The organism is Periweissella cryptocerci, from assembly GCF_004358325.1.
Lineage (GTDB): Bacteria > Bacillota > Bacilli > Lactobacillales > Lactobacillaceae > Periweissella > Periweissella cryptocerci.
Genome location: NZ_CP037940.1, coordinates 2,710,565 through 2,768,235, shown reverse-complemented (window position 1 = coordinate 2,768,235; position 57,671 = coordinate 2,710,565). Strand labels below are relative to the sequence as shown.

The 57,671-nt window shown below is 41.5% G+C and carries 52 protein-coding genes and 1 tRNA gene (1 of these 53 cut by a window edge); 10 read left to right on the top strand and 43 right to left on the bottom strand.

Features of this window, described 5'->3' with window-relative positions; genetic code table 11:
- The first annotated feature begins 56 nt into the window (after nucleotides 1-56).
- A complete protein-coding gene (locus tag EQG49_RS12340) occupies nucleotides 57-1,361 on the top strand; it encodes an ISL3 family transposase (protein ID WP_133364264.1) in 1,305 nt (434 codons plus the stop codon).
- A 128-nt stretch (nucleotides 1,362-1,489) separates the two neighbouring features.
- Here the strand turns inward: EQG49_RS12340 and EQG49_RS12335 are convergent, their stop codons facing one another.
- The 3 genes from EQG49_RS12335 to EQG49_RS12325 all read right to left on the bottom strand — a co-directional run bounded on the left by EQG49_RS12335 (nucleotide 1,490) and on the right by EQG49_RS12325 (nucleotide 3,712).
- Nucleotides 1,490-2,290: a hypothetical protein gene (locus EQG49_RS12335; RefSeq protein WP_133364263.1), complete on the bottom strand. Its 801-nt coding sequence runs from the start codon at nucleotides 2,288-2,290 to the stop codon at nucleotides 1,490-1,492.
- Nucleotides 2,291-2,564: 274 nt separating this feature from the next.
- Nucleotides 2,565-3,170 carry a nitroreductase family protein gene (locus EQG49_RS12330; RefSeq protein ID WP_133364262.1) on the bottom strand — a complete coding sequence of 202 codons (606 nt, stop codon included), beginning with the start codon at nucleotides 3,168-3,170 and terminating at the stop codon, nucleotides 2,565-2,567.
- A 197-nt stretch (nucleotides 3,171-3,367) separates the two neighbouring features.
- Nucleotides 3,368-3,712 (bottom strand): hypothetical protein, encoded by a 345-nt coding sequence (locus EQG49_RS12325; RefSeq protein WP_133364261.1) that lies wholly within the window; start codon nucleotides 3,710-3,712, stop codon nucleotides 3,368-3,370.
- Between the two features lie 297 nt (nucleotides 3,713-4,009).
- Here EQG49_RS12325 and EQG49_RS13790 point away from each other — a divergent pair, with 297 nt between their 5' ends.
- Nucleotides 4,010-4,174: a hypothetical protein gene (locus EQG49_RS13790; protein WP_165964897.1), complete on the top strand. Its 165-nt coding sequence runs from the start codon at nucleotides 4,010-4,012 to the stop codon at nucleotides 4,172-4,174.
- 145 nt (nucleotides 4,175-4,319) lie between these two features.
- Here the strand turns inward: EQG49_RS13790 and EQG49_RS12320 are convergent, their stop codons facing one another.
- The 15 genes from EQG49_RS12320 to ccpA form a co-directional block, all read right to left on the bottom strand.
- Nucleotides 4,320-5,117 (bottom strand): DUF2785 domain-containing protein, encoded by a 798-nt coding sequence (locus EQG49_RS12320; protein WP_165964896.1) that lies wholly within the window; start codon nucleotides 5,115-5,117, stop codon nucleotides 4,320-4,322.
- A gap of 53 nt (nucleotides 5,118-5,170) precedes the next feature.
- Entirely contained in the window at nucleotides 5,171-6,169 is a 999-nt protein-coding gene (locus EQG49_RS12315) for a nucleoid-associated protein (RefSeq protein ID WP_133364259.1), read from the bottom strand.
- Between the two features lie 82 nt (nucleotides 6,170-6,251).
- Nucleotides 6,252-7,490, bottom strand: coding sequence for an Ig-like domain-containing protein (locus EQG49_RS12310; RefSeq protein WP_133364258.1), 1,239 nt, complete (start codon nucleotides 7,488-7,490; stop codon nucleotides 6,252-6,254).
- A gap of 470 nt (nucleotides 7,491-7,960) precedes the next feature.
- A complete protein-coding gene (locus EQG49_RS12305; protein ID WP_133364257.1) occupies nucleotides 7,961-10,894 on the bottom strand; it encodes a hypothetical protein in 2,934 nt (977 codons plus the stop codon).
- A 357-nt stretch (nucleotides 10,895-11,251) separates the two neighbouring features.
- Nucleotides 11,252-12,460 carry a hypothetical protein gene (locus EQG49_RS12300; RefSeq protein ID WP_133364256.1) on the bottom strand — a complete coding sequence of 403 codons (1,209 nt, stop codon included), beginning with the start codon at nucleotides 12,458-12,460 and terminating at the stop codon, nucleotides 11,252-11,254.
- A 319-nt stretch (nucleotides 12,461-12,779) separates the two neighbouring features.
- Nucleotides 12,780-13,724 carry a hypothetical protein gene (locus tag EQG49_RS12295; protein WP_133364255.1) on the bottom strand — a complete coding sequence of 315 codons (945 nt, stop codon included), beginning with the start codon at nucleotides 13,722-13,724 and terminating at the stop codon, nucleotides 12,780-12,782.
- 127 nt (nucleotides 13,725-13,851) lie between these two features.
- Nucleotides 13,852-14,859, bottom strand: coding sequence for an LCP family glycopolymer transferase (locus EQG49_RS12290; protein ID WP_133364254.1), 1,008 nt, complete (start codon nucleotides 14,857-14,859; stop codon nucleotides 13,852-13,854).
- A 126-nt stretch (nucleotides 14,860-14,985) separates the two neighbouring features.
- The gene (typA, locus tag EQG49_RS12285) at nucleotides 14,986-16,830 is read right to left on the bottom strand and encodes a translational GTPase TypA (protein ID WP_133364253.1); all 1,845 of its coding nucleotides are present in this window, start codon (nucleotides 16,828-16,830) and stop codon (nucleotides 14,986-14,988) included.
- A 100-nt stretch (nucleotides 16,831-16,930) separates the two neighbouring features.
- Nucleotides 16,931-17,710, bottom strand: coding sequence for an inositol monophosphatase family protein (locus EQG49_RS12280; protein WP_133364252.1), 780 nt, complete (start codon nucleotides 17,708-17,710; stop codon nucleotides 16,931-16,933).
- A 26-nt stretch (nucleotides 17,711-17,736) separates the two neighbouring features.
- A complete protein-coding gene (locus tag EQG49_RS12275) occupies nucleotides 17,737-18,018 on the bottom strand; it encodes a UPF0223 family protein (RefSeq protein ID WP_133364251.1) in 282 nt (93 codons plus the stop codon).
- A 139-nt stretch (nucleotides 18,019-18,157) separates the two neighbouring features.
- The gene (locus EQG49_RS13785; RefSeq protein WP_165964895.1) at nucleotides 18,158-18,328 is read right to left on the bottom strand and encodes a hypothetical protein; all 171 of its coding nucleotides are present in this window, start codon (nucleotides 18,326-18,328) and stop codon (nucleotides 18,158-18,160) included.
- Between the two features lie 219 nt (nucleotides 18,329-18,547).
- Complete coding sequence (locus tag EQG49_RS12270) at nucleotides 18,548-19,192, bottom strand: LysE/ArgO family amino acid transporter (RefSeq protein ID WP_133364250.1); 645 nt, start codon at nucleotides 19,190-19,192, stop codon at nucleotides 18,548-18,550.
- 613 nt (nucleotides 19,193-19,805) lie between these two features.
- A complete protein-coding gene (locus EQG49_RS12265; protein ID WP_133364249.1) occupies nucleotides 19,806-20,528 on the bottom strand; it encodes a YebC/PmpR family DNA-binding transcriptional regulator in 723 nt (240 codons plus the stop codon).
- 159 nt (nucleotides 20,529-20,687) lie between these two features.
- Nucleotides 20,688-22,451 (bottom strand): glycoside hydrolase family 73 protein, encoded by a 1,764-nt coding sequence (locus EQG49_RS14090; protein WP_279232810.1) that lies wholly within the window; start codon nucleotides 22,449-22,451, stop codon nucleotides 20,688-20,690.
- A gap of 241 nt (nucleotides 22,452-22,692) precedes the next feature.
- Nucleotides 22,693-23,694, bottom strand: coding sequence for a catabolite control protein A (gene ccpA / locus EQG49_RS12255; protein WP_133364247.1), 1,002 nt, complete (start codon nucleotides 23,692-23,694; stop codon nucleotides 22,693-22,695).
- A 191-nt stretch (nucleotides 23,695-23,885) separates the two neighbouring features.
- Between ccpA and EQG49_RS12250 the strand changes: the two genes are divergently transcribed.
- From EQG49_RS12250 to EQG49_RS12235, 3 genes are all read left to right on the top strand, one after another.
- The gene (locus EQG49_RS12250; RefSeq protein WP_133364246.1) at nucleotides 23,886-24,989 is read left to right on the top strand and encodes a M24 family metallopeptidase; all 1,104 of its coding nucleotides are present in this window, start codon (nucleotides 23,886-23,888) and stop codon (nucleotides 24,987-24,989) included.
- 809 nt (nucleotides 24,990-25,798) lie between these two features.
- Complete coding sequence (locus EQG49_RS14190; RefSeq protein WP_133364244.1) at nucleotides 25,799-26,038, top strand: transposase; 240 nt, start codon at nucleotides 25,799-25,801, stop codon at nucleotides 26,036-26,038.
- Nucleotides 25,954-26,481 (top strand): transposase, encoded by a 528-nt coding sequence (locus EQG49_RS12235; RefSeq protein ID WP_133364243.1) that lies wholly within the window; start codon nucleotides 25,954-25,956, stop codon nucleotides 26,479-26,481. The genes EQG49_RS14190 and EQG49_RS12235 overlap by 85 nt, the downstream gene beginning before the upstream one ends.
- Before the next feature lie 144 nt (nucleotides 26,482-26,625).
- On the opposite strand, the gene EQG49_RS12230 is transcribed toward EQG49_RS12235, so the two are convergent.
- From EQG49_RS12230 to EQG49_RS12205, 6 genes are all read right to left on the bottom strand, one after another.
- A complete protein-coding gene (locus EQG49_RS12230; protein WP_133364242.1) occupies nucleotides 26,626-26,847 on the bottom strand; it encodes a hypothetical protein in 222 nt (73 codons plus the stop codon).
- 625 nt (nucleotides 26,848-27,472) lie between these two features.
- Entirely contained in the window at nucleotides 27,473-27,652 is a 180-nt protein-coding gene (locus tag EQG49_RS12225) for a hypothetical protein (protein WP_133364241.1), read from the bottom strand.
- A gap of 10 nt (nucleotides 27,653-27,662) precedes the next feature.
- The gene (locus EQG49_RS12220; RefSeq protein ID WP_133364240.1) at nucleotides 27,663-28,154 is read right to left on the bottom strand and encodes a dihydrofolate reductase; all 492 of its coding nucleotides are present in this window, start codon (nucleotides 28,152-28,154) and stop codon (nucleotides 27,663-27,665) included.
- Between the two features lie 610 nt (nucleotides 28,155-28,764).
- Entirely contained in the window at nucleotides 28,765-29,601 is an 837-nt protein-coding gene (locus EQG49_RS12215; RefSeq protein WP_133364239.1) for a thymidylate synthase, read from the bottom strand.
- A gap of 159 nt (nucleotides 29,602-29,760) precedes the next feature.
- The gene (locus tag EQG49_RS12210) at nucleotides 29,761-31,650 is read right to left on the bottom strand and encodes an ABC-F family ATP-binding cassette domain-containing protein (protein WP_133364238.1); all 1,890 of its coding nucleotides are present in this window, start codon (nucleotides 31,648-31,650) and stop codon (nucleotides 29,761-29,763) included.
- Nucleotides 31,651-31,701: 51 nt separating this feature from the next.
- Nucleotides 31,702-32,910, bottom strand: coding sequence for a CCA tRNA nucleotidyltransferase (locus tag EQG49_RS12205; protein ID WP_133364237.1), 1,209 nt, complete (start codon nucleotides 32,908-32,910; stop codon nucleotides 31,702-31,704).
- 362 nt (nucleotides 32,911-33,272) lie between these two features.
- On the opposite strand from EQG49_RS12205, the gene EQG49_RS12200 reads away from it, so the two are divergent.
- Together EQG49_RS12200 and EQG49_RS12195 are read left to right on the top strand one after the other, a co-directional pair.
- Nucleotides 33,273-34,211, top strand: a complete 939-nt coding sequence (locus EQG49_RS12200) for a YitT family protein (RefSeq protein ID WP_133364236.1) — start codon at nucleotides 33,273-33,275, stop codon at nucleotides 34,209-34,211.
- On the top strand, nucleotides 34,198-34,455 hold the full coding sequence (locus EQG49_RS12195; protein ID WP_133364235.1) for a hypothetical protein: 258 nt from the start codon (nucleotides 34,198-34,200) through the stop codon (nucleotides 34,453-34,455). The genes EQG49_RS12200 and EQG49_RS12195 overlap by 14 nt, the downstream gene beginning before the upstream one ends.
- 396 nt (nucleotides 34,456-34,851) lie before the next feature.
- Here EQG49_RS12195 and EQG49_RS12190 read toward each other — a convergent pair whose 3' ends face one another.
- The 4 genes from EQG49_RS12190 to EQG49_RS12175 all read right to left on the bottom strand — a co-directional run bounded on the left by EQG49_RS12190 (nucleotide 34,852) and on the right by EQG49_RS12175 (nucleotide 38,004).
- Entirely contained in the window at nucleotides 34,852-35,808 is a 957-nt protein-coding gene (locus tag EQG49_RS12190; protein ID WP_133364234.1) for a DMT family transporter, read from the bottom strand.
- Between the two features lie 233 nt (nucleotides 35,809-36,041).
- A complete protein-coding gene (locus tag EQG49_RS12185) occupies nucleotides 36,042-37,013 on the bottom strand; it encodes an asparaginase (protein WP_133364598.1) in 972 nt (323 codons plus the stop codon).
- Nucleotides 37,014-37,151: 138 nt separating this feature from the next.
- A complete protein-coding gene (locus tag EQG49_RS12180; RefSeq protein WP_133364597.1) occupies nucleotides 37,152-37,490 on the bottom strand; it encodes a hypothetical protein in 339 nt (112 codons plus the stop codon).
- A gap of 94 nt (nucleotides 37,491-37,584) precedes the next feature.
- Nucleotides 37,585-38,004: a DUF697 domain-containing protein gene (locus EQG49_RS12175; protein ID WP_133364233.1), complete on the bottom strand. Its 420-nt coding sequence runs from the start codon at nucleotides 38,002-38,004 to the stop codon at nucleotides 37,585-37,587.
- Between the two features lie 214 nt (nucleotides 38,005-38,218).
- Here EQG49_RS12175 and EQG49_RS12170 point away from each other — a divergent pair, with 214 nt between their 5' ends.
- Nucleotides 38,219-38,440 carry a hypothetical protein gene (locus tag EQG49_RS12170; RefSeq protein WP_165964894.1) on the top strand — a complete coding sequence of 74 codons (222 nt, stop codon included), beginning with the start codon at nucleotides 38,219-38,221 and terminating at the stop codon, nucleotides 38,438-38,440.
- A 35-nt stretch (nucleotides 38,441-38,475) separates the two neighbouring features.
- Here EQG49_RS12170 and EQG49_RS12165 read toward each other — a convergent pair whose 3' ends face one another.
- The 4 genes from EQG49_RS12165 to EQG49_RS12150 form a co-directional block, all read right to left on the bottom strand.
- Nucleotides 38,476-38,955, bottom strand: a complete 480-nt coding sequence (locus EQG49_RS12165) for a GNAT family N-acetyltransferase (protein WP_133364231.1) — start codon at nucleotides 38,953-38,955, stop codon at nucleotides 38,476-38,478.
- 644 nt (nucleotides 38,956-39,599) lie between these two features.
- Complete coding sequence (gene rpsU / locus EQG49_RS12160) at nucleotides 39,600-39,788, bottom strand: 30S ribosomal protein S21 (protein ID WP_133364230.1); 189 nt, start codon at nucleotides 39,786-39,788, stop codon at nucleotides 39,600-39,602.
- Between the two features lie 119 nt (nucleotides 39,789-39,907).
- Complete coding sequence (locus EQG49_RS12155; protein WP_133364229.1) at nucleotides 39,908-40,825, bottom strand: deoxyribonuclease IV; 918 nt, start codon at nucleotides 40,823-40,825, stop codon at nucleotides 39,908-39,910.
- A 647-nt stretch (nucleotides 40,826-41,472) separates the two neighbouring features.
- Nucleotides 41,473-42,351 (bottom strand): YitT family protein, encoded by an 879-nt coding sequence (locus EQG49_RS12150; RefSeq protein WP_133364596.1) that lies wholly within the window; start codon nucleotides 42,349-42,351, stop codon nucleotides 41,473-41,475.
- A 184-nt stretch (nucleotides 42,352-42,535) separates the two neighbouring features.
- On the opposite strand from EQG49_RS12150, the gene EQG49_RS12145 reads away from it, so the two are divergent.
- Nucleotides 42,536-43,393 carry an N-acetylmuramoyl-L-alanine amidase family protein gene (locus EQG49_RS12145; RefSeq protein WP_133364228.1) on the top strand — a complete coding sequence of 286 codons (858 nt, stop codon included), beginning with the start codon at nucleotides 42,536-42,538 and terminating at the stop codon, nucleotides 43,391-43,393.
- Nucleotides 43,394-43,620: 227 nt separating this feature from the next.
- Here the strand turns inward: EQG49_RS12145 and EQG49_RS12140 are convergent, their stop codons facing one another.
- Nucleotides 43,621-44,004 carry a hypothetical protein gene (locus tag EQG49_RS12140; RefSeq protein ID WP_133364227.1) on the bottom strand — a complete coding sequence of 128 codons (384 nt, stop codon included), beginning with the start codon at nucleotides 44,002-44,004 and terminating at the stop codon, nucleotides 43,621-43,623.
- Between the two features lie 262 nt (nucleotides 44,005-44,266).
- Between EQG49_RS12140 and EQG49_RS12135 the strand changes: the two genes are divergently transcribed.
- Entirely contained in the window at nucleotides 44,267-44,551 is a 285-nt protein-coding gene (locus EQG49_RS12135; protein WP_165964893.1) for a LysR family transcriptional regulator, read from the top strand.
- Nucleotides 44,552-44,607: 56 nt separating this feature from the next.
- Here the strand turns inward: EQG49_RS12135 and glyS are convergent, their stop codons facing one another.
- From glyS to infB, 10 genes are all read right to left on the bottom strand, one after another.
- Entirely contained in the window at nucleotides 44,608-46,695 is a 2,088-nt protein-coding gene (gene glyS / locus EQG49_RS12130; protein WP_133364225.1) for a glycine--tRNA ligase subunit beta, read from the bottom strand.
- Nucleotides 46,696-46,697: 2 nt separating this feature from the next.
- A complete protein-coding gene (gene glyQ, locus EQG49_RS12125; RefSeq protein WP_133364224.1) occupies nucleotides 46,698-47,630 on the bottom strand; it encodes a glycine--tRNA ligase subunit alpha in 933 nt (310 codons plus the stop codon).
- Between the two features lie 1,036 nt (nucleotides 47,631-48,666).
- Nucleotides 48,667-51,201: a M1 family metallopeptidase gene (locus EQG49_RS12120; protein ID WP_133364223.1), complete on the bottom strand. Its 2,535-nt coding sequence runs from the start codon at nucleotides 51,199-51,201 to the stop codon at nucleotides 48,667-48,669.
- A gap of 172 nt (nucleotides 51,202-51,373) precedes the next feature.
- A complete protein-coding gene (locus tag EQG49_RS12115) occupies nucleotides 51,374-52,615 on the bottom strand; it encodes a hypothetical protein (RefSeq protein WP_133364222.1) in 1,242 nt (413 codons plus the stop codon).
- Nucleotides 52,612-53,322, bottom strand: coding sequence for a PASTA domain-containing protein (locus EQG49_RS12110; RefSeq protein ID WP_133364221.1), 711 nt, complete (start codon nucleotides 53,320-53,322; stop codon nucleotides 52,612-52,614). The genes EQG49_RS12115 and EQG49_RS12110 overlap by 4 nt, the downstream gene beginning before the upstream one ends.
- Before the next feature lie 201 nt (nucleotides 53,323-53,523).
- A tRNA-Tyr gene (locus tag EQG49_RS12105) sits at nucleotides 53,524-53,604 on the bottom strand.
- Between the two features lie 70 nt (nucleotides 53,605-53,674).
- The gene (gene ribF, locus EQG49_RS12100; protein ID WP_133364220.1) at nucleotides 53,675-54,622 is read right to left on the bottom strand and encodes a riboflavin biosynthesis protein RibF; all 948 of its coding nucleotides are present in this window, start codon (nucleotides 54,620-54,622) and stop codon (nucleotides 53,675-53,677) included.
- A 21-nt stretch (nucleotides 54,623-54,643) separates the two neighbouring features.
- On the bottom strand, nucleotides 54,644-55,552 hold the full coding sequence (gene truB, locus EQG49_RS12095; RefSeq protein WP_133364219.1) for a tRNA pseudouridine(55) synthase TruB: 909 nt from the start codon (nucleotides 55,550-55,552) through the stop codon (nucleotides 54,644-54,646).
- Nucleotides 55,553-56,489: 937 nt separating this feature from the next.
- Nucleotides 56,490-56,843 (bottom strand): 30S ribosome-binding factor RbfA, encoded by a 354-nt coding sequence (gene rbfA, locus EQG49_RS12090; protein WP_133364218.1) that lies wholly within the window; start codon nucleotides 56,841-56,843, stop codon nucleotides 56,490-56,492.
- Nucleotides 56,844-56,978: 135 nt separating this feature from the next.
- Nucleotides 56,979-57,671 carry the final stretch of a translation initiation factor IF-2 gene (gene infB / locus EQG49_RS12085; protein ID WP_133364217.1) on the bottom strand. 1,791 nt of this gene lie beyond the right edge of the window, so only the last 693 of its 2,484 coding nucleotides appear in the window; its start codon lies off the right edge, out of view; its stop codon occupies nucleotides 56,979-56,981.

The following is a 57,671-nucleotide window of genomic DNA, read 5'->3' as shown; positions in this document are numbered from 1 at the left end:
TCGTCTTTCCTTGTTATTCTGAAGTTCTCACACAAACAGAAAAGGAAATACGACATATGCCCACTAATAATTCTATCTTACGTGCCACTGGATTAACAGACCCAAATTTCAATTTTCACATTACTGATGATGGTGAGTTCAACTATCTTACTCAGAATGACAAACATGATTACGCAACCCTTAATTACGCCGCTACGCTTGATGTTATGCCTGAATGTTGCCCTTACTGTGCTCATTCAAGTTTGTATCGCCATTCCACGGAATATTCGGTTCACGTATTGCCTTCCACAAACGGTTATCATCAAGTCCTACATCTCGACAAAAAACGTTATAAGTGTAACGGCTGCGCCCGTACTGTTGTCGCCCAATCCCATGATTTACGGGACAATTCTAAAATTACACGCCCTTTATTGCTTCAAATACTCGACCTCGCACGATTTGATATCTCAGCCAAGTTGATTTCATATATCCTCAAACTATCACACACTAAGATTCATAAACTTCTCAACGCCACAGCTGACCGTTACCGGCCAAACTATGAACAACAACTCCCACCAGTTATTTGTATTGATGAAGTTCAATACATGAAATCGCTACGGCTCGAAATGATCAATGGCTCGAATTCTGATTTTATCGAGATTTTCCCAGAGCGCACGAACGCTAAAGTTAGGGGCTATTTGGCGAATTTCTCGTTAAAAAATCGTAAATGTGTGAAACTTGTGGTCACTGATATGAACGCCAACTATCAAACTGTTGTCCGGCGGATGTTTCCTAACGCACAGGTCGTTATCGACCGCTTTCATACTGTCCAACTGGCGATGAAAGCCGTTCAATCTGTCCGAACTGGGTACCAAAACACTGTCGACAACCGTACTCGAATCTACAAAATTCTCAAGTCCAACTGGAAACTTTTCTTAACCAACGAGTCAAAGTATGATATTTTCGCATCGCGCTGGTTCAAAGGCATTAATCAATACGCTTTCACCATCGACATCCTTGATGAGGTCTATACCCAATGCCCAAACTTGGGCATTGCTTGCGAAATCTATCAGCTTATTTTACGGGCCGTAAACAGCCGCAAGGAAGATGAATTCGTCGCGCTACTTAAAAACTATAAAACTACTGGCACGCCCATGGATACGGTCATCAAAACTTATAAGAAATACAGACGTGGCATCATTGAATCGTTTAGAGTTAAAGCCAGTAACGGGCGTATTGAAGGCATTAATCGACGTATCAAACAAATGAAACGGACCGCCTATGGTTACGCTAAACCCGCTAACTTCTTCCATCGAATTCGTCTCCAATTATTAAATAAACACGTTTTAACATCACAATTCACTAAATTGATGACAGAATAAAACCCCGAAATCCGTTAAGATTCCAGGGTTATTTCACAAGCTTAATTTCGCCCAACCCACGTCAGACGGAATAGAGCCGGATTCAATGCAGTTTTCAGTGTGTGATTCATTTTTAATAACAAATTATGCTAAACAAACTGTCCATATTGTGGTAAATTACGTCTCGAAAAAAGCGTCTTATCATTAATTTTATACTGATAAATCACAATTTTTTTATCTTCCTTACTGATAGAATAACCAGCATCGAGAATTTGTGCTAAATGTTCGGCACTAATATTTTTAAATGGATAAGCCTTTTTAAATTTATTTTGTATTGTGAGTTTGTACGTTCCCTTATTTTTTGAGCTTTTTATATTTTTAAAATTTGGTAATTTTTGTTTATAGATAACCGTATATTTGGAACCCTTTTTCGTCATCTTAATAATTTTGTGTTCAGATATTTCACCATCATTATCATATTTCAATGATTTGCCATCAGTCGTAATCGAAAATGTTGGTGTGTATTGCCATTCTTCAAAATCACTTATTGTTAATTTTGCACCTGTATTCCGGAACTGCCAACCATTTATACTATTTGTTTTAGGCTTAACAATTGCAAAATATTTTTTCTTAGCGGTTACAATTGTTGTCACATTAATTTTTTTCTTATTCAACTGTGTTGAGCTTAACGTATTAGCATCAAAACTAAACGTTGGAACCCCTTTCGCATTTTTACTTGGGTTTACTCGAAGAATCGTTCCTTTTTTAACGTAAACTTTCTTCTTTCCGTTATTTCCAGTGTACCCTACCGCAATCTTTTGCTTGGCTTTCACATATGTTGGTTTAGATGTGATGTAGCTTTTAGCAATATTCGCAGCGGAAACACTACTAACAAAAGACACACCAGCAATAACTGTTAATACTCCTAAAAGAACGTTTTTCTTTTTCATAATGTGCTCCTTAATCATCTGGCAACTATCAAATCCATCTGGAATTACACCACAATCTTTAGTGGCTGTAACTTGATTAATGTCATCTACACGTCCAACACCCAATAATAATTACTGAATATATTCATTAAAGCTTAGATATTTGAATTTTTTATGACTTTTTGGAGTATTTTATACATATTGCTTTATCCCACCTCAATGCCCCAGCATACCACAAAAAAATCGCCATCCAAATTTACTTTGGATAGCGATTTATCATTTATATTAAACTAAATTACTTGCCAAGTACACGGAAACGTTCGTCGTCTTGGATGTAATCCTTGTCGCCAGCAGCGGCTTCGATTGAACCGAATGGCATTTGTGAACGTAAACGCCAGTTAGCAGGTACGTCGAAGGCATCCGCAACCAATTCGTCAACGATTGGGTTGTAGTGTTGCAATGATGCACCCAAGTTGTTGTCAGTCAATGCCAACCAGAATGCGTAGTTTGCAATCCCGATACCTTGTTCTGACCAGTCGTAGAAGTTATCAGCGTACAATGGTACGTTTTCTTCGAATGACTTAACAATATCAGTATCAGTGAAGAACAATACAGTACCGAAAGCGGCCTTGAAGCTGTCAATCTTAGAAACAGTCTTAGCGTAAACTTCTTCGTTAGGAACTTCGTCGTGCAAACGGTTAACTACGATGTCCCAGAATTCGTCATGCTTTGCGCCAAACAATACAATTGCACGTGTTGATTGGTTATTGAAAGCAGTAGGAGCTTCCTTGATAGCATCCTTAACCAAGTTTTCAATTTCGTCGTTTGACAATTCCACGTTCTTACCCAAAGCGTAGATTGTGCGACGGTTCTTTTCAATGTTTAAAAATGTATCTTTCATGTTTATAAATCTCCCTTTAATTTCCATATAACTTCTTAACAATTAGTAAGTATAAACTCTTACAAAAAGTATGTAAAGGGTTTTCAGAAATTTTTTTACATTTTCAAATCATTAATTAGCGCCACGCACCGAACAAGGCATTATCACAATACTTTCATACCCAAGCCGCTACCAGATGTTGCCCACTAAATTTGGCGCTATTGGTCAAACGGATCAGTTGGCATTAAACCGCCACCAACATCTTCATACTTAGCCCGTAACAATTCCAGTGAATCAATCACTTCACCCTTGTGTTGTTCCGACCGAAAACCGTTTTCCTTCACAATCCCCAGCCGCAAGCGTTGTAATTCGCGCCGGTTCCAGTTACCAACCCAGCCCCAGCCTTCAGGTTCGCGGCCAATTAAAAAATCAAAGCCGGCCAAGATATTTTCATATGACACCACCGTTGGTTTTAATGAACTTTGCGTGACCAATTGAATGAGTTCGTTATACTTATCAATCACCTTATCGATGTGTTTGTGGTAATACTGATTGCCATTCATGTGGCTACCTCCGTTTCTGTTTGCAATATGCATTAGCCTTATTATAAGCCGTTGCCGTTATTTTTCCGGGAACAAAGCGTGAAGGTTTCATGATGGCCAAATTTTGCCCGTTTTGTCTTGCTGAATACCATTTGTGAGCAGTTGCCCATTTTGTGTCTTAATTCAGGAGAAAGTGCCCATGCAACGCTCATGAAACTCTCACTGAACTACTATCGTACTCACAAGCAACTTTGTGTGGTACTAGTTATAATAAATACATAGAGTTACGAAACCAACACGGAAGGAAATTAATTAATCATGACAAACAACATTCACAACAACGGTCCAAAAATGGCAGTAGGCTCAATCGTCGATCCAACTGTTTTCGCAGATATGAACCGTTCAGCAAACTTCAATTATAATGCTGCCATGGTTCACCCTGTTGAACACAAGAGCATCTTTAGCTTCATTTTCCACAAATAATTGTAAAAGTGATTAGGACGCCGGTCTTAATCACTTTTTTAGTACATAAATTTATTAATACACCCAGCGGCGGTATACCTTCTAAGCCAACCTAAAAAGCTCGATGTCTCCCCAAGTAGACAATCGAGCTTTTTTTATTTATTTTTTATAAACCACCGGTGCGCTTATACCGGTCTTCCAAAAATGCATTAACACGTTGATTAAATTCTTGGCTCGCTAGACCTTCAAAATCAGTTTTAAATACGAACGAACGTAAAAACGCTGAAATTGCTTCTTCCTTGGTAAAGTCGCCTTGCACTTGCTCTAATAGCCCATCTAACCACTGTAAGAGTTCGTCTTCTAGTAGCCAATCTTCACCCATGAGCTTAATCAAAATATTATCAAGGCGCCCTTCTTCACCAGCCGTGAATGGCCCAAATTCCAATAAAGCACGGTCTAATGCCGCTAAAGCGCGCCCAACCTTTTGTTCATCGAATGACGGCAACGCAACGACGCTTGCCAAAAAATCCGACCCGTGCGCAAAAGCATGCGCCCATCCCTTATCAGTAACAAAGCCCCGCTTATCGGTTTCTTGATTTAAATAATCCAAGGCCATTTCTGCTAATAATTCCGCTTCAGAATCATTTAACCAAGGGTTTTCAAAGTGGCGATAAACCAGGAGCATCAGCAATAAAGCGGTAAATGAACGTGTAAAAACCGCATCCGATTCTTCACCACCAATTCCAATAAATAAACGCTGGTCTTGATAGATTTGTAAAAAGAGCGCGTGTAATTGCTCATCCGTAAGGCGATTATTGCTAATCAATTCCCCCCACGCGTTGAAAATTACTTCATCACGTAATTTGGGGTTCGGATTACCAATATTGGCTAACATCTGTGCAAGTAAATCATCACTAACTGGATTGGTACTCGCTAATACTGCTTCAATTTGTTCAGTTAACATAATTCCCCTCCATGGGTACAACGTTTTCAGCATCCGATTCAATTCAACGTCGATTAAGATGTAAATTTATTCATAATCGAATCAATATCCTTTATCACCAATGACATCGTGCCATCGGGATTATTAATAAATTCAACTTTACTACGGTCTTGATAAATATCCATCGGAATCGAAATTTCAATACCAGAGTCCAACTTGAAGCGTTGCAGGCGATATTTCTTTTCATAACGTTCTGTGTTGTCGACGTGCACTTCCGCTGGAATTTCCTTGTCGACCACGGCTGCTTGATACGCCTGCTTGGCTGAGTAGTTATCTTTAAACACGGTGTCACCAATCAAATCCGTACTAATATTACCGTTGGCTTCAAGACTTTCATATATTGCCGTTTGCGTTTTAGCCATCACTTCATGTTCTTCAACATCAAATTTATCCGCGATGCTTTTAACTGTTTTCTTAATCGTTTGAATATTTTCTTTCACCGAAACTTCTGGTTCCAACTCTAAGAACATTTTTGAAAAGTAGGTTACTCGGTGGCCATCAATCAAGTACTGTTTTTCCGTCAATTGGTACGAACCATCCATCAGATTAACTAAAATTCCTTCGTCGGGTTTTTGCGTGCCCGCTGGCAATACAGCTTGATTCAAGACCAACTTATTAACCATTTGATCGTCTTCATAATCCACAATGTGGGCATAACGCGGCGCGAAGTTAATCTTTACCAGGCCAAAGAAATCATCCGTTCCTTCAGCGTACTCAAAACTTAGCAAGTCACCCGCGGGAATCGCTTCAGCTGGGGCAATCACATCATAAATCTTATTCGCTAATTGGGTCGTTTTATCGACAAAACTCAAACCATTGTCGCTGACTAAACCAGCCAAAAAATCAGCATCGGTTAACTGCCCTGGCTTATAGTCGCCCCCTTGTAATTTCATGACGATTTTTTCAATGTATTCATGCAACCCAGGTTGACTAAAATCCATTTCCCCTTGTGAGGCCACTAAACTACCAGTGTTTTTATCTAAAATATGCAGTATTGCGTGCTTGATAATCATTTTTATTTACCATCTTCCCTGAAAACTCATCATCTCATTATACAAAAAAACAACCACGGCGTGTGATTGTTTTTGCGCTTAATTAACTAACTGTAACCGTATTCCAGTTACTGATATAACCAAACATTGAACTTTTGGCCAGTTCTTGCTCCAATTCATCCTTCGTAAAGTTAGAATTAGTAATTTGAACATTTTCTAAATTTAATGACGTAAACGTCCCCATAATTGAAAGTGGTGTATTAGATTTCAATTGGTCGTTCAACACTAATAAGTTATTGAAATTAACGGTGGCCCCAGCAAAATTAATGGTCGCCAGGTTGTCCAGGTTATGCATGGCGTCCACTAATTCCACCATCTTATCACCTTGATCGGACTTCAGATCCAGTTGCGTTAAATCTAATTCTACCATGTGGGGATTCGCCTTAAATACCGCCGTTAAGTTACTATGATTGTGTAATACAACTGTGTGGGCCGAAATTTTAGCTGTCACCGTCTTACTGGTACCCACTAAGTTATTGGCAACCCGGGCACTTAACGTCGTCCCCGCGGCCACATTTTTCAATTGCTTGGTAAACTTACCTTGCTTGTCAGTTTTAACATTGACGTTTTGCTTGCCACTTGCGGTCTGGTAACTAATTTTGATGGTGGCATTTTTCAATGACTTCCCTTTTAAATTAATGGTCCCAGCAAAATATTCCTTGGCAATCCCACTAAGCGTTGGTACGTTGGATTTAGCAATTTTCACCGTCTTTTTTAAAGTTTGCTTCTTCAAGGTTGATTTAATCACCAATTTTGAACCAGCTTTTAAATTTTTAGTGTACTTGATTGTGGCATTCCCGGCTTTAGTCGCCTTCTTGCTTGCTAGTTTAATCTGCTTCTTACCACTAACTTGGTAGACGGTCACGGTTGCTTTGGCGGCCGTCTTCAGCTTAATTTCCTTTTTCAAATGATAAACTTTATTAATATCAAATTGGAAGGCTTGGGCTTTTACCAAAAAGACCTTAGTTTTGTAACCTTTTTTCGTAATGGTAACTTTAAAATTTTGATTCTTCTTCGCTTTAATTTTTTTGGTTAGCTTAAGCTTAAAGTTACCCTTTTTGTTGGCTTTAACTTGCTTGACTAACTTGCCGTTACTCTTGGCCAACTTGATGGTTGCACCTTTAGCCGTCGAACCGGTAATCGTTTGCTTATTAACATACAATGCTGACACGCTGGTTTTCGCTGGTAATTTTTGTAATTTAGCGGCGTGGACGGGTGTCCCCAACGCACTTAGCGCAAATACCGTCACCAAACTCAGCGCACTGATTTTTTTTAATTTCATATTGACCCTCCATCGCATCATTAGTGCGTACGTCTAGTATAACAAGCAAATGTGAACTATTTTTGCGCTTTCTACTCGCATTTAGCGAACAGGGCCAGTTATTACTTATCATCATATAATACTTTATTTTACCTACCAGTGCTATCGAAAATTTCATTATTTCCGCATATTCCGCCAAATGAATTCTGGGTATTGCCGGCTGCATTAATTTAAGTGTGGAATTTGGATATGCGTCTCAGATTGATTCCCACTACGAGGCTGGAAACAGTCTGGACACCGTGATGGAAGACAAACATTTGAAGCCACAGTGCGGTGCGAGCTAAAGTCCAGCCTGTTTCCAGCCTCTTCGTTAGTTTGAACACGCAGTGGCATCATACATCTCATTTTATAAATTCCACTTCAGACGAAATAGAACAAAAAAAGCAGATCAACATGTGATCTACTTTTAGGAGAGATGTGAATGAATTTAATTACTTACCAGTAACAGTTCCAGTGATACCAAATCCGTCAATTGCTTGTTGGATGTAGGCTGCACGGACTGCACCAGATACTTCTTTGTTTTCTGCATCAGTAACCTTTAAGCCAGTCACGTTAGCATTAACGTTACCCAACTTAACACCGTGCTTCTTGATTTCGGCAATTTGGGCCGTGTTAATCTTAACATTAGTCAAATCAACATTGCTCAACTTACCCTTTGCAAAATTCAAGGCGCTCATAAGTGAGTCAACTTGGTTAACTGAAAGACCAGTCCAGTCAGCACCCGCAAATGAAATATCAAGGTTTGATAAGTTCAAAGTCTTGAAATCACGGACGACACTGGCGTGGTGGGTCCACTTAAGCGCAGCCAAGTTCAAGTTTGAAACAGTTGCAAATGAATCATTCCATTCGGCATCAACAGATACACTATTTGCATCAGCAACGGCCTTAGCAAAGTCCGCATTGTTGAAGTGTGAGGCAATTGTTGAAACTGGCTTAACTGCATCGGCATCAGCAACAGCTGTCCCGGCCTCACCGGCAACCGTGTTGATTTCGTGAGCTACTGCTGCGACTGCATTAGCAGCATCTTGGGCATTTTCTAAATCTGTCGTATTAGCTTGCTCAATATTATCTGTTGCTTCAACAGCAGCAGCAGTAATTTCATCTGTACTGTATGTTGAATCCGGATCATTAGTAAGGGTTTCCGTAACCACCGTAGAAGTCGCTTGTTTAACTACTTCAACTAAATCAGATGTTTCACCAATAGCTAGGGTTGCCATAACATTCTTAGCCACTGCTTCTAAGGCAGCTTGACGATTAATGTCAAAGTTTGGTGTTGCAATATCAGCAACCTTAATCGCTGGTGCAGCTACGTCAACAATTGCTTGCAATACATCCTTAGTTACAGTTAAGTTGGCGTGGAAATCAGGCTTATCAACAGCTGTAATCATTGCAGTTGCGGCAGTTGCTGTGGTTCCTAACGTAGTAGAGAACGTACCCTCAGTATCCGTAACTGTACCTGACTTAGCAGTATCCTTCACAAGACCTTGACCATGTTCAACAGTGGTCACAACCTTAGTTTCAGTAACATTCTTATTTTCGGTTGCTGTGGCAATTTTGCTCAACAAGCCTGAAACAGTTGCCGTCTTCGTAGCAGCCGCCTTAATAACATTAGAATCTGCAATAGAAACTGTAGCCGTATCTTCAGCCAAAGTGATCGTTGGTGTCATCTTATCAGCAAGATCGGTCACAGAGCCTAACATGTCTTCAATTGACATGTTAGAAAGGATGGCAACGTTGTCAGTCTTCAACGCACGACCAGCAGCTGCTGGTGCCGCAGGAGCGTCAGCAATCATTACAAATGGTGCCACATCCTTGTGAGCAGCATCAACATTCAAGTAAACTTGCTTGTCGTCATCAGTAATGAAGAGGACTTGACCAAAGGCATTCTTGATGTTTGTCAAACGACCATCTTCGTCTTCAACAACTGTTGTGATTGAACGTGAATCAACTGATTCGTCGCGAGCATCAGAACCAAGTAAGAGTGTTCCTTCCGCAACAACTGGATCGATATCTGATAAATCAATGGTTGGTGAACCAATTTGACCTTCAACAACGTTTTTATCATTATCAACGTATTGAACGAATTGGTTGTCACCAAACTTCACGTTGATTTCTTCACCAAATTCAACGTGCACTGGCTTAGCCTTACCATTGGTATCATCAGTAAGCACAATGTCAATCCCGGCTGGGTTGGCAACGAACTTCTTCACCAAATATTGCTTCTTGTCAGCGTTTACTGATTGCTTAGCACCAATGCTAAATGAAGCAGTCCGGACACCCTTAGTGATACTATCTGTGAAGACCACCTTAAGTGTTTGGCCTTCCTTCAAGCCCTTAGTCCAGAATGAGAATTGACCATCAGCACCAACTGTTTGGGTGTGCTTTTGAACACCATCAACGAAGTATGCAATGTGCGTACCCTTCGCGATTGTACCTTCAAGCCCTTGTTCGTTAGCACCTTCTGTCAAGATTGCCTTGCCGTAATGTGGGATGCCAATAAATTCACCCTTCTTAATCGTCAAGTTCTTGGTGATTGAGTACTTTGAACCAGTTTGGTAGTTGGCATTTGAAGTTACCTTCAACGTCAACTTGGTACCAGCTGGCAAGCTATCACTCCATGAAAGAGTTTGTAAACCAGACTTCTTAGTAGATGCCAATTTAGTGTTACCGTTGTAAAGCGTTGCAGTTCCCTTTGCCGGTACGTTGATTTGCATTGAGTTTTGACCAGCGACAACATCAAAGTGTGACACTGCAAAGTTTCGTGCAACGACCGTCTTCGTAGGTGCTTGGTAGTTCTTCTTCACAACCTTGATAGCGACCTTGCTTGAGCCCTTAATCTTGCTGTGCTTAACACTGAAGTGACCCTTGTTGTTAGTCTTAGTTGAAACAGCCTTACCGCCAACCTTAACTTGAATCTTGGTATTCTTAACTGCCTTACCATTCATGTCAACTGCTTTACCAGCAACCTTCTTTTCAGGTGAGTAAACTGGGTTGTTCTTAATAGTTGCCTTGTTGAGGTACTTAACGGTTGCGTTCTTAACAACCTTCTTGTAACCCTTCTTAGAAACTGACACCTTGTACTTAGTCTTGATGTTAAGTTGTTTCTTCGTCATCTTAGCTGAGAACTTACCGTTGTTTTTAACCTTAACAGTCTTAACAACTTTACCAGTCTTAGCATTAATGATTTGAACCTTAGCACCCTTAGTAGCTTTACCAGAAATTTTCTTTTGAACCTGGTAAATTGTGTCAATTGATACTGTGTTCTTTTTTGCCGCAGAGGCTGAGTCGTTAACAAGTGATCCGAGGACCAAAGTTGATAACATCATTGCAGAAGCTGCAATGGTAATTGATTTCATCGCTTTCATTCACATATCTCCATTTTCTATAAATGTTATTTAGTTCAGCCAACATCGACTGTCACCGAACTGGATACTAACATCATATTAATTATTTCATACGATAACAAGCGATTTGCGAAAGCTTCAAACAATCACCTCTGCCCCTTCATACGGCATTCATAACTTCGCGATTTCTTCACATTTTTAACAGATTATTAAAATTTTCCCATAAAAAAAGACCCGGACACAGCTCGCAAACAGCAAAAAAAATAAGCCCGATTTCTCCTTAAAAAGGTTGAAATCAGGCTTATTAACGCGTGCCCAGAGACTGCAATCGCCTTTAGACACATTGTTATTTTTTAATTATGCATTAGTGAATGGTAATTAACCCTTAACCGTGATGGTTGTCACGCCGTGAGTAGCAAGTGAATTCTTGGCGTATGCCGCAACTTCCTTAGCATTCTTGTAGCTTTCGTGACCAGTCAAACCAGTAATTTTCATACCAGTAAGGTCAAGTGTTCCGTTGTGAGCTTGCAAGGTGCTAACAATGACAAAGGCACTACCGTTGTTAGTTTGCTTTTCATTCAAGAGCACTTGAAGTTGGGTCTTAGTAACCGTTGTGTTACGGGCGTCAAGCTTGCTGATACCTGAGAACTTAGTGAAGACATTAACCACATTTGCAAATGTTGGGTCGCTGTACTTAGTTAAGTTAACACCTTTCATATCAACCGTTTTGATTGACACAGGGTTCAACTTGTATGACTTCTTAGCAGCCAAGTTGATTTTTTCCTTACCAGCAGTGACCGTAACTTTGCTTGCTTGAGCTTGAGTCAAACCTGATACAGTAAAGTTCTTACCAGACCAAGCTAACTTACCAGCTGATGCCTTAAAGGCGGCGTTCTTGTCATTAACTGAACCAGAGATTGTTGCCGTCTTACCGTTGAACTTCAAAGTTGACTTGAAAGAAACCTTTGGTGCAACAGACTTCTTAATGATTTTGGTAACTGAAACAGTGTTCTTCTTGTAAGTTGAAGCAATCTTGTAAGTCTTACCAGCCTTCAAAGTCATCTTAGTCGTAGTCAACTTGCTTGAAGTTGCTTTGAATGACTTAACTTGTGACCATGAGCCAGAAGCATTCTTGAGGTAGATGGTAACCTTGGCACCTTTTTTAGTGGCAATCTTGAAGCCCTTTTGCAAGTTGTAAACTGTGCTTTGGTTCTTACGGCTCTTAACAGTCAAGCTGTGTGACCAAGCAGTCACAGTAAAGCTAACAGTCTTTTGACCCTTCTTAGCTAACTTAACGGTAATTTTTTGACCATTTTTAAGCGTCGTCTTCTTAGCGAGCTTCAAAGTTTGGGTAGCCTTCTTAAGTGTAGCTTTCTTAACAGTCTTACCCTTCGTTGAAACAGTAACCTTAGTACCCTTAGCAGCTTTGATGTAAAGCTGCTTGGTAGTAGTGTACGTACGCTTACCCTTGTTGACTGTATAGTTACTTGAGCTAACAGTCTTTGATGCAGCTGAAGCTGGTGATGCAATAACTGAAGCTGAGAACAATGCGGCCGCAACCACAGCAGTTACTTTTACTAATTTCATGACAATCTCCCTAATTTTGAATATTTATTTGAATGCTTTTTCATAACCCCATTGAAAATTATTAATATCAGCAAAATCGTTAAATCCGGCGATTCCTAATATCAATAGCGCTCAATACTTATTAAGATACTCCATTCCACCTTATTCTACAAGGATTCTCTTCGCATTTTCTTCATTTTTTATTCAAATATTAGATATATTTACAAATATTGGCAGTCCGTTCATTATTTAGCCCAAAAAATAAGCCTGATTTCGCATAAACTCGAAATCAGACTTATCATTAATACCAATGTTTCTGGCCGCCACTTCATTCAGGATATTACTTACCTGCTGGTGAAACAGAACCCCATGATACGTAACCCGAGTATGTTTTACCGGCCTTGGTCGTATAGGTTTCATAAGTTGGGGCACTTGCTGAGACTGATACATGTTGACCAACACTCACGCTAGCACCACCATGCATTACGACGGCCTTGCTACCGCCGTTGTCCATTGCGACCACAATACCTGTATAGCCTTGACGTGACATCATCGCCGTGACTGTACCCGTGCTACCACTCTTCGTGGTGGTCGTATTTTTGTTGGCACTATTATTTTTCTTATCATTTTTTGAACTATTAGCCATCGCTTGTTCGCGTTTTGCTTGCTTAGTAACCGCGGTCGCCGCCACTTGCTTGTTATAATCAGCTTGCCCAGCTTTACTCTTGGCCACCTTAGCAACTGCTTCAGTATTGCCAAGAGCTAATTCCAAATTACTTTGTGCTTTGGCTTGATAGCTAGTTGATTTGTTGTTAACCGTCAAAGTCATTGGTAACACTGTCGCTTGCTTATCAATTCCGCGCAGCTTGATGACACCACTGACTTTGGCTTCCTTCAAACCGCTTTTAGTTAATTGACCAGTCACAATTGTCGTTGGCGCAATGCCACCAAGTTTTTGATCAATGGTGACATTTTTACTTTCAATGCTGGCACTCGTAAAGCCGTACCCGGTTTTAACTTGAAAGTTAACGGCAAACTTACCTTGCTTATCAGAGTCAACGGTTACGAGCAGTCGATTATTAATAATTTCGCCTTTAGTGTGCTTATCAAAGGCAAACCCAAATTGATTCAAATCAGCTTGTCGTTGATCAGTTAATGTAATCGTTTTTGCTTTTAAACTGGTGCTACTCTTTTGCGTTGCTTGTTCGTGATAGTAATACCCAGCGGTACCACCACCTAATAGAATAATTGCAACGGCAATTCCGATAATTCCTTTTTTCTGCATGAGAGCTCCTTTAATATTGTGCATTTTATAATTTACGTAATATATCTATTATCACTGTAACTGCGTAATTTAAGCAAGTAAAAAAGGCATCAATTAATAAATTGATACCTTCTCGTCATGTTTGTAATTATTTAACTGCGATTGCCGCACTAGTCTTTGCGCTTGGTAAAGCTAAACTAGTCCGCAATGCGTCGGTCAGATTTTGCTTGTCAGCTTGTGAGGCAACGGCAAATGCTTGCTTGTCCGCTTTGACCACTTCACCATTTAAGGTTTTAGTATCAACTGAACCAGTCGCCGCACTATTGTACTTGCGGATGACCGTCGTTAAATCACTCATGGTCAAATCAGTATTAGCTTCTTTAGCCATTGACCGAATCAAACCGAGGTTCGTCACATTTTTAGGGGCAAACGCCTTCTTGAGGGTCGCCGTTAAGACTTCCTTCATCCGAACTTGTTGCGCCAATGACGCAGTTGGATCATCGGTTGGTGCACCAATATACTTCAACGTCGTTAAGTTGTCTAAATGCACTGGTTGGCCAGTGGTAAATTCTGAGCCCTCAAAGCTGTAGTTGGCAGTTGGTGTGACATCAATGCCACCAATTTGATCAATTAATTTTTGGAAACCAGTAATATTCATCATCATGTAAAAATCAACTGGCACATTCAAATAATCTTGGACCGTTTTAATTGCTGTCGCAGCTTTGCCAAATGAATACGCCGAACCGATTGTTGCGGGACTGTATTCAGCATAGCCAGGAATGTCAGTTAACAATGTGGAATTAATGTTAACCATTGTCATCGCATGCTTTTGCGCATTCAACGTCACCAACATCATCGTATCAGTGTTACCCTTAAATGCTTCGCTCATCGTTGCTTCATCCGTCGTCATGGCACCCATTACTAGGATTGAAACCGGCTTACCAGCTTTCAATAGCGCTTGCACGTCCCGCGTTTTTGAAACTTTTACCGGGTGATACATTTCGTCAGCACTCTTTTTAACGTTCAAATAACTGTACAGGGTCACCCCACCGATAATTAAAATAATTGCTACAAGTACGCCCACAATCCATTTCCACACTTTGCGTGGTTTCTTGGAGCTGTGTTTCCGATGTTTATTTTTTTTACTATTCGCCATTGTTTATCATTTCCTCAATTTTTTCTAGTAACACTAGAATACACTTGATTTACATGCAGTGGCAAGGGAAAAACAAAAAAATCACACCAAAATGGCATGATTTTCAAAGTTTATTCATAATTCAGCTTAGCCGTTTGAAGCAGTCTTCTTACGCTTAGCTGCCTTTTCACGTTCTGCCGTAACAAGAATTTGCTTACGGAGACGAACGTTTTCAGGTGTTACTTCTACATATTCATCATCGTTCAAGAATTCCAATGAATCTTCAAGAGTCATCACACGAGGAGTCTTGATAGATGCAGTTTGGTCCTTGTTAGATGAACGAACGTTAGATTGTGGCTTCATCTTAGTAACATTGACAGAGATGTCATTGTCACGTGAGTTCATACCAACGATCATACCTTCGTATACTTCGTAACCAGAGTTAACAAACATGATACCACGATCTTCAACACCCATGATGGCGTAGTTAGTAGTAGTACCTTGTGTGATTGATACCAACGCACCGTTGTGACGACCAGGTGCCCAGTTCTTAATAACTGGACCGTATGAATCGTACGTGTGGTTGTAGATACCGTATCCACGAGTCATTGACAAGAATTCAGTTGAGTAACCGATCAAACCACGTGAAGGAGCAAGGAAAGTCAAACGAGTTTGACCGTTACCTACTGATTCCATGTTTTGCATTTCACCCTTACGTTGTGAGAGTGAGTCGATAACTGAACCAGTGTATTCATCAGGAGTATCGATTTGAACTGCTTCAAAAGGTTCTGATGAAACACCGTCAATATCACGGAAGATAACTTGTGGACGTGATGCTTGCATTTCGAAACCTTCACGACGGAGAGTTTCAATCAAGATTGACAAGTGCAATTCACCACGACCTGAAACAAGCCATGCACCAGCTTCATCAGTGTCTTCAACACGCAATGAAACATCGGTGTGCAATTCCTTCTTCAAACGGTCTTCAAGTTGACGCGCAGTAACAAACTTACCTTCGCGACCGGCGAATGGTGAGTTGTTAGTACGGAAAGTCATTTGAAGTGTTGGTTCGTCGATACGGAGGATTGGCAATGCATCTAAGTGAGCTGAATCAACGACAGTTTCACCAACGTTGATTTCGTCCATCCCAGCCATTGCAATCAAATCACCAGCTTCGGCTTCTTGGAGTTCAATACGATCAACACCAAGGAAACCAAACAACTTAGTAACACGGTAGTTAGCGTTGGTACCATCAAGCTTCATAACTGAAACGTTGTCACCAATCTTAACACGACCGCGGAATACACGACCAATACCAATACGACCAACGAAGTCGTTGTAATCAAGCATTGAAACTTGGAATTGGAATGGTTCGTCGCGGTTATCTTCAGGAGCAGGAATAGTTTCAAATACCTTATCGAAGATTGGCTTCATTGTGTGTTCTTGAGTATCAAGATCTGGATCCAATGAGCTAGTACCGTTCATAGCTGAAGCAAAGATAACTGGGAAGTCCAATTGTTCTTCATCAGCACCAAGTTCGATGAACAAGTCAAGCACTTCGTCCACAACTTCTTCAGGACGCGCACCAGGACGGTCAATCTTGTTAACAACAACGATTGGAGTCAAGTTTTGTTCGAAGGCCTTCTTCAAAACAAAACGAGTTTGTGGCATTGTACCTTCAAAGGCATCAACAACCAAAAGCACACCGTCAACCATAGTCATGATACGTTCAACTTCACCACCGAAGTCCGCGTGTCCTGGGGTGTCCAAGATGTTAATTTGCTTGTCGCCAACCTTAACGGCTGTATTCTTTGAAAGGATAGTGATACCACGTTCCTTTTCAATATCGTTTGTATCCATGGCACGGTCACCAAGTTCGGTGCGGCCATCAAGTGTATCTGATTGCTTCAAAAGTTCGTTAACCAAAGTAGTTTTACCATGATCGACGTGGGCAATGATAGCAATGTTACGAATGTCTTCACGTTTTGCCAAAATTCTATTCTCCTTAGTATATATCCCTGTTCTAAAGTTCGTGTTGCTTATCACAAGTGGTAAACATTAAAAAATCGGGTCTAAAACCCGATCCTCGAACCTAGGCCAACTCTATTCGCACGATATCGCTATGTGCGGCAGGAGTTGCACCTAAAACTGTATTAGATGATAACATATCAATTTCCTTGCCGTCAATTGTCGTGATTGGCATTTTTAAAGTTTCTAATAAAACTTTTGCCGCTGCGAAATCCCACGGCTTCATTTTGGAAGCGTATGCAATTGCTTTTCCTTCGATGACTTTAATAAACGACATCCCCGCGGAACCTATGACCCGTACGCCTAGCGAGGCTTCCGCCAGTTCCTCAAAGCGGAATTGATGATGCACCAATCGATTACCACTTAACTCAATTAAGCCTTCACTTAATGGCAAATTTTCCGGAATAATTAATTTTTCAGAATTCCGAAAAACACCATAATTGGGCCCACCATGATACGTCAAATTCTTATCGACGTCCATAATCCACCCCATCGTGGGCACACCGTCAACGTACAATGCCAACATAATTGCAAAATCATCATGTTGCTTCACAAAGTTTAGCGTACCATCAATTGGATCAACAAACCAGACATGTCCCTGCATATTTTTAATGGCATCGCCAAAGCCTTCTTCGCCTAAAATTTGCGCTTCAGGATCTAAGGCGTGTATCTTACGCATAAAATACTGCTCATTACTCTTGTCGACGTTTGTAACGAGGTCTTTGCGGTTTGCCTTCTCAGACACCATCAATGCACTTTGGAGGTTAATATAGACGTTTTCACGCGCTTCTTCAAGCCACCCGAGGACGGCATTATCAATTTTAGCTAGTTGATGTTGTTCCATGCAACAGCCCCCCTTTCTTATCCGTGTTAGTTTTGAATTTTAATTTGCTTTCGTGCAGAATCGCGCGCGGCCTTAATCGCCCGATAAATACTGTATCCAGATTCTGCTTCGAAATCCTTATCCAATTGTTTTTCTTCAAACTTCATTGGTACCACTTCTTTGAAAGCTTTGTAACTCGTCAACAAGTGTTCACGATCAACGCCGGTTTCGTAGGCATCCGCCACGGCTGAAAACAAACCCGTCACAGCGACAATATCTGCTGTGCTCCAACTTGGATCTAGGGGGTAACTAAAATTTTCTTTACTCACAACATCACGTCCTTTATTTACTTATCTATTTATTATACTTGCCCAATGACATTCCGACAATTGCAAATTCGACTAGTCCCCCAGAAATAAAAAAAGAAGCTCGCGACGATTAATTTGTCGGAGCTTCCTAAATAAAAATTTACTGGTTAATCTCAAGCGCCGCCTTACGTTCAACGTGTCTTGGGACTTGGACCACAGGTGCACTGCTATCATTTGAAATTCGATCAACAGTGCTTTCGGCAATGAAAAATGCCAAAACAACTGCGAGGATAATAAGTGCTACTTTAATAAATTCTTTGACATTATTCATGCGACCACCTGCTCCTTTATTTGCTCGGTTTTAGACTGTAAATGCTTTAACCGTATATTTACAGTAACACGCGAGCTTCACGGATAGTGGGAATTCATCTGGATGTCAGTACATAGCAATCATCTTGTCATAGCTTGTCATTTTCAAGTAACAATTTAATTTTAACGTAGCATTTGCTAATCGCCCACTTTATCGCTGGGAAATTCGCATGCCCGCTTATTACCACAAATTAATGAACTTCACGAATAATGAAATCGCATAAATCATCACAATGACCGCGCTCACTAAGTTAATCCAATAATTGACCCGCTGGCCAATCTTTTCTTTGAACACGGAAACTAAGGTCGTAATTGTCATAAACCAGGTAGCGGACGCCGTCAAGACACCTAAAATGAATTCCACCGCTTGATCATCAGCCAGCGTTGCCCGTGACGCTCCCAACATCATACTGACGTCCACAATCGCTTGCGGATTCGCCCATGTCACCACAAAAGCCATCCAGATTGCGGCGGGTAATGCCCGCTGAATTAATTTTGGCTTCGTCGCTAGATCATCCCCATTCATTTGCATTGCACGCCGTTGCACCAAAGCTGAACGTAAAATCGTGTACCCGATGTAAAGCACGAGCAGGCTCCCAATTCCCATAATGGCCGCCTTAACATAGAAATTAGCGCTAATAATTGCCCCCATGCCAAAGAATCCCGCCAGTGACAATAACGCATCAAAAATCCACACAAAAATAGCAATCAACAATGCTTTCCCACGTCGCTCGGCCAACGCATTGTTAAACAGAAAAATATTTTGTAACCCGATTGGTGCGACAAACGCAATCCCAATCAAAAAACCTTGCACATAAATTGGCATAATCGTAATTCCCCTCTCTTATTAACACAAAACACAAATACTGTCGCCCCATCATTAGGCGGTTCCACAGCATCTATTCATCATATCAGGTTAAAATTCCGGGTCAACAACTATGGGCACCTTCTCATAGATTTCAGCGATTTGCCCATTATTTGCTCAGAAAGCTGTGTCTATTTATTCTAGCATGAGATTGTTTCTGTACTTTTCAATCGTCCAATTACTGAGCTTCTATTGTCGGTGGTTTTTCCATACTACTGCGACCTGTGGTTGATAACTAACTGTTTCTGCTAGTCTGACCATTATTCCTAACTAACGGAGTGGCAGTAAATTACTTGGCGGGCGCAGCCTTCACACCGCGACTGGGGTGATATGTGTGCAACACATGTCGCCGCTGAGGATAAGATGAGGCTTCTTAGGAATCTATTCCTTAGAAGCCCAGCTTGTCCGAGTTGTTCAAGACCGCACTTTGGCTTGAACATGTGCTTCCAGCGCAGTGCGCTAAGCAATTTACTGACACGCAGTGGCCAATCATATTCAATCCCACGTCAGACGGAACAGGCCAAAAAAACGCCCTCCCAGTATCACTGGAAAGACGCTTCGTTTAGTTTAATTATTAGTCGGCGTTGTGGTACACAGCACTGACGTCATCGTTGTCTTCTAATTCTTCGATCATGTTAGCAAATTGTGCTTGCTTATCTTCAGGAATTTCAACGGTGTTTTGTGGAATCATAGTTACTTCGTCTTGTTCAACAGTGTAACCTGCTGCAACCAAGGCGTCACGAACTGCTTCAAAATCAGCAGGTTCAGTAGTAACTTCAAAGCCTTCTTCAGTCGTTTGCACGTCTTCAGCACCAGCTTCGATAGCAGCTTCCATCACAGCATCTTCATCAACCGTGTTGTCTTCGTCTTGGGGAACCAAGATGAAACCTTTACGGTCGAACATGAAGCCAACTGAACCATTAGTTCCCAATGAACCACCGTGGTGCGTAAATGCTGAACGAACAGATGCAGCAGTACGGTTACGGTTATCAGTCAAGGCTTCAACCAAGACAGCAGTTCCGGCTGGGCCGTAGCCTTCGTAACGAATTTCTTCATAGTTGGCACCACCGGCACCAGTGGCCTTATCCAAGGCACGTTGCACGTTATCCTTAGGCATGTTGGCAGCCTTAGCTTTTTCCATTACCAAACGCAAACCTGGGTTACCATCTGGATCGGCACCACCAGCCTTTGCGGCTACATAGAGATCACGAGAAATCTTTTGGAAAATCTTACCACGCTTAGCATCTTGGGCGTTCTTACGTCCTTGAATATTGTGCCATTTTGAGTGTCCTGACATGTTCAGTACTCCTTTGAATTTAATATTTTATTTGTTGCAATAATGCTTTCTTAACGTTAAATAGTATACTCGACTATGCTTGTGATATCAATAATTTAGCATAAAAAATTGGTTCTATTAGCCGTAAGTATTAGTAACTGTCACTAAGTACCGCCGAATCTACTTATCTAAAACCGTCAAATCGTACTTATCGATTACGTTATTGATGTTTTCACGATACGTTGGGCTAGTGGCATACCCACCAGCTTGAATCCCCTTGATAGCAGCGTCGGCATTTTTCGCGTCAACGGCACCAGCATAACCAGCGTTAGTTGTGATTAATTGAATGTAATCTAAAATACTTTCACGGAAACTTGGGTAAGTCCGGAAAATTGCATCTTCGGTAAACAATTTAGATTGCTTTTCCTTGTGAGATTTTGGCTTATCTGGTTTTGGATATTTATTGACCAACTTAGCCGCAGCCTTGGCGACCTTCTCCGCAGCTTTTTGCTTTTCAGGTTTCTTGGCTTTCTGTACTAACTTGGCCGCCTTTTGATAATTTTGAACGGCCAAATTGTGCTTGCCCAGGGCATTTTCATACGCCTTCATGACCTTTTCGCTTGGTTTAACTTCGACTTCCACGTTCTTGCGGAATTCCTTGGTTTGCCATTTGGCACCATGACCAGCGTACTTACCCTTGATTCCAAATAAATTGGCGTCTTTTTGGGCTAAGCCTGAATTACCACCGCTTGATTCCAATAAGGCTTGCGCAATCAAGACTGATGGTGTCAAATGATTGGCCTTAATCACAGGTACCATGCCGACCAATTCATTCAATAAAGCTTGCGTTGTGGCGTTATCAATACTACCAGGCGTTTTGTAATCACTCTTAGCGAATTGCAAGATATAACCAGTTTGACCATAATTAGCCTTCACATTTTGGTTCAATTGTTCTAATTGCTCAACTGGCCATGCCAATTTTTTAGCCACAGTGGCGATTGAACCAACACTTTGATCTTGGTTTTTATCATGCGCATACAATTGGCCATCGTCTTGTAAGCCAATGTGCACATTTGTTAAGTCGGCATCGGTATCCAATGGCTTAATTTTTTCATCACCTTGTAACACAACCAGACCGTGCCCAGTCAATTCAATGTACGCATCACTCACGTCATCGAAATCATCGCGATAGTACTTATTGTCGTTAGCCAAGTACATCGTTTGGCCATTGTGCAACTTAACTTGCTGGGTAAACTTCACGACCATTGGTGCTTGCGCATGCGTCTTAGCAACGTTCATCGGCTTAACATTACCACTACGGTGTGGAATTGCTGTGATATCAACTTTTTTAGTTGTCTCAATCTTGAACGCAGCGACGGCTTTTTTGTGCGCCGCAATTTTTTTAGCTTGATACTTTTGATAGTCTTCAGTACTAAACAAATGCGCATCAATCCAGCCTAACTCAGTCTTGCCAGTTTTCAATAGTAAGTAAACTTGATCGCCGACCAATGCTTTTTCAACGACCCGCACATTTTTCAAATTAACTTTTTTGATATCTTTTTGATTATACAAAATGATATCAGCCGCGTTTAAACCTTTAGGTAAGCGTTTTGGTTGCTTAGGTGTTTTGACCTTCGCAGTTGCCGCAAACGCCCCATTTTCAACGGGTAAGCTAATTTGGCGTGCAGTGTAATCATCAATGACTGCCTGCAACGACGCAAATGTCCGCACGGTACTCGTCAAAAGGCGCTTTTTTTGAATAATATCATTTGATTGATGTTTCGTCACAACCGGATTATCCGTTGCTACTTGTTGTGGACTAGTAATTTCATGCCGTGGTTGAATGGTGCTAATTCCAACTGTCGCCGCATGGGTTGCTTCCATTCCGAAACCACCAATACCCAGTACCACAGTCGCACTCAGAGCAATTTTTTTCCAATTCATATTTTTCCTCTTCCAAACTATGTCTGCCATTTTATATTTTTAAGTTTTATTTAAGTATCGTTAGCCCTATTCTATGCGCTAATTGTGAAGAAATTAGTATGACGAGATGAAAAAAGCAAGCTCTATCAAAAAGAACTTGCCGAAGTCGTGATAATTTTTTTGTCGAATTGTCACACCAAACTAGCAGAATCACGCGTTAACTAATTTCAGTTAAACATGATAGTTTAAAAATCTAAGGACTTTACTTAGTAGTTTGACGTTCAATGATTCCATATGGTAACACCACTGTTGGTTCATCAAGTTCTTCTTTATTCATCAGCTTCGTCAACATCCGCATTGCGATTGCACCCATATCATACATTGGTTGGGTAATTGAAGTCAATTGTGGTCGGGTAACTTGGGTTAACTTTGTGTTATTTGAAGTAATAATTTCAAAATCATTTGGCACTGAAACACCATCATCTGTCAATCCGTTCAAAAGACCGGCAGCTAATTCGTCATCACCAACATAAGCAGCGGTCGCAATCGAATTTTTCACATCCGCAGCAATCCGGTAGCCTGAGCCGTAGAAGTAATCAGTAGCAAAGACCAAAGCTTCATTATATTCTAACCCAGCTTCTGCAAGTGCTTCTTTGTAACCTTTCAGACGGTAGTTCTTGTTAATTGATTGATCCAAATTACCAGAGACAAACGCAATTTGTTTGTGTCCGTTTGCAACCAACTTCTTAACTGCGTCCTTAGTAGCTTCAATATAATCAATGTTCACAGATGGTTGTTGGTTTTGTTCATCAACCGACCCAGCCAAAACGATTGGCGCATGTGAGTGGCGGAATTCAGCACGCAATTCTTCATCAATGACATTACCCATGAAGACAACCCCATCAACTTGCTTGGCTAATAAGTTTTCCAACACTTGTAATTCCTTTGAACCAGATTCATCTGAGTTCGCCAAGATAATGTTGTAATGATACATAGAAGCCACGTCATCAATCCCACGCGCAAGTTCTGAGAAAAATTCATCGGTAACGTCAGGAATAATTACCCCAACTGTGGTCGTCTTTTTTGAAGCCAAGCCACGCGCAACGGCATTTGGTCGATAATCCAAATCTTTAATGACTGCTAAAACTTTTTCCTTCGTTGCTTGTTTAACATTGCTGTTACCGTTGACAACCCGTGAAACAGTCGCCATTGAAACGCCCGCTTCTCGCGCAACGTCATAAATTGTTACATTTTCTTTATCCATACTTCAATAGTTCCCCTTAAATTAATCGATCTATAATTGCTGATACTAATCGTTTTCATTCCGTTTTCATAATACATCCAGTTTATCAAAAAACTAGCACTCTTTGCAAACGTTTTCAACGGAAAGTTTCATTAGATTTGTGTTAGAATTGATAATTGGAAACGAAATACTTGAAAAGAGGCTTTTATCTTATGGATTATACGCACTTAAATCAAGTTCGCGAATGGGTTGGTCAACAACAGGCCGACATCGCCTACTTCTCAAATTTTGAAAGTGTTCACTACTTAACTGGTTTTGGTTCAGACCCACTTGAACGTGTTTTGGCATTAGTTGTCTTCCCTAACAAAGACCCCTTCATTTTTGCACCTGCACTTGAAGTGGAAGTTGTTAAGGCAACTGGTTGGCCATACGACGTTTACGGTTACCAAGATCACGAAGATGCTTTCAAGATGATTGCTGAAAATATTAAAAAACGTGATACTAACCCTGCCAGTTGGATTATTGAGAAAGAAAGCTTGACGGTTGACCGTTTTGAAGCGATTCACCAATATTTCCCCGCTGCTAAATTCGACGCCGACGCAACTGAATACATGGCAAAAATGCGGATGGTTAAGACGCCAGCCGAAATTGCTTTACTCCACCAAGCCGGTCGCGATGCTGACTTTGCGATGGAAACTGGTTGGAAAGCCCTCGCTGAAGGTAAGAGCGAACTCCAAGTTGCTGCCGAATTAGAATACGCCTCAAAAATTCGCGGTGTCGTTGGCATGAGTTTTGATACTCTTATCCAAGCTGGTGCCCACGCCGCTGATCCCCACGGCGCAACCTCAGACATCAAAATCGCGCGTGACGAACTCATCTTGTTTGACCTTGGTACCATTTACCAAGGCTACATCTCAGATACTTCACGGACCGTTGCATTTGGTAAGCCAAGCGAAAAACAACTTGAAGTTCACAAAGTTGTTCTTGAAGCTGAATTAGCCGCCCAAGCCGCTGCTAAACCAGGAATTACCGCTGCCCAACTCGACAAGGTTGCCCGTGACATCATTACCAAAGCCGGTTATGGTGAATACTTTATTCACCGTCTTGGCCACGGAATGGGGATGGGTGAACACGAATATCCATCAATCATGGAAGGTAACGACCTCGAAATCGTGCCCGGCATGACCTTCTCAATTGAACCCGGTATCTACATTCCTGGCGTCGTTGGGGTCCGCATTGAAGATTCTGTTGCCATCACTGAAACTGGCGCTGAATCATTCACCCACACACCAAAAGAACTCCAATACTTCGACTAACAACATCAAGAGACCCGCTTTCCACCTTATTCAGAATAAGGGCTGTATTTTTTTTAGCGTGGGATTTCAATATCTCACGCTTTTTTGGTATTCAAATTTCACAAACTTTTCCCAAAATAAAAAGACATACATCGTCTTTCCTTGTTATTCTGAAGTTCTCACACAAACAGAAAAGGAAATACGACATATGCCCACTAATAATTCTATCTTACGTGCCACTGGATTAACAGACCCAAATTTCAATTTTCACATTACTGATGATGGTGAGTTCAACTATCTTACTCAGAATGACAAACATGATTACGCAACCCTTAATTACGCCGCTACGCTTGATGTTATGCCTGAATGTTGCCCTTACTGTGCTCATTCAAGTTTGTATCGCCATTCCACGGAATATTCGGTTCACGTATTGCCTTCCACAAACGGTTATCATCAAGTCCTACATCTCGACAAAAAACGTTATAAGTGTAACGGCTGCGCCCGTACTGTTGTCGCCCAATCCCATGATTTACGGGACAATTCTAAAATTACACGCCCTTTATTGCTTCAAATACTCGACCTCGCACGATTTGATATCTCAGCCAAGTTGATTTCATATATCCTCAAACTATCACACACTAGATTCATAAACTCTCAAACGCCACAGCTGACCGTTACCGGGCCAAACTAATGACAAACACTCCCACCAGTTGTATTGATGAAGTTCAATACATGAAAAATCGCTACGGCTTCGAAAATGATCAATGGCTCGAATTCTGATTTTATCGAGATTTTTCCCAGAGCGCACGAACGGCTAAAGTAGGGGCTATTTGGCGAATTTCTCGTTAAATCGTAAATGTGTGAAACTTGTGGTCACTGATATGAACGCCAACTATCAAACTGTTGTCCGGCGGATGTTTCCTAACGCACAGGTCGTTATCGACCCGCTTTCATACTGTCCAACTGGCGATGAAAGCCGTTCAATCTGTCCGAAACTGGGTACCAAACACTGTCGACAAACCGTACTCGAATCTTACAAAATTCTCAAGTCAACTGGAAACTTTTCTTAACCAACGAGTCAAAGTATGATATTTCGCATCGCGCTGGTTTCAAAGGCATTAATCAATACGCTTTCACCATCGACATCCTTGATGAGGTCTATACCCAATGCCCAAACTTGGGCATTGCTTGCGAAATCTATCAGCTTATTTTACGGGCCGTAAACAGCCGCAAGGAAGATGAATTCGTCGCGCTACTTAAAAACTATAAAACTACTGGCACGCCCATGGATACGGTCATCAAAACTTATAAGAAATACAGACGTGGCATCATTGAATCGTTTAGAGTTAAAGCCAGTAACGGGCGTATTGAAGGCATTAATCGACGTATCAAACAAATGAAACGGACCGCCTATGGTTACGCTAAACCCGCTAACTTCTTCCATCGAATTCGTCTCCAATTATTAAATAAACACGTTTTAACATCACAATTCACTAAATTGATGACAGAATAAAACCCCGAAATCCGTTAAGATTCCAGGGTTATTTCACAAGCTTAATTTCGCCCAACCCACGTCAGACGGAATAGAGCCAGAATAAGGAGAAAGCGGGTCTTTTTTCAACCAAAATCTTAATTCAAAACTTTTAAGCTATCGCGGTTAAACCCACTCTTTACGGGCAACTTTTAACATCCCCCCGTTAATCAAAAACTCTTTATCAACCTCATGGTCAATAATAACCCCAGGCGTCCCTTTCCGGTATTGCCGTGGCGTCATCTTATATTCAGACCCGTCCTTCAACGTAAAACTAATCGGATCACTAGCTACAATTTCTGCATCTAAAGCATACGTTTCATATGCGACATCTCGTTGATTATCCATTATGTAATTGCTCCATTTCTCTTTATCACTCCGTCTATCATAACAAAAAATCACCGCATTCGGCATAGCAAAATTATTACAAATTAGGCGCGATTTATTCTGGCGTGGAATTCTCATTTTTGGACTTTTATTTAAGAATACTCACGCACCACGGAATATACCTTGGACACTAGGTTGAGCACATCACAGAATCAGAAATAACTTGGTTGATTGAATCTACCCACCAACGAATTACTGATTTGATTAAACTTACGTATTATTTCAGTGGATCAGTTAGTTTTCAATGTACTTCGGACCACAACGACTTTTTGACTAGTTTAAGAACTACAACGTAACGGAGTGCCGGTAAATTGCTTGGCGGGCGCAGCCTTTACACCGCGACTGGGGGAATATGTGTGCAGCACATGTTTCCGCTGAGGATAAGCTGAGGAGTCTTAGGAATTTATTCCTTAGACTCCCAGCTTGTCTGAACCTCCCAAGACCGCATTTTGGCTTGGGAGGTTGCTTCCAGCGTGGTGCGTCAAGTAATTTACCGACACGTAGTGGCCAATTTTATTCAATTTGGCAGTAACAAAAAAATGAGCAACCTAGGTAAAGGTCACTCATTATTTAACTACTATTAGTGTTACTTCTTAACAGCAGCGTTGCGCTTGTCGTGGATGCGGCAGACGTAGCGTTGTGCTAAAGCTCCGAAAAACAATACGCCACCGAAAAATTTCAATGCAGTATAGTCAATCCCGAAACCTAAGCCAAACAAAACAAGTCCGACGATCCAAAGTAAATCAAAAGATTTTAATTGGGTCATTGTGTGGGCTTTACTTCCTTTGGTAAGTTTTAAAAATGTGGGGGTAGATATTTTTTTCATCAACCGTGCCAACGACGCGATTAACCACTTGCCAAGTATCCAAATCAATTGCGTCCATCTGCGTATCCCCGGAAATATCCGCGTCAATCTCAGTGACAATCAATTCATCTGCGTATGGCATGAATGATTGATAAATGCCTTTACCACCAATCACGTACAAATCATCATTTTGCGCTTTGGCAAACGCCATCACTTCTTCAATTGAATGCATCAAGGTAAACCCTGCTGGCACTTCAAGTTTAGTATCGTGTGACAAAACAATATTTGTCCGCTTCGGTAATGGCCGCCCACGAAACGAAAGCAACGTGTTACGACCAAACACAATCGGGTGATTGAGGGTTAATTGTTTAAAAAATTGCTGATCTGCGGGGAGTTTCCAAGGAATATCCCCCTTATCAGCGATTACATGGTTATGTGCTTCAGCCCAGATTAATTTAATCATAGCTACCTCATGTCTTAAGATTATATACTCTTTCACCTCAATTGCTATGAAGAAAGTATGAACATCACATTACAAATACATATCATAAGATACATATCCGCGGCTTTATATCACTAAATCAATTAGCTGCGAATTAGTCATCGGGGTATATCCCAACCCCATGCCTCAATTAAATCCTATTTATTCTAGCGTGGGATTCTCATTTCCGTACTTTTGTTTAAGAATGTGCACGTACTATGGAATATACCATAGCCACTAGTTTGGGCACATTAAAAAATCAATGATTACTGATCTGCTTGAATCTACCCAACAACGACTGTTCTTTTACTAGTTTCAATATTATCCCTAACTAACGGAGTGCCGGTAAATTGCTTGGCGGGCGCAGCCTTTACACCGCGACTGGGGGAATATGTGTGCAGCACATATTCCCGCTGAGGATAAGATGAGGACTCTTAGGAATTTATTCCTTAGAGTCCCAGCTTATCCGAGTTGTTCAAGACCGCACTTTGGCTTGAACATGTGCTTCCAGCGCAGTGCGCCAAGTAATTTACCGGCACGTAGTGGCCAAGTTTATTCAAACTTCAATCCCACATCAAACGGAATAGCGTAATTAAATCGCTAAATCAAACTTCAATTGCGGCTTTACTGGATGATAGTTTTCCATGACAAAATCTTCGGGCTTGATGTCAAAGAAATTAGTACCATCTGGAACATCGAGCTTCAAGATTGGTTTTTCATCAGTTCCTTCACGGCTCAACAATTCATTAGCTTGTTCAAATTGGTTATCGTAAATGTGCAAGTTGTTGATGAAGTAGAAAAACTTCCCAACTTTCCAACCAAAATGCTTGGCCAACATCATTTGCAACGCAACGTATTGCATCGCGTTAATGTGGTGGGCCACTAACATATCATTTGAACGTTGAATTAACGTCGCATCGAGATAAATTTCATCCCCCACGCGGCGAACATCGTACATGCTTTGGAATGCGCATGGCATTAAACCAGCCGTTTCAGCCAAATCATCATATTGCCACAAGTTAATGATGTTACGGCGATTCCACGGATTCTTCGCGAGCCCTTCAAGCAAGTTGCCAATAATGTTGTGCTTACGAACTGTCGCACCATAGCGTTGGCCAATTGTTCCATCATCAATTGCCCAATCACGCCAATACTTCACCCCGTACTTGTTCTCAAGCACATCCAAATCATTACTTTGGTCTTGATAAATCCACAGTAATTCCTTGATTGCCGACTTAATCGCAATTGGGCGTAACGTCGTAATTGGGAAATCCCCATTCGCCAAATCATATTCTGCAAATGAACCCGTCACATATTTACTATTGGCGGTTTCACCATTCTTGTAACGTGGGCGGGCGTTTTCCGACATCACCCCATTATCAAGAATATTTTGGATATTTTGTTTAAACAATTCATCAGCTCGTGTCATAGAACCCAACTTTCCTCATTAAATTCTGCTTCAATTACACCGTGACCGCTTATTGTCCGCCATTATCACTAACCATTACGAACAATTAACGGCACCTTGCAATTGAACATATGCTTATTTTACATTATCAGCTTACTAAATGTAAGCCTTGACAAATAATTAAGCAAATTCTGATAGATATTCCCAACGTTCCATCTTCACTTCTAGTTGTGTTTCCACTTCATCGAGTTCCCGTTGTAAATCAGATAATTTACCAAAATCCGAGCCATTCGCAGCCATATCCGTAGTGATTTGATTTTGGCGTGCTTCTAACTTAGCAATGTCATCTTCAATAGTTTCCCATTCTTTCTTTTCATTCCAAGTTAATTTTTTCTTCGCAGGTTCTGGGGCTGATTCCACAGTATCAGTTGTCGTTTCAGCTTTTTTAGCAGTTTTTTCGGCGTCAGCAGCAGTTTCTTGACTCGCTAAATAATCCGTGAAAACACCCGTGTAACGTTCGATTTCACCATTACCATCAAAGATCAATAGTTTGTCTGCGACTTTATCCAAGAAGTACCGATCGTGGGAAACTGTGATGACCGTACCTTGGAAGTGTTCTAAATAGTCTTCCAAGACCGTCAACGTACTAATATCCAAATCATTCGTTGGTTCGTCCAAGAATAAAACATTCGGGCGACTCATCAATAATTTCAACAAATACAACCGGCGTTTTTCCCCACCAGACAATTTCCGGATTAAAGTGCCATGCATAAAGCGCGGAAATAAGAATTGTTCCAGCAAATCCGTCACGCTGACATCTTCACCATCATTATTCTTAATCGTTTGCGCCACGTCACTCAAGTATTCAATCATGCGCTTGTCATCGGGGATTGCTTCCATTTGTTGGGTGTAAAAGGCTAATTTAACGGTTTCACCAATCTCAATCACACCGCTGTCCAATGGCACCCGGCCAGCTAACGCATTCAAGAAGGTCGACTTCCCGGCCCCATTCGCACCAGTAATCCCAATGCGATCATTGGCTTGAATCAATAAGTTAAAGTCCTGCAAAATTACGGTATTATCAAACTTCAAGTTCGCATCTTTCACATTAATAACTTTTTTACCTAAGCGTTGTTGCCCTAAGTTTAATTCGACATCTGATTCGAGTTGGAGGCTGCCCCGATTGGCTTCGATTTCGGCAAAGGCATTTTCACGACCTTTTTGCTTGGTCGTCCGGGCCTTGGCACCAGTCCGCATCCACGCAAGTTCCTTCTTATAAAGTTGTTCTTGCTTGTGATCAGCGACCACCGATGCCGCAACGCGTTCGGCTTTTTGTTCGACATAGGCTTGGTAGTTACCTTGGTATTCAAACAACTCACCAAAAGATAATTCAAAAATCCGTGTCGTCACTAAATCCAAGAAATACCGATCGTGGGTTACCGTCAAAACGGCACCTTTATAGCTAGCGAGATATTTTTCTAACCAATTAATTGAATCAAAATCTAAGTGGTTGGTTGGTTCATCTAAAATCAACAAATCCGGTTTTTGAATCAAGACTTGCGCCAACCCAACCCGCTTACGTTGACCACCAGATAAGCTGGCCACTTTTTGTTGTAAGTCAGGAATGTGCAATTGCGTCAAAATAGTTTTAACTTCAGCTTCAGCCAACCAAGCATCTTCAGCATTCATTTTCGCTTCGGCTTTGGTGTAGCGCGCTAATAATTTTTCATCTTCCGGATGTGCACTGTACGCATCGATTGCGGCTTCATAGTAGCGAATGGTTTGAAAAACTGGTTGACTCCCATCAAATACGGCTTCAATCACCGTCAAGTTATCATCCAACACTGGTTGTTGGCTCAAATAACTAATCCGATAATCATTGGGCTTAATAATCGTTCCTGCATCTGGTGATGTTAATTCTGCGATGACATTCAGCAAAGACGTTTTCCCTGAACCGTTCACGCCAATCAAACCAATCCGATCATTTTCGTTAATTAAAAAAGAAATATCTTTAAAAAGTGTTTTTTCACCATAGGTACTGGTGACATTTTCAACACGTAATTGTTGCATTTACTTTGCTCCCTTGTAATTTCATTGCATGCGCGAAGTCTAACTGACTCCTTAAATAATTTTTGCAGCTTGGGCTAATAAAGCCGCTGGTTCGTTAACCATTTCACCAGCAACAACACCTTGTTCTAACTGTGCGAGGACTTTTCCCATCATCGGGCCAGGTTTCACCACACCACGCTTAATTAAATCTTGCCCACTAATGGCTAGTTCATGTTTATCCTTGATTGGTAACGCTGCGTAGGCTTGCTGTAACTGGTCCACAGGAAAATCAACTTGGGTTATTTGTAAGACGCTAAGCGCAATTGACAAATCAGCACCCACGCTATACAAATCCCAGTTGGTAACGACCGCTTGCGCTTTATAGGTGCGGATAAAACGATTGGCATTGGTCACCGTTTTAATTAAGTCATTGCTGTGTTTCCACGCCTTTAAAAATGCCATCGTCGCAGCTTCATCCAACCCTAATTGCGAAACAACAAACGTCCAAGCTTGTTCATCCGATGTCAATCGAACATTTTCTAACGCCGTCGCTGCCGCAATAATATCTAGTTCGTGTTCACTAATCACCCCAGGCACATATTGATACAACCCAGTTTCAGCAAATTCCAGCAACCCACGTTGAGCATCCTTACCAAGTAGTAATTTGCTAAATTCAACATTTGTCCGTTCAACCGCAATCTTGGCCAATAAATGCGCCTCGCTCTTGATTGCCTGTTGTGTATTAGCTTCAATCGTAAACCCTAATTGGGCGCTAAAACGAACCGCCCGCATCATTCGGAGCGCATCTTCGTGAAAGCGTTCTTTCGGATCACCAACCGCGCGTAATATGCCTTGCTGTAAATCCGTTAATCCCGCAAACAAATCAACAATTTCACCATTGCCACGCATCGCTAGCGCGTTAATCGTAAAATCACGGCGTTTTAAATCTTCGCTCAAATCCCGCACAAAAGTCACTTCATCCGGCCGCCGAAAATCCGTGTAACCCGATTCCGTCCGAAAAGTCGTGGTTTCATAGCCTTCACCGTGATCTAAAATCATCACCGTGCCATGTTCAATTCCCGTATCCACCGTCTTTTTGAACAACGCCTTAATTTCGGCAGGATAAGCACTCGTCGCGATATCAACATCGTGAATTGGCTTGCCAAGGAGTGTATCCCGCACACTACCCCCGACAAAATACGCTTCGTACCCGGCATTGGTAATTGTCGTTAATATTGGTAGCGCAGTAATAAATTCATCTGGTAAATTTTCAACTCGCATGGCATTCTCCATTCTTGTCTATTCTGATTACTATTCTACTGTATTTAGCTGCTAATGCCAAAAACAAATCATGACTTTAAGATTAACCGCTGATTATTTGCTCAGTATCAAACACATCCTAAAGCGACTGCCGTGTTCAATGAAGTACCTCAGTCAGCCCTACGTACCTTTTCCAAAGAAAATAAGTCTGATTTCTTCATTAATTGTTATCAATGTGTAACAAACGACCTTTTACCCCACTTCCGCACCGCACAAGTGTCCATTCACCGCAGAATAAATTCGTTTTATAGTAGGACATTAACTAAAAAAACTGATAGAATAAATTTTAATTGCATTTCACATAAATCTCGGAGGTTATGCGCATGAAACAACAGGACGAAAAAATCCGTGTACTCGATTTTTTAATGTTTACCATCGGGACAGGTATGTATGGTTGGGGATTGGTTAATATTAATATCCCCAATAAACTTGCTGAAGGTGGTGTCGCTGGTCTGACACTGATTATTCGGGCCTTAACTGGTTTTAACCCGGCCTATTCAACGTTACTCCTGAATATCCCACTGGTAATTATCGGTTGGCGAATTCTCGGTAAACGTTCACTAATTTATACATTATATGGTATCGCAATTCTTTCATTTTGGATTTGGCTCTGGCAAAAGATTCCTCTTACGCTCAACCTCCATCACGATATGTTCATCGCCGGTATTCTCGCTGGTTTAATTGCCGGTGCTGGTTCAGGCCTTGTTTACCGTTTTGGTGGAACGACCGGTGGTTCTGATGTCGTCGCCCGTGTTTTAGAAAAAAACTTCGGTATCCCCATGGGGAAATCACTCTTAGCAGCTGATGTCGTCGTCCTATTGCTCTCACTCGTTTATGTCGACGTATTGCACATGATGTATACTGTGGTCGCGTCATACGTCTTCTCACGGGTTGTAACAATTACCCAAGAAGGTGCCTATGCTGCCCGTGGTGTCATGATTATGACCAATAAACCCGAAGAAATCGCCACGGCCGTCTTTACCGAAATGAATCGTGGCGCCAGTTACTTTAAAACAGAAGGTTCGTACACCCGCGAACCCCGCTTGACCGTTTACGTCGTGGTCGCCCCCAATGAACTGCACCAATTACGCGGTTTGATTGAACGCATTGATCAACGGGCTTTCACAACCATCTTGAACGTGCAGGAAACCCTCGGCGAAGGTTTCACCTACAACCGGCCACGTAAACCATTATTACTAAAGAAAGGTGCTACGGTGAAACACACACCAGTAACAATCAAACCAGCAGATGACAAAAGTTGATCTTGAAGCATTATCGCACCTAATCCAAGATGGCGATTTATCATTTGAACTGCGATTAGCACTAGTGCTCTTAAATCACGGTATGCAGCTAGACGATTTGGCAACACTAACCGAAATTCCGAGCTTACCGTGGGTTCCATTTGAAAAACCATTCATCAAAGCCTTTAAAAAGTATCAATCGGCCGCACCATTTAATAACGTAACAGCACCTGAATTATTAAAAGCTTTACAACCATATCGCTAAGCTAAAAGCTCGCTTCCACTTTAAGTCGGAAACGAGCTTTTTGTTTGGAAAATAAACGAGCCATTTATTCTAGCGTTGGATTATCGTTTCTGTACTTTTCAATCATCGAATTAGGGCCGGACATAACTTATCCAGCCTGCAATACAAGCCTGATTTCTCCTTATCGTAGTAAGGTAGAAATCAGGCTTGTTAACGAACAAAAGGCTGCAACCTTGTGCCCCACTTCACTCCAGTTGTTTTTCCCATGCTCCTGCAGTCTGTGGTTGGTACCTGTTTTCCGCTAGCTACATTATTCCTAACTAACGTAGTGGCCAATTTTATTCAAACTTCAATCCCACGTCAAACAAAACAAAAAAGCGCTCGCACCATGCGAACGCCTTTCATCTATGATAAAAATTAAATTAAACCTTTAATAACCAACACACCGATAATCATTACCACAATTCCAATAACTTGCAATCGTTTAACCGGTGCTTTTGGTGAACGCCACATACCCCAGAGGGCGACAATGACAGAACCACCAATTTGACCGATTAAAGCAGTTGTCACCGTTAAGCCAGCGCCAATCCGTGGTACTAAGATAACTGTTAACAAGACAAACAGTGAACCTAAGACACCACCAATCCATGCCCACCAAGGTAAGCCCTTAATTTCAGCTTTCGTTGGGATTGGGCGATGATCAATAACCAAGACCATCAACAAGACGACAAACCATGAAATCAAAAATGAAATAAAGGTCGCTTTCAAAGGACTGCCAACAACCACACCGAGTTGCCCATTAATTGCTTGTTGGGTCGCTGATAACATTCCGGCAATCACACCCCAGACACGCCAAGCAGTTAAGCTCGAAGCTGTTTCAGTGCCTTCCAAAACTTTGGCAAAACCAGCTTCAGCTTTGGTACGATTAGCCAATACCACGGCAATTACCATTCCAAGCAAGAGAATCACCACACCGATTACGCGCGATGCCGTTAATGGAATCTGGTGATCACCGAACAAACCGAATGTATCAATCACCGTCCCCATCAAAACTTGACCTAAAATTGGTAAAATAACCGTTTGAATTGCCCCCAACTTTGGAAACAACAAAATATTTGATGTTAAATAGATGGCAGCAATTGCCCCACCAAGCCATAACCAAGCTGGATTACCAGAAATTTCAGCACCCGTTGGAAATAGTGTCGCTCCACTAATCAATGTGATAATCCCAATAAAGACTACCCCCACAGAAAACGAAATGAACGACGCGCGATATGGCGAACCAACAAATGTCCGCAACAACGCATTGACTGGGTTTTGATTGGCAAGAATCACCCCAGCAATCAAGCCCACTAACATTAATGCTAATACCATGATTGAATCTCCTTAATAATTATAATTTCATTGAACGTTGAACTAAAATCAGCTGTGTAAAAGCAGCCAATCAATCTATGTGACTCACATCACCAAAAACAATATTTTCACTTACTTTTTGTAACGAAGTCCATACTACCACTTTTATAAATATAATACGACAACTAAATACCTGCAAAGAAAATACGTCAGTCATAACGTGATGACTAACGCAAATAATACAAAATCATAAATTAATTATCATGCATATAGCTGCGTAATTGTTGCGCATCCAAATGAGCATTTAACCCAATCAACAATTTCAAGCGCGCCTTTTGAGAATTCATACTATTGCCAAACATGACACCCTTTTCTTCAAGTTGAGCGCCCCCACCTTCGTAACTATATACTGGTTCGGCGACCCCATTGAAACTCCGTGAAACTAACACAACTGGAATTTTTGCATCTAACAACGTTTGAATGCCCGCAGCAGCTTTAGGTGGCAAATTACCCGCCCCTAATGCCTCGATGATTAAGCCATCAATACCATGGCCAAACAACAAACCAAAAATGTCGCCACTCATCCCTGCATATGCCTTCACAATCGGCACACTTCCTTGCACACTATCAATATCATAAATCGCGTATGGTGTTAATTGGTGATAAAACACAATTTGTTTCTTCGTGATTAAGCCAATTGGCCCATTTGAGGGTGATTGAAAAGTCGCCACATTAGTGGTGTGCGTCTTGGTGACGTAGCGGGCGGGATGAATTTCGTCGTTCATCACCACCAAAACGCCCTTGCCACGGGATTGTTCATCACCGGCGACACGAATTGCGCTCAAGTAATTGTATAAACCATCGCTACCCAATTCATTCGATGAACGCATGGCACCAGTCACCACAATCGGTGTCGCACTGGCAATCGTTGAGTCCAAGAAATAGGCAGTTTCTTCTAACGTGTCCGTACCATGAGTAATCACAACCCCAAAAATGCCTTCATTGCGAATTGCCATTTGAATCCGATCCTTCAATTGCAACATGTGTTCAGGTGTAACATGGGGGCTGGGCAAATTAAAAATGTCCTCAACGATTAATTCAACATCTTCAGCCGTACTCAATGCCGCGCTCATTAGCGGATTTTCGGCACCTTGGGCAACATCGCCGTTGGCTTCTTCGTGCATGGCAATTGTGCCACCGGTATGCAGAACTAAAATTTTCTTCATGCGCTTTTCATCTCCGTTTGTTTTCATTGTTTCAGTATACTCACCATTTGGCCTATCGACAATCAATCAGTTTGCAAGTACTAAAAAACACGCATTCCGAATAATCGAAACACGTGCCTTAGATCATTAATATAACGATTATTTTGGTTGCGCTTCACTCATACGTTCTGGGTGTTTGTAAGCATCAAGATTAATCTTTTCAAGGTGATTTTCAAGATAATCCAATAAGTCATCTTCACTTGCGAAAATTCGTGGATTATGTTGCCCATGCAGGCGCAAATCCAATTCCTTGACAGTCAAGCGACCGATAAATGAATGCTTATATTTTACAATAACACGCGAGTTGATGTGATCTGCACGACCGAACTTCAACACGTAAACGTGCTCAGGCACCATCATTGGACGGATGTATGCTTTTTTATATTCAAAGTCGTTCTTACGCAACCATTGTTTTGTACGGTTTAACACTGGCATCAGCTCACTTTCTTCAAAAATTCTATTCATTCATATTACTATTAAATTATGAATTACACAAGCCACCTTCTCAAAATTATCAAAGATTTTGTAACCGCTACCGTTTATGTTTCGCCATTTGCACAACTTGACGCATTAAAGCTGGGACATTTTGCGGATTGAAAATCGTCTCTGGCTTCACGCCATCAGCTAATGAGTTCGCAACTGACCAGCCAAGCGCTTCGGTTAAAGCCCCCGCCACAGTAGCATTAACCCCCCAGCCAACAACTGGAACCAACGCTACGACACCACGCCCAGCAGCAGTAACTGCCAACGCTTGGGTAATTCCCATCAGGGCACTCTTGGCAATATATTGATCGAAAACTTTACCAATTTGAATAATCATATTTATTTGTAGGGCCGTAATTGGGAGCGCGTCGACAAATGGAATTGGCGCTGCCCCCACGCCGGCAGCGGCAATTGATGAACCGTGAATAATTTTTCCGACTTGTTTTTGTTGAACTGCTGTCATTGGCATTGTTTTCACCTCGTAATTTCATTAAACTCCGTTGCCCGCTTGGCATTCCGCAGTTATTAACTTTAAGCATCGTTTGCTTCCGCTTAGTTCTTATTATACTCTAGCTTTCGTTAACGTATCTTCATAATGCTCCGCTATAATGAAAACTGCGCTAAAATTTCAACTATCAGGGAGCACAATAATGATCACCAGTTCTTTTTTCACAAATAATTTCATGCAAAGTTTCACCGAATTCGATTCTTTCAAGGATTTACTAACGGCCGCTGGTATGCCTAATGATCCCGGAATTTTTCAAACCCAAGCTTTTAACCGTTTTATCAGCTTACATACTAATTTCACCAGTTTTAGTGATATGTGCTTAAAAGCTAAAGCCGAACAGCTCGAAGCAACCGAATTCAAAGAACTATCTGATAATGACCTTGAGCCAATGGTATAACCCCAAATTAGATTCAGTTAATGACTTTCACGTCGTTAACTGAATTTTTTTAGCATCCACACATTCATCGTCGAGTGTTCTGATCCGGCAATCGGCGCACTCAAGCGTTCAAAACCATAGCGGTCATATAAACCCAACGCTGCCACCAAGTTAGTATGCGTCTCCAAATACAATGCCTTAAACTCAGTTTGCGCAAAGGCAAGAGCAGCATCCATTAACATTTTACTGTAGCCCTTGCCTTGTTCATTTGGCGCAATATATAACTTTTGTAATTCCGCAATCCCCCGTTCCAAATCAAACGGTGCCACACCAACGCCACCAAGTACCGCACCCATGTCATCCACCAACACAAAATAACGACTTGGCGCGTGTGTGGCATAATAGGCACTCAAATGAGCCAATTCAGGATCATAATACGCAGTCCCCGGTAACACCAAATTATTATTTTTTAAATTAACTTTAATGATTGCTTGTAACGCTGCGTCATCTTTAGGTTCAATTGCCCGAATTTGCATCGAAAATACCTCTCTCACTCAAAATAACTTACTTTTATAAAGTGTGACTTTTTAAGCGAAATTCTAAACATTTCAAAAAGTCACACTTTTGTCGCATCTTAATACGGTAAAACAGTGTATAAAACGATAAATTTGTACTGCTTTTCGCTAGTTTGACCATTATTTCTAACTAACGGAGTGGCCAATTTTGTGGCTAAAATTTTTCTGGCGTGGAATTTGGATGTGTGTCTCAGATTGATTCCCACTACGAGGCAGTCTGACTAGTAATATGCCGTAATCCTTGTCGCTGCAAGTTTAGCGGTAATCAATAATTCCACAATTATCTAGCGGAGTGACTGAAAATCACTTTGTGGCCGGTAGGCTTTACACCGAAATGGGACGAACTTGACACCACGTGTCGAGTTTGTCGCTGAGGGTAGATGAGCAGTCTTTTGGCTTTAGCCATTAGACTGCCAGCTATCCCGAATTGCCCAAGACCGTCCTTTGGCTTGGGCATGTGCTTCCATCTCGGTGCACAATGTGATTTTCAGGCACGCAGTGGCATCATACATCTCACCACATTTTATAAATTCCACGTTAGACGAAAAAAGTGCCAAAGAAAAACCCTCAATACCAATGGTATCAAGGGTTTAAGACTCTCTCTATTAGAAACGAGACTTCTTGTTCTTACGTTTGCGAGCTGCTTCTGATTTAAGCTTCTTTTTTACGGAAGGCTTTTCGTAGAATTCGCGCTTGCGGAATTCTTGGAGTGTACCATCCTTAGAAACGCCACGTTTGAAACGACGAAGTGCATCATCAAGAGATTCGTTTTTACGAACGACTGTCTTTGCCATGAAATACACCTCCTCTCGGTTACATGTAACATCATCACAAATAAATTGTACGAATGCTCAAAAACTATTATTGCAAAAATAGTCGCTCAAGTCAATGCTAATTATTTAGTTAGTTAAATTTAATTTTCAATTGGCAATGGTAATTCTTCCCAATCAGCGACTAATTTTTCGCGTAAATGATAGTCAAATTCACCGGCCCGTAGCATCGCAATTTCTGCCCCGTATGGTGCGACCGCCGTTTTTTTGTCCGCACCAACATATGGGGTTTCCAAAATCTTTGAAATACCAGCTAATTGGGGATGCATGACAACTTGGTGTAACGCGTCAAAGCCGAGGTAGCCAAAGCCAATATTTTCATGCCGGTCTTTGTGTGCTCCTTGCGGGTTCTTAGAATCATTAACGTGCATAACACCTAACTTATCTAAACCAATAATGTGGTCAAATTCATTCAACACACCATCAAAATCCGCCCGCACATTGTAACCCGCATCACTCATGTGACAAGTATCCATCGTAACTGAAACATGTTCGTTGAGCTTAATTTGGTCAATCATGCTGGCAATTTCTTCAAATGTCCGCCCGACTTCAGTGCCCTTACCCGCCATCGTTTCAATCGCAATTGAAATTTTTTGATCTGGCGTAATGACTTCATTTAAGCCTTTGGCAATTGACGCAATCCCGGCTTCGGCACCAGCACCCACATGGGCTCCTGGGTGCAAAGTCATTTGGGTAGCCCCCAAAGCTTGAGCACGCATAATTTCCCCGCGTAAAAATTCGACCCCGAAGTCCATTTTCTCTGCATTAGCCAAATTAATGATGTATGGGGCGTGGACCACAATATCTTGCAAATCATGTTCGGCCATGAAGGCTTGGCCAGCAGGAATATTCATTTCGCTGGTGTCTTTTCGCCGCGTATTTTGGGGTGCGCCAGTATAAATCATAAACGTCGTTGCCCCGTATCCAGCAGCTTCTTTAGCTGAGCCTAACAGCATTTCTTTACCGCTCATCCCCACGTGTGAACCTAATCGTAATGTCATGTCTTTCTCCCTTTACCTTAAATTATCATTACTATCAGTATACTAAAAAACGCTAGCTAATCATAATCATTAACTAACGTTTTTCATGTGACTGCTACAACTCAATCAATGTTTAGAGTGCTTAAGCTATTTTAACGCCAGTCGCACAATTTACATATCAGCTTCAACAATAAATTTTTTATCGTTCTGATTTCTATTAAAAAATGCGTTTCTATATTGTTTTAGCGTAGGATTCTCATTTCTATATTTTGCAAAAATCGAATTACTGAGGTTCTATTGTCAAGTTGTTTTTCCCAAGCTACCGTGGCCTGTGGTTGGCAACTTTTTTCACTAGTTTGAGAATTATTCCCAACTAACGGAGTGCCAGTAAATTGCTTGGCGGGCGCAGCCTTTACACCGCGACTGGGGGAATATGTGTGAAGCACATATTTCCGCTGAGGATGAGATGAGGAGTCTTAGGAATTTATTCCTTAGACTCCCAGCTTGTCCGAACCTCCCAAGACCACACTTTGGCTTGGGAGGCTGCTTCCAGCGCGGTGCGCCAAGTAATTTACTGGCACGCAGTGGCCAATCTTATTCAATCCCACGTCAGACGAAATAGAAAAAAATGCCAACCAATCAAAATGATTAGCTGACATTTTCTAAAGCTATAATTTCGGTTCGTAAAAATTACCAACGGTTCGTTCAATCCGCCACATGGACATGAATGCATGTGGATCCGCTTCAGTTAATGCCTCACGTGCTTCAAATTGTTCGTATTGTGAAATAACCGTAAATAAGACCGCTTTGTCGTCGTGCTTGTATGCACCTTCTGCCCCGTGGACAATCGTAATACCACGACGTAAGTGGTTTTGAATGGAATCAACCACCGTCTTTGGACGATCGGTGATAATCATGATTTGCATCTTTTGTTGACGTGTATAGACCATATCAATGACCTTCGCGTTAACGAAAACCCCAATCGCTGAGTAGAACGCAAATTGCCAACCAAAAACCAAACCAGCAGCAATCATAATGAAGGCGTTAAAGGTCATATTCACAACCCCCATACGCATCCCCGTCCGCTTACGAATCAAGATACCAATGATATCTAAACCACCCGTCGAGATTCCGTTACGTAACGCAAGCCCTGTCGCAAAACCGTTAACTAAGCCACCAAAGATAGCATCAATCAGTGGATCATGCGTCAAAGCCGTTGGTGTGTTGATCAAACGAATCATCGTTGATGCCAAGATAACTGCAATCATCGTGAAAATGGCGAACCGATGGCCAATTTTGCGCCAAGCCATCACAATTAATGGTAGATTAAACACAAAATAGAAAACATAAACTGGAATGTTAAAACCAAAAATACCCTTTGAAAGTGAATCAAACAGTTGTGATAACCCGGTAAAGCCAGAAGAATAAATGTGACCCGGCGTCCAAAAGAAATTCAAGGCAATTGAAACCATGATTGCATAAATAAATGCGGTTCCAATACGACCGGCGTACTGGTGCTTTTCAATATATGTTTGTATGTCGTGCATCATTTTTTCCTTTTACTCGTAATAGTTTATTAAGTCATTATACAGTACCTTGTCAAACTATCGCTAACAAATGACTTGATTCTGCGAAAACTCCGCAGAAAATATCGCCAAGTCGTGTCATTTGTGCTAATCTAGACTAATTAAATAAAGTGTAGCATACATAACATGAAATGGAATATTTCCCATGAAAAATTACTTTAAAACTAATTGGTTACCCCTTGCCCTAACAGCTGGCTTCGTCATCGTCATGGCAATTTTAACTGTGATTTTATTAAATAAAAACCAAATCACAGTTGACCTAGCAGAAATCCCCCTCCGTGATCGCCCAAATCGGAATGCTAAGCAACTCGGTTACGTAACAAAACACACGAAATTGCGTATCCTCCAAGAGGACGGCGATTGGACCGAAGTGCGTAAACCTAACGAAAAAACTGGTTGGGTTGCCACGTGGCTACTAGACCGCAAGACCCCACTAAAAAAATTAACCCCCATGGCTGAAACAACCATCGTCCTAGATCCAGGTCACGGTGGTAGCGACACCGGTGCCCTATCCAATGATGGGCAATACGAAAAAACCTACACGCTCAAAACGGCTTTAGCTGTTCGTAAAGCGCTTGAAGCATATGGTGCCAAGGTCATCATGACGCGACATACCGATAAACTTGTGTATTTAAAAGACATTCCTGAAATTGCCAACCGCGCCAAGGCCGATGCATTTGTTTCTTTCCACTTTGATTCTTACGGTAAGAAAAACGTGGTCAGTGGCTTAACAACTTATTATTATCACAAAGATAATGGTTCATTAACCTTAGCCAAAACACTCAACGCCCAAATGGATCATTTCCCGATGAAAAATCGTGGGGTTGATTTCGGAAATTTTGAAGTCATTCGTAATAACAAACGCCCAGCAGTTTTACTTGAAATGGGTTACATCAACACGAATAAAGATTTCAAAGCCATTAGCTCTCCCGGCTACCCCAATAAAGTCGCCAAAGCCGTCACAAGCGGTTTAGATAATTACTTCTACAACGAAAGTAAATAATCAAACAAATACCGGTCAGCCTCATATTTGAGATTGACCGGTATTTTTCTCTATACTCTATTAGTCTGAGCTTGGCACCGCCGCTAACGAGTGCACCGCCTGTTCTAAGCCCATCAAACGTTGAGCGTGGTCACTTGACACTAAACTAATCCCAGTCGCTTGATACGCGTTTTAAGTAGCAGTTTTTGCAACTGGGCAGTAACCAACTTTATTAATTTATTTGTAAATTACATTCGTTTCTGCGCCATTGAACTTTGAAAATCTCTGATTGATTCCACTAGTTCATTGCGCTTTTTCTCTGCTTTCAACACCGCATTATCTTGTTCAAACTGTTCGTGTAACATCGCCGTTTTTTCAGGTGTCGCATATTCATTTGAAAAACCTAATACCGCAAACACTTGCAGTTCTTCGAGTGGACCAGCATAATTTACCCCTTCATCAATTATCACCGCAAATCCAGCCGTACCTTCTGGTTTAGGATAAATAATAGTTTGTCCATAACGCTCAAACTTTCCAGCCGCACTAGCTGTAACTTTTAAGCCGATGATATTATTTTGAACTTTTTTTATATGTTGTACTGAACTGTTAAAAGTGACCCCAATGTACTGCATCTCCACACCTTCCTCCCATTTCTTTTGCAAAAGTTAGAAATAGCTGATAGCTGAATTTCCAATCGCAAAAAATGATTTATTCTATAATCACAAATTAATATATAAAAGTAAAATACAAATAATGAATAAATGCTCATTATATTTTCTTATTATTACAATTCATAATAACTTAATGTTGACAATACGTTTAAGTAAGCGCTAAAGTTAACATATGAAATCCAAAGACATTTGCAGAGGAATATATTATTTTAAGGAGGTTAATATGGACAAAACGGAACATATGCAATCATTTGATATTCGATTACTTTACATATTTAGTACCGTTGCTGAATTAAAGAGCGTTAGTCGCACTGCCGAAATACTGAATCTCTCACAACCAACAATCACTAAATCAATTCACCAACTTGAAATATTTCTAAATATGAGTTTATTTACTCGGAATAAGGGCATGATGCTTACAGCTGCAGGTCAACGCGCTTATGAACATTCACAATACGTACTAAAATCTTTTGAAACTTTTGGCCAAATCCGAAGCAAAGACATTTGAATAATAAATATAAAAAAAAGAAGTATTCGTTTATCGAATACTTCTTTTTTCGCTAATTATTTAACAATTAATTCATTTAAGTTACCAATTGTTCGGGCAATTTGCGCCACAATTGTTAATTGCTTTAAACGATTTGTGCGCACAGCTGCATCTTCAGCCATGATCATCGTTTCATCAAAGTAAGCCGCAATGACAGCTTCCAATGAGCTAATTTCGGTGAAGTTAGCTTCCAAATCAGTTGCTGACAACTTAGGTTGAATAGCAACCACCGCTGCGTACAACGCCTTTTCAGAATCATTTTCAAACAACGCAGGATCAACCGTTAAGTCACCTTCGACTTCGTTTTGGTTAGCCAAACGCATCGCACGGGTCAATGCTTCAACCACGGAACGGAAGTCGACATCGTCCTTGTGCGCATCAAGCACTTTAGCTTGCGCGAACATCTTCAAGACATCAGTTTCTTCATTATTGATGACCGCATCAACGATATCGTGACGGAGTTTTTGACCATTAAGCAATTGCTTAACCCGGTCAGTCATAAAGCTTTGAACATCACTTGAAACTTCGGTGATGTTTGCCAAAACGTCATCATTCAAACCAGTTGCATCGGCCTTCAAGGCGTTAGCAAGTTCAACGTTAATTTCTGGCAAGTCAACTGCCCATTGCTTGTCACGCAAGATGCGGGTCATACCAAGTGCTGAACGACGCAATGCGTAAGGATCGTTGGCACCAGATGGAATCATCCCAGCAGCAAAGAACGTCACGATTGAATCGTATTTGTCAGCCAAAGCCAAGACAGCACCCACATTTGAGGCTGGAAGTTCACCCTCAGCTGAAACAGGCATGTAGTGTTCGCGAATTGCTTGGGCAACACCGGCAGTTTCACCAAAGATTAAGGCGTATTTTTCACCCATGATCCCTTGCAATTCAGAGAATTCACCAACCATACCAGTAACAAGGTCAAACTTGTAGATTTCTGACGCGCGTGCCAAATCTTTAAGTTCTGTTTCAGATAAACCAACCTTTTTACCAATTGATTGCGCAATCGTCTTCACACGCATCATGTGTTCGTAAACAGAACCAATCTTATCGTGGAATGCCAATTTCTTAACTTTTTCCATGTAGTCAGCGATTGTTTGCTTTTGATCTTCAGCGTAGAAGAACTTGGCATCTTCCAAACGAGCCGTCAACACTTTTTCGTTCCCACGCGCAACGTTTTCGATAAATTCAGCGTTACCGTTACGAACAGAGATAAAGTGTGGTAACAAGTTATCTTCGGCATCCGTTACATAGAAGAAACGTTGGTGTTCCTTCATTGAAGTGACTAAAACTTCATCCGGCACGGCCAAGTATTCTTCCTTGAATGAACCAGTAAACGCCGTTGGCCATTCAACCAAGTTGTTAACTTCTTCAAGCAAGTCTTCATCGATTTCAATCTTCCAGTTATTTTCAGCTGCAATCGCCAAAACTTGTGCACGAATCAAATCTTTACGCGCTTGTGCATCGGCAATTACGAAGACATCTTTCAATGTTTGTTCGTAGCTTAATGCGTCCGTAAATTCAACATCGTGACCTAAGAAACGGTGTCCACGTGAAAAGCGGTCAACGGTCTTATCAAGAATTGAGAATGGAATCAACTCATTATCCAACAATGCTACCAACCACTTGATTGGACGCACGTATTCAAATGAGTTATTCGCCCATCGCATCATCGTTGGGAAGTTCATTGCCGTCACAACGTCCTTCAAATCAACCAAGACTTCAGCCACTGGCTTACCAGCCGTGAACTTGTTGACATAGAGGTATTCAACGCCCTTCAATTCCTTGAAGAAAATATCATCAGTCGTGGCACCTTGTCCGCGGACAAAACCTTGCGCAGCCTTTGACCAGTTGCCTTCAGCATCAAGCGCAATCTTTTTTGCAGGTCCTTTAACTTCTTCTTCAACATCCGGTTGACCATCAGCCAAATCAAGAATTTGGAGTGCCAAACGTCGTGGAGTTGAGAACTTTTTGATTTCACCGTAGCTAATCCGTTGGTCGTCCAAGAACTTACCAACACGCTTAGCAAGTTGATCAATACTTGGTGTAACAACGTGCGCAGGGATTTCTTCTAAACCGATTTCTAATAAAAAGTTATGAGCCATGATTACTTAGCCTCCTTATCGTCTTCGTCAGCCAAATATTTGGCGCGTAATTCTGGATCCTTCAACAATGGGAATCCACGCTTCTTACGTTCAGCCACAAACGCCTTCGCCACGGCACGCGCCATGTTACGAATTCGGCTCAAGTAGCCGGCACGTTCAGTAACTGAAACTGTCCCACGGGCATCCAACAAGTTGAATGTGTGTGAGCTCTTTAAAATGTAGTCATAAGCTGGGTGAACAAGACCTAAGTCAAGTAAACGTTTCGCTTCACGTTCGAAGTTATCAAACATTTCCAATAACATGTCTTGGTTTGATTCTTCAAAAGCGTATTTTGAGTGTTCAAATTCTGGTTCCTTGAAGATATCACCGTACAAGACACCATCGGCCCATTCAAGATCATAAACTGTTTCAACGTCTTGGATGTATGAGGCTAAACGTTCAAGTCCGTAAGTAACTTCTGAGGTAACAGAGTCGACTTGCAAACCACCAACTTGTTGGAAGTACGTAAATTGGGTAACTTCCATCCCATCAAGCCAGACTTCCCAACCAACACCGGCGGCACCCATTGATGGGTTTTCCCAGTTATCTTCAACAAAACGGATATCGTGTTCAAGCGGTTCGATCCCTAATTCACGCAATGAACCCAAGTAAAGTTCTTGGATATTATCAGGTGATGGCTTCATCACAACTTGGAATTGGTGGTGTTGGAACAAACGGTTAGGATTATCACCATAACGACCATCAGCTGGACGACGTGAAGGTTCTACATAAGCGGCGTTCCAAGGTTCCGGTCCAATCGCCCGCAAGAATGTGTAAGGACTCATTGTCCCCGCACCCTTTTCAGTATCGTAAGCTTGCATCAACATGGCACCTTGCGCGGCCCAGTATTGTTGCAATTTCAAAATAATTTGTTGCATTGGCAATTTTTGTGTCATTGCGTAATCCTCCTAAATAGTTTAACTGCATTTCGGATGCCCGGACGGCTCCTAAATAGTTTCACTGCATTTCGGAACTGAACGAGTCTTGAAATTGAAGCAAAGTTAATTTCGTGCCCGGACGGCTCCTAAATTTTTGACGTAGAATACAAAAAGGTCCCTACGCCAATATTATCATTGACATAGGGACGTTAATTAACGCGGTTCCACCCTACTTCCTAGTCATACTAGGCAGCTTCGTTACAAATACGATAACTCCAAAAGCGCCGTTCATCTTTAACTACTTGCTTGGCTTACACTAACCCAAACTCGCTGGAAGTAGTTACTTCGATGAATTTCTTTCTTCAACGTTATTCAATATTCAATTCACTGTTGATTATAGTACCTCTGGGCAGCGATATCAATAAGGAAGTGTCAGAAAAATAGCCATCATCATAAAAAGTGGTTACGATGATAGCTATTTCTTTTACAGTTAAATATTACTTATTCCATATACTAGCGAAGTGGCTCAAATACTCAAATTAAAGACTATTTAAACTAGCGCGGGATTGTCGTTTCTGCACTTTTCAATCATCAAATTACTGAGGTTCTATTGTCAGTGTTGTTTTTCCATGCTACTACGTTCTGTGATTGGTAACTATTTTCCGCTGGTTTGAGCATTACGCCTAACTAACGGAGTGCCGGTAAATTACTGGGCGGTCGTAGACTTTACACCGCGACTGGGGGAATATGTGTAAAGCACATATTTCCACTGAGGATAAGATGAGGAGTCTAGGAAATTTATTTCCATAGACTCCCAGCTTATCCGAACCGACCAAGACAGACATCCAGCCTGCAAGGCTAATCTAATCGCGTTAGGATTAGATTCAGTATTTTGTGAAACAAAATGCTGGGATGTTTTGCGTTGCCGGTTCGCAGGCATAAGCACAGACTGGCTTGGGAGGCTGCTTCCAGCGTGGTGCGCCAAGTAATTTACTGGCACGCAGTGGCCAATTTTATTCAATCCCACGTCAGACAGAAAAGAGCCAATTAAAGACTATTTATTTGCTCCTGCAATCGCTGCGTTAACTTCGGCCCCTTGGCTTTCAATCAAGGCCACCGTACTTGCAATCACTTGCGTATCCATCGTAACTTCACGTGTCAAACCAGGTTCGGCTAATTTAGGTTCAAAGAATGCTTTAAACTCAGCCAAACGCGCTTGTGAACGGAATGTCCGGGCAATAATTGTGATATAGCTTGTAAATGACATATCGCCACCAACTTTATCAACTAACCATTGCCAATCAGTCCGAATCCAATCCCAAGCCGCTTGTTGCCCTGCTGGATTCCCCAGTAAACCGGCAAACCAACCACGCAAATCTTGTGGCTTCACAACCGTTGCATCTTCAAATAATTCAACGACGCGTTTAACCAATTGATCATCAGTGACACTCGTAATTGCACTGCTCAAATTACCTTGGTAACTTGGATCGGTCGCTTCTTGGTAAGCAACCACGAGCTTTTCAAATAACGCTACACTACCAAAGTGCTTAACTTCATTACGTAAGACATGCACACGCGCATCGGCCGGCAAATCAAACAAGTTATCTTCATGTGCTACAAACAACGCGTGCGCTTCGTCAATTGCCGCTTGGTCTTCAGCATACAAAGCTGAGCTCAAGATATATGGCCGCACGAGCGTGTCGTCATTGGTATCAGTTGGCTTAGGTGCCCAACCAAGACGTGCTAGTTGTTCAGCACTCAATTGACCAATGAATTTTTGTAGCGCTGCTTTTTCCGCTGAATTTGGCTCAACAAACTTCTTCAAATTGCTAAGAATCATGAAGATTGCTTCGTTGACGACGATTGATTTACTTTCCGCAAACTTCGCTGCCAAAGGTACAACGCTAGCGTATGATACTTGTTGGCCTTCTGCTAAGAAACGTAAGTCTTGCAAGATTTGCAGTTGTGCAATCGCATCTAATTCATCCGCATGCTCCAAAATATCCGCTAACAACGTATCATCATATTTAACGATGAAGTGTGAACCATTTTCCAGATTCAAACGGAATGGTTGGCCAGCGTCGGCTCGTAATTTGGCATAATCGCCCAATTCAAGCTCTTGTTCCTTCAACAATACTGGTGCGACAGCATAGTTACTGTTTAAAGGAATTTGCCATTGACGGTTCGCATCAGTATGTTCACCGATAAAGAATTGTTGTTGTGAAATCATCAGTTTACCAGCGACTACCTTAGCTTCAACTACTGGATAGCCAGGTTGATCAAGCCACGTACTCATCACGGCGTTAACATCTTGACCCGAAGCTGCTGAAAGCTCCGTCCACAAATCGTCCCCGGTTGTGTTGCCGTACTGATGCTTAGCAAAGTAGGTTTTTAAGCCAGTCCGTAAAGCATCTTCGCCAATTAACGTCCGTACCATAACAAGAACCCGTGAGCCTTTGGCATAAACAATTGCGGGGTCAAACAAAGTATCGATTTCAGCAGGATGCTTCACTTCGACGTGGACAGATTGAACCCCATCGGTTGCATCACGATTCAATGCGCCAAGAACTTCACCAGTTTGGTAAGATTCCCAGATGTGCCAGTCAGGTTGCAACGCATCGATTGCCACGTATTCCATCATGTTGGCAAAACTTTCATTCAACCACAAGTCATCCCACCACTTCATCGTTACCAAGTCACCAAACCATTGGTGCGCTAATTCGTGGGCAATCACAGTTGCCACCCGGTGCTTCATTGGCAGTGAAGTATTCGCTGGATCAACTAACAATGCGGCTTCCCGGTATGTTACTAGTCCCCAGTTTTCCATCGCGCCCGCTGAGAAATCAGGCAACGCTAATTGCCATGAGTGTGGCAATGGATATGGTGTTTGGTAGTATTCTTCAAAAAATTCAATTGAGCGTTTTGCAATATCAACCGCAAAATCCAATTCATCAGTAGCGTGTGCCTTCGTGGCAAAGACCCCGATTTTCACACCTGAAGTTGTTTCTGTGTATTTACCTTGTAAATCGCCGAAACCAAATGCAACTAAGTAAGTTGACATCCGTACAGTTGTATCAAAATAGTGCACCCCATCAACAACTTCTTTTTCCGGCATGTTCGCTAAAATTGTTTCACCAGCTTGCTCATCAAACTTAATGGCCACATCAAAGGTCGCCTTCGCTTCTGGTTCGTCGACACTTGGAAATGCTTGGCGGGCAAAATTGGTTTCAAATTGGGTGCTGACTAATTGCTTTGAAACACCATCAACTTTGTAGTATGAAGGATAAATCCCGGTCATATTATCCGTTAATTTGGCATCGTATTCAAAGTCTAAGGTCAAATCGCCAACTGCTGGCACCGTGATTGCAATCGAATCCTTATCAGTATCAACAACAAATTCTGCCACTTCCCCGTTAACTTTAACGGTCTGAATGTTCAAATCGTGTTGGTGGATTAGAATTGGGGAAACTAGTGCTTCACCCGTAATTGTCGTCTTACCAGCAAAACTCTTCGTGCCGCGATTAATATCTAAATAAATATCATAGTGTTGTGGTACATATGTTTCAATAAATCGTGTAACTTCTGCCATTAGCGCCCACCTCATTGGTTATTTTTAATAATATTCTCATTATACTGCAATTCTCATGAAATGTTATGGTTTCTTGCGATAAAAATAAAGCCCATCATTTGACCTAACAAAAAAGCAGTGAATTTGCGTTAATTAAACTAATTCACTGCTTTTGCGTAATTACTATTTTGTTTTATTGCTTAGCGGATCCATTACCATGGCCCGGACGATAGCTTGCATAAGCTTCATCAGCTGAAATCAAACTAAAGTTACCAGGATTCTTAACTTGTCCATAGTAACAGCCACTGGCTGATTTTAAATATTTATAGCCAGCTGGCGCTTGATGCCAACCATCACTAGTTACCGTTGAACTGGTACTGCTTGCCGGTTTAGCTGCTTGTTGGGCAGCAGCTTTTTCAGCCTTTTTCTTGGCTGCTTGCTCGGCTGCAACTCGTTCACGTTCTGCCGCTGCGACTTTTTCTTTTGCTGCCGCAATTGCGCGGTCATGGCGTGTTTGGATATTAGTTTCAACCCGACTGATTTTATCTTTTAACTTCGTTAGCGTTTCAGGCCCTTGTGAGGCATATGTTAACGTTTGAAACTTATTAATCGATTTTCGTAGTGAACTCTTTTCGTTGTCCTTGACCGTACTTGTATTGGCAAGCGTTTGCGCCTTTTGGATAGTTGGTTGGGCCTTTTGATATGAAAGTGATAATTCCTTCGTATCATCGATTTCAGAATGTAAAATATCGACTTTATCATTCACATCATCGGCAGTACGCGCTTGCTGAACATCGGCAATTGCTACCTTCAATTCATTTAACTGCGCCGCATTGACGTTACTAGCCTTAATCCACTTGTTACCCAGTTTAACCACTGGGGCAGCTTTTTTCTCCGCTGCCAAATAATCTACTTGACCTTGAATTTGCGTATTAGCACCTGCTACCGCTTCATTCAAACGCGTATTAGCAGTCGCGTAATCATCATATGTCTTATTTTGCAGTGTCGACTTAGCATTCGTTAATGCCGTGGTTAATTCTTCGGCTTTATCATTAGCAATTAAATTATTAGTTAAGACGCCTTCAGCATTTGGAATCAGTTCCTGCATCGTGTCGCCATGTTTGGCATTTGACTTAATTAATTGATTAATTAATGTAATATGTTGCTTAACTTGCTTAGTCGTACCCTTAATCTTCGCTGCGTCACCACTTTTTAAATTTTGCGCACTGACTTTTTCGTCAGTAATAATCATTTTATTATATTTATCGCCAATAAATTGCTGATTCTTCAGCGCACCTAAATGCTTAACGTGCTTCGTTAAATTGGCAGAGGCATCTTCAACCGTTTGATAATGATTGCTGACGCCAGTTGTTGTCCCTAATCCAAGTAAGGCAATTGCCGTGATTAGAATTTTACGTGACCAACTAATTTTCATGATGCACCACCTTTTGAATTTAGCTCAATTGAACGACCGAATAACCCACGTTTGGCACTCACAACACGTTCGCCATCAATACCCATACCGTTAATTTGCCGACCCAAAATTGAGTTACCAACTTTAAAGCCTTGATCTGCAATCATTTGACGAGCGTCTTCAACTTGCATGCCAATCAATGAAGGAAATACTAATTCTAATTGTTTAGCTTCGCGGAAACTATAATCAATGGCAAACCCAACAAATATAATCCAAATTATATTTAACGTCCGCACACGTTGGCTCAACTCAGCGTAAGGAATAAAAAGCTGTAACACACTGATTAATGCCAGCGCTAAATACACTTTATTGCGATTACGTGGTTTCCGCAGCGTCAGGCGAATTTTTTGAATAATGGTCCGTTTCATAGCTTGGCCGTTAACCGTAACAACATCCATATTTTCCGTATCACCTTCAACCGTAGAAAATACAAAACCTTCCAAACGTAGTGCATTAATCATCGCATCGCGTTTTAACGCTTCGAAATCATCAATACCCAAGATTTGGTACGCATATGTGTCCCCAGGCATTACTTTAACAATACTCGCTTGATAACTCGGATCATTGATCAGGCATGTAATTTCATGCATAATCCGCTTGCCGTATGTATCACCCTCCATTAGTAACTTTTCGTTAGTTTTTTTGAATAACTGATATGATTGCGACATACTTTCCTCCTTTAATAATCTATTACATCATAACTATATTTATATTAACTGCCCAACTATTCGTGTACATATAATATCTAATAAGTTTATTTTACCGAATTTTTGTGAAGTTATTGTGAAGTACCCGGCTTTTCTATCAATTTCTCACGCTAAATTTTAGAAAAAAAAGCGACCACCGAAGTAGTCGCTTTTTATCAATTATGGAGGAAGTAGGATTCGAACCTACGAACCCGAAGGAGCGGATTTACAGTCCGCCGCGTTTAGCCTCTTCGCTATTCCTCCGTATCAATCAACTTAATAATAATATCAATTACTAAGCTGACCGTCAACACTTTTTTGCAATTTATATAAATTATTTTTTGGAAAGTGTTTTGAAGTATTCGCGTGAGTCCCAATCATCAGCTTTCAACTGATCAATGAGCGCTTCAACCCCATTAAACTTGACCATTCCGCGCAAGAAATGATTCCAGAGCACTTCCACATTTTCCCCGTAAATTTCTTCGCTAAAATCAAAAATAAAGATTTCAACTGTTTTGGGGCGATCTTCGCCAAAGGTTTCGTTATACCCCACCGAAGCCATGGCGTCATACCAAGCGGCACCAATCTTAATCCGGACCGCATAGACGCCAACGCCTGGCACTCGTTCACCATTAGTCGTCAAAATATTAGCAGTTGGATACCCAATCGTACGGCCAATTGCCTGTCCGTGCACCACTAGACCAGTTGTCTTATAAATATAGCCTAGCAATTCATTTGCTGTATCAACCATGCCACCGTCAATCGCTGCGCGAATCCGGGTTGAACCCACTTTAGCGCCATCCACCTCAAACGCTGGGATTGAGTGAACTTCAAAGCGTCCGGCGGCGTATTTTGGCAGGTTTTCCATGGTTGCCGTGTCCTTGGGACCATATGTGTGATCAAAGCCTGCTACGACCGCTAAGGCGTGAAATCCAACCATAAACTTGTCCGTAAATTCTTGTGGGGTAAGTTTGGCTAATTTTGAAGTAAAACTAACGCGATAAACAATGTCGGCACCCATATCATCAAATACTTCTTGTTTACGTTTCCAAGTCGTTAAATATTGGAATTGCGTTGGTACATTTTTGAACACAATCGTTGGATGGTGGTCATACGTTAAGATGGCCATTTTAACGCCCTTTTCATCCGCTAACTTACGTGCTTGTGCGAGCACTTGCTGGTGCCCCTTGTGAACTCCGTCAAAAAAGCCCATTGCCAAGACAACTGGTTCATCAGGAATTAAGTTTTCATCAAACGGATAGCGCACATCAATTAATTGCATGTTTTTTTACCTTAAATTTTGTTATTGATTACTAAACATTTTCAGTGGCTTGTAGACCTGTTTTTCTTCACTCCACTGGTACAACGCTTTCGTATCATCATGATATTGAACCCGGACAATCGCCGCATCCGAATCGAAGTCAGCCTTATCAAACCAACCACCATTTTTCATTACGCCCCAGAGTTCGTCATTCAGCGCCACAATTGGGTACATGTCCAATGCATAATCAATTGGCAACAGAATATCGTCGATTGTGCCATTGTCCATCGCCTCTTGAATCCCAGCTAACTTAACGGCTTGGTCGATTGTGAAGCCCCCTGACTTAGTCCGCGTCAAATCAGACATCACTGCTGGCACGCCAAGGAATTTTCCAGCATCAACCGCCAACGTCCGGACATATGTCCCCTTGGATGCTCCAACTTCAAAATAAGCAGTCTGCGTTTTATCAACCGCATTCCAAATCGCTGGTTTAGTTTGCTTGAACTCACTAATTGTAATTTCGCGTACTGGCCGTTCGACTTCTTCACCAGCCCGTGCATATTCATATAGCTTCCGGCCATTGACTTTCACCGCAGAAAACATCGGTGGAATTTGCTTAATTGTCCCCGTCAATGAGGCCAATCCTGCGTCAATTTCAGCAGCCGTAAATGGCCGTTCAAGTGCCACCCGTTCAACTTCTTCACCATCAAGGTCTTCAGTTGTTGTCGCAAAGCCAAATGTAATTTCACCCTTGTATTGCTTACCAGATGCCATCAGGAATTCAACCGTCTTAGTTGCTTTTCCAACCGCAACCGGCAAAACACCATCGACATTAGGATCCAATGTTCCAGAGTGGCCAATTTTCTTGGTATGTAAAATCTTACGTAGCTTAAAAACTACATCATGACTAGTCATACCCCGTTCTTTGAATACCGGTAAAATCCCATCCATCGCTATTGTTCCTCTTTCAATCTTTCAATCTTTCAATCTTTCAATTCGTTCTAAAATCGCTCCTATTAGTATAACGCATTTTCAGCGAAAACGGCACAAAATCCGCGACACTACCCAGGTATAAATGTTGATTTAACAACATTCTTATTTTTTGGCAATTCTAATTTTCATCAATTCAAATCCACGCCAGCGCCTCAAACCGTTGCCACCATTGATTTTTGACACTGCCAATTCACTCAAGAGTAGTGTCAATTCGTCTTTTCATTACGTTTCTTATAGCTGGACGGTGACACCACTAAGGTATAAGTCTTGATTTAACGGCATTCTTATTTTCAACAATCATATAATTCACTAATTCAAATTTGCCATCAACCCTACTAATTCCTTACTACTACTGATTTTCGACGGGATTAACACACACAAGAGTAGTGTCAGACTATTTTCTAGGACATTTCTTATAGTAGTTGACACCACTGAAATCACGCTCGAATTAACATTCTATTTTTTCTAGTGCGGGATTGTCATTTCCGTACTTTGCAATCATCGAATTACCGAGGTTCTAGCGTCAGTGTTTTTTCCTATGCTACTGCGACCTGTTTTTCGCTAGTTTGAGTATTATTACTAACTAACGGAGTGCCGGCAATTTGCTTGGCGGGCGCAGCCTTTACACCGCGACTAGGGGAATATGTGTGAAACACATGTTACCGCTGAGGATGAGATGAGGAGTCTTAGGAATTTATTTTTTAGACTCCCAGCTTATCCGAACCTCACAAGACCGCATTTTGACTTGAGAGGTTCGGATAACGTGGTGCGCCAAGTAATTTGCCGACACGCAGTGGTCAAGCTTATTCACCCCCACGTCAGACAAAATAGACCAAAAAAGCACTAAGATTCCAAAAAGGAAACCTTAGTGCTTACTTTTTATGTGAATTAACGCTTAGTCTTTGTTCAACCCACGCAATAATTCTTCGATGTGATCACCGTATTGTACTGACTTATCACGTTCAAATAATAATTCAGGAATCTTGTACGTTGTTAAACGTTGACCAAGTTCACGCCGAATCAAACCTGAGGATGCTTCTAAACCAGCTTGCGCCTTTTGTCCATCAGAAGCTAAATCTGAATAGATACTGTAGTAAATCTTAGCTTGTTGCAAATCACCAGTAACATCAACTCCAGTAACTGTCACGTCTTGAACCCGTGGGTCACGGACGCGTTTCAACAAGATATCGTTCACTTCACGTTGTACTTCTTGTGACAAACGACCTACACGATAGTGTCCTTGTGGCATAGTTATATCTCCTTAATGAATATATTCTGACAACAAAGCCCGACTCACCCAATGGGTCAATCAGGCTTTGCTAGTTAATTTAATTAAACTTTTTATGAAATTAAGCACATTAACACGTACTCAATTCATCGGAAATTACTTAACAGGTACTTCGACCATTTCGTAGGCTTCGATTACATCACCGATTTTTTCATCGTTGTAGTTTTCAATTGTCAAGCCCATGTCGTAGCCCTTCTTAACTTCCTTAACGTCGTCCTTGAAGCGCTTAAGTGAAGCAAGCTTACCTTCATAGATAACAACGCCATCACGGATCAAACGAATGCTTGATTCGCGCTTAACAACACCATCGGTCACCATACCACCAACAATGGTACCAACCTTAGAAACCTTGAAGAGATCACGCACTTCAACGTTACCAATAATCTTTTCTACGAATTCAGGTTCAAGTTGACCCTTCATTGCAGCTTCGATTTCGTCGATTGCATTATAGATAACGTTGTGCAAACGAATATCAACTTCATCAGAATCAGCTTGTTGACGTGCTTGAGGTGTAGGACGCACATTGAAACCAATGATAATCGCACCTGAAGCTTCAGCCAAGGTAACATCTGACTCGTTAATCGCACCAACCGCAGTGTGCACGATATCAACCTTAACACCATCAACATCGATCTTACGGAATGAACCAGCCAAGGCTTCAACAGAACCTTGCACGTCGGCCTTGATGATAACAGGCACTGACTTCAATTCCTTGTCGGCCATTTGGCTGAACAAATCAGTCACTGACACAACGTTGTTACGGTGACGGTTAGCAAGCAAGGCACGTTT

Coding starts and splice junctions, on each gene's coding strand:
- EQG49_RS12310 (WP_133364258.1), bottom strand. CDS start 7,490: ATGAAATTAAAAAAAATCAGTGCGCTGAGTTTGGTGACGGTATTTGCG.
- EQG49_RS12155 (WP_133364229.1), bottom strand. CDS start 40,825: ATGACATTACGATTAGGTTCACACGTGGGGATGAGCGGTAAAGAAATG.
- EQG49_RS12325 (WP_133364261.1), bottom strand. CDS start 3,712: ATGAATGGCAATCAGTATTACCACAAACACATCGATAAGGTGATTGAT.
- EQG49_RS12190 (WP_133364234.1), bottom strand. CDS start 35,808: ATGGTATTAGCATTAATGTTAGTGGGCTTGATTGCTGGGGTGATTCTT.
- rpsU (WP_133364230.1), bottom strand. CDS start 39,788: ATGGCAAAGACAGTCGTTCGTAAAAACGAATCTCTTGATGATGCACTT.
- EQG49_RS12270 (WP_133364250.1), bottom strand. CDS start 19,192: ATGCCAATTTATGTGCAAGGTTTTTTGATTGGGATTGCGTTTGTCGCA.
- EQG49_RS12150 (WP_133364596.1), bottom strand. CDS start 42,351: ATGCACGACATACAAACATATATTGAAAAGCACCAGTACGCCGGTCGT.
- EQG49_RS12115 (WP_133364222.1), bottom strand. CDS start 52,615: ATGAAAATTAGTTGGTCACGTAAAATTCTAATCACGGCAATTGCCTTA.
- EQG49_RS12110 (WP_133364221.1), bottom strand. CDS start 53,322: ATGTCGCAATCATATCAGTTATTCAAAAAAACTAACGAAAAGTTACTA.
- rbfA (WP_133364218.1), bottom strand. CDS start 56,843: ATGCCACAAGGACACTATCGTGTAGGTCGTTTGTCACAAGAAGTACAA.
- EQG49_RS12205 (WP_133364237.1), bottom strand. CDS start 32,910: ATGCGAGTTGAAAATTTACCAGATGAATTTATTACTGCGCTACCAATA.
- EQG49_RS12220 (WP_133364240.1), bottom strand. CDS start 28,154: ATGATTAAATTAATCTGGGCTGAAGCACATAACCATGTAATCGCTGAT.
- EQG49_RS12165 (WP_133364231.1), bottom strand. CDS start 38,955: ATGCAAATTCGGGCAATTGAACCTAAAGATGACGCAGCGTTACAAGCA.
- EQG49_RS12265 (WP_133364249.1), bottom strand. CDS start 20,528: ATGTCAGGACACTCAAAATGGCACAATATTCAAGGACGTAAGAACGCC.
- EQG49_RS12315 (WP_133364259.1), bottom strand. CDS start 6,169: ATGATTATCAAGCACGCAATACTGCATATTTTAGATAAAAACACTGGT.
- EQG49_RS14090 (WP_279232810.1), bottom strand. CDS start 22,451: ATGAATTGGAAAAAAATTGCTCTGAGTGCGACTGTGGTACTGGGTATT.
- EQG49_RS12305 (WP_133364257.1), bottom strand. CDS start 10,894: ATGAAAGCGATGAAATCAATTACCATTGCAGCTTCTGCAATGATGTTA.
- ribF (WP_133364220.1), bottom strand. CDS start 54,622: ATGCAATTAATTGATGTGCGCTATCCGTTTGATGAAAACTTAATTCCT.
- EQG49_RS13785 (WP_165964895.1), bottom strand. CDS start 18,328: ATGAATAATGTCAAAGAATTTATTAAAGTAGCACTTATTATCCTCGCA.
- EQG49_RS12320 (WP_165964896.1), bottom strand. CDS start 5,117: ATGTTAACTGAACAAATTGAAGCAGTATTAGCGAGTACCAATCCAGTT.
- ccpA (WP_133364247.1), bottom strand. CDS start 23,694: ATGGATAAAGAAAATGTAACAATTTATGACGTTGCGCGAGAAGCGGGC.
- EQG49_RS12225 (WP_133364241.1), bottom strand. CDS start 27,652: ATGACCCAATTAAAATCTTTTGATTTACTTTGGATCGTCGGACTTGTT.
- EQG49_RS12340 (WP_133364264.1), top strand. CDS start 57: ATGCCCACTAATAATTCTATCTTACGTGCCACTGGATTAACAGACCCA.
- glyS (WP_133364225.1), bottom strand. CDS start 46,695: ATGGCTCATAACTTTTTATTAGAAATCGGTTTAGAAGAAATCCCTGCG.
- EQG49_RS12120 (WP_133364223.1), bottom strand. CDS start 51,201: ATGGCAGAAGTTACACGATTTATTGAAACATATGTACCACAACACTAT.
- EQG49_RS12145 (WP_133364228.1), top strand. CDS start 42,536: ATGAAAAATTACTTTAAAACTAATTGGTTACCCCTTGCCCTAACAGCT.
- EQG49_RS12215 (WP_133364239.1), bottom strand. CDS start 29,601: ATGACACGAGCTGATGAATTGTTTAAACAAAATATCCAAAATATTCTT.
- EQG49_RS12170 (WP_165964894.1), top strand. CDS start 38,219: ATGCAAAGTTTCACCGAATTCGATTCTTTCAAGGATTTACTAACGGCC.
- EQG49_RS13790 (WP_165964897.1), top strand. CDS start 4,010: ATGACAAACAACATTCACAACAACGGTCCAAAAATGGCAGTAGGCTCA.
- glyQ (WP_133364224.1), bottom strand. CDS start 47,630: ATGACACAAAAATTGCCAATGCAACAAATTATTTTGAAATTGCAACAA.
- EQG49_RS12300 (WP_133364256.1), bottom strand. CDS start 12,460: ATGAAATTAGTAAAAGTAACTGCTGTGGTTGCGGCCGCATTGTTCTCA.
- EQG49_RS12135 (WP_165964893.1), top strand. CDS start 44,267: ATGGACAAAACGGAACATATGCAATCATTTGATATTCGATTACTTTAC.
- EQG49_RS12195 (WP_133364235.1), top strand. CDS start 34,198: ATGACAAAAGTTGATCTTGAAGCATTATCGCACCTAATCCAAGATGGC.
- EQG49_RS12250 (WP_133364246.1), top strand. CDS start 23,886: ATGGATTATACGCACTTAAATCAAGTTCGCGAATGGGTTGGTCAACAA.
- EQG49_RS12185 (WP_133364598.1), bottom strand. CDS start 37,013: ATGAAGAAAATTTTAGTTCTGCATACCGGTGGCACAATTGCCATGCAC.
- EQG49_RS12200 (WP_133364236.1), top strand. CDS start 33,273: ATGAAACAACAGGACGAAAAAATCCGTGTACTCGATTTTTTAATGTTT.
- EQG49_RS12140 (WP_133364227.1), bottom strand. CDS start 44,004: ATGCAGTACATTGGGGTCACTTTTAACAGTTCAGTACAACATATAAAA.
- EQG49_RS12335 (WP_133364263.1), bottom strand. CDS start 2,290: ATGAAAAAGAAAAACGTTCTTTTAGGAGTATTAACAGTTATTGCTGGT.
- EQG49_RS12280 (WP_133364252.1), bottom strand. CDS start 17,710: ATGGAACAACATCAACTAGCTAAAATTGATAATGCCGTCCTCGGGTGG.
- truB (WP_133364219.1), bottom strand. CDS start 55,552: ATGGATGGGATTTTACCGGTATTCAAAGAACGGGGTATGACTAGTCAT.
- EQG49_RS12290 (WP_133364254.1), bottom strand. CDS start 14,859: ATGGCGAATAGTAAAAAAAATAAACATCGGAAACACAGCTCCAAGAAA.
- EQG49_RS12230 (WP_133364242.1), bottom strand. CDS start 26,847: ATGGATAATCAACGAGATGTCGCATATGAAACGTATGCTTTAGATGCA.
- EQG49_RS12330 (WP_133364262.1), bottom strand. CDS start 3,170: ATGAAAGATACATTTTTAAACATTGAAAAGAACCGTCGCACAATCTAC.
- EQG49_RS12175 (WP_133364233.1), bottom strand. CDS start 38,004: ATGCCAATGACAGCAGTTCAACAAAAACAAGTCGGAAAAATTATTCAC.
- EQG49_RS12210 (WP_133364238.1), bottom strand. CDS start 31,650: ATGCAACAATTACGTGTTGAAAATGTCACCAGTACCTATGGTGAAAAA.
- EQG49_RS12295 (WP_133364255.1), bottom strand. CDS start 13,724: ATGCAGAAAAAAGGAATTATCGGAATTGCCGTTGCAATTATTCTATTA.